The 57,255-nt window shown below is 71.7% G+C and carries 53 protein-coding genes (2 of these 53 only partly in view); 31 read left to right on the top strand and 22 right to left on the bottom strand.

Annotated elements, in window-relative coordinates; translation table 11 throughout:
• Positions 1–499, bottom strand: partial view of a S1C family serine protease gene (locus F1615_RS06145; RefSeq protein WP_149547854.1) — the beginning only. It extends 1,034 nt beyond the left edge of the window; only the first 499 of its 1,533 coding nucleotides appear in the window; its start codon is at positions 497–499; its stop codon lies off the left edge, out of view.
• Between the two features lie 289 nt (positions 500–788).
• On the opposite strand from F1615_RS06145, the gene F1615_RS06155 reads away from it, so the two are divergent.
• From F1615_RS06155 to F1615_RS06165, 3 genes are all read left to right on the top strand, one after another.
• Positions 789–1,619 carry a glycerophosphodiester phosphodiesterase gene (locus F1615_RS06155; protein ID WP_149547855.1) on the top strand — a complete coding sequence of 277 codons (831 nt, stop codon included), beginning with the start codon at positions 789–791 and terminating at the stop codon, positions 1,617–1,619.
• A 177-nt stretch (positions 1,620–1,796) separates the two neighbouring features.
• A complete protein-coding gene (locus tag F1615_RS06160) occupies positions 1,797–2,441 on the top strand; it encodes an ATP-binding protein (protein ID WP_149547856.1) in 645 nt (214 codons plus the stop codon).
• Positions 2,442–2,719: 278 nt separating this feature from the next.
• Positions 2,720–3,685: a DUF5926 family protein gene (locus F1615_RS06165; protein WP_149547857.1), complete on the top strand. Its 966-nt coding sequence runs from the start codon at positions 2,720–2,722 to the stop codon at positions 3,683–3,685.
• Between the two features lie 428 nt (positions 3,686–4,113).
• Here F1615_RS06165 and F1615_RS06170 read toward each other — a convergent pair whose 3' ends face one another.
• Together F1615_RS06170 and F1615_RS06175 are read right to left on the bottom strand one after the other, a co-directional pair.
• The gene (locus tag F1615_RS06170) at positions 4,114–4,494 is read right to left on the bottom strand and encodes a hypothetical protein (protein ID WP_244328649.1); all 381 of its coding nucleotides are present in this window, start codon (positions 4,492–4,494) and stop codon (positions 4,114–4,116) included.
• Between the two features lie 115 nt (positions 4,495–4,609).
• Positions 4,610–5,275, bottom strand: coding sequence for a bifunctional DNA primase/polymerase (locus F1615_RS06175; protein ID WP_149547858.1), 666 nt, complete (start codon positions 5,273–5,275; stop codon positions 4,610–4,612).
• Positions 5,276–5,779: 504 nt separating this feature from the next.
• Here F1615_RS06175 and F1615_RS06180 point away from each other — a divergent pair.
• The gene (locus tag F1615_RS06180) at positions 5,780–7,291 is read left to right on the top strand and encodes a PP2C family protein-serine/threonine phosphatase (RefSeq protein ID WP_149547859.1); all 1,512 of its coding nucleotides are present in this window, start codon (positions 5,780–5,782) and stop codon (positions 7,289–7,291) included.
• A 122-nt stretch (positions 7,292–7,413) separates the two neighbouring features.
• Positions 7,414–8,871 carry an aminopeptidase P family protein gene (locus F1615_RS06185; RefSeq protein WP_149547860.1) on the top strand — a complete coding sequence of 486 codons (1,458 nt, stop codon included), beginning with the start codon at positions 7,414–7,416 and terminating at the stop codon, positions 8,869–8,871.
• 46 nt (positions 8,872–8,917) lie between these two features.
• On the opposite strand, the gene F1615_RS06190 is transcribed toward F1615_RS06185, so the two are convergent.
• A complete protein-coding gene (locus F1615_RS06190; RefSeq protein WP_149547861.1) occupies positions 8,918–9,382 on the bottom strand; it encodes an ATP-binding protein in 465 nt (154 codons plus the stop codon).
• A gap of 220 nt (positions 9,383–9,602) precedes the next feature.
• Between F1615_RS06190 and F1615_RS06195 the strand changes: the two genes are divergently transcribed.
• The 9 genes from F1615_RS06195 (at position 9,603) to F1615_RS06235 (ending at position 19,539) form a co-directional block, all read left to right on the top strand.
• On the top strand, positions 9,603–10,412 hold the full coding sequence (locus F1615_RS06195; RefSeq protein ID WP_149547862.1) for a hypothetical protein: 810 nt from the start codon (positions 9,603–9,605) through the stop codon (positions 10,410–10,412).
• A 231-nt stretch (positions 10,413–10,643) separates the two neighbouring features.
• On the top strand, positions 10,644–11,393 hold the full coding sequence (locus tag F1615_RS06200; protein ID WP_149547863.1) for a YcnI family protein: 750 nt from the start codon (positions 10,644–10,646) through the stop codon (positions 11,391–11,393).
• 90 nt (positions 11,394–11,483) lie between these two features.
• Positions 11,484–12,140, top strand: a complete 657-nt coding sequence (locus F1615_RS06205; RefSeq protein WP_149547864.1) for an SCO family protein — start codon at positions 11,484–11,486, stop codon at positions 12,138–12,140.
• The gene (locus F1615_RS06210; RefSeq protein ID WP_149547865.1) at positions 12,137–12,598 is read left to right on the top strand and encodes a copper chaperone PCu(A)C; all 462 of its coding nucleotides are present in this window, start codon (positions 12,137–12,139) and stop codon (positions 12,596–12,598) included. Before F1615_RS06205 ends, F1615_RS06210 begins: the two co-directional genes overlap by 4 nt.
• 13 nt (positions 12,599–12,611) lie before the next feature.
• Complete coding sequence (locus tag F1615_RS06215; RefSeq protein ID WP_149547866.1) at positions 12,612–14,615, top strand: copper resistance CopC/CopD family protein; 2,004 nt, start codon at positions 12,612–12,614, stop codon at positions 14,613–14,615.
• A gap of 5 nt (positions 14,616–14,620) precedes the next feature.
• A complete protein-coding gene (gene efeB / locus F1615_RS06220) occupies positions 14,621–15,907 on the top strand; it encodes an iron uptake transporter deferrochelatase/peroxidase subunit (protein ID WP_149547867.1) in 1,287 nt (428 codons plus the stop codon).
• A gap of 70 nt (positions 15,908–15,977) precedes the next feature.
• The gene (gene pheA, locus F1615_RS06225; protein ID WP_149547868.1) at positions 15,978–16,910 is read left to right on the top strand and encodes a prephenate dehydratase; all 933 of its coding nucleotides are present in this window, start codon (positions 15,978–15,980) and stop codon (positions 16,908–16,910) included.
• A 551-nt stretch (positions 16,911–17,461) separates the two neighbouring features.
• Positions 17,462–18,739 carry a serine--tRNA ligase gene (gene serS / locus F1615_RS06230; protein ID WP_149547869.1) on the top strand — a complete coding sequence of 426 codons (1,278 nt, stop codon included), beginning with the start codon at positions 17,462–17,464 and terminating at the stop codon, positions 18,737–18,739.
• On the top strand, positions 18,736–19,539 hold the full coding sequence (locus F1615_RS06235; RefSeq protein WP_149547870.1) for an HAD family hydrolase: 804 nt from the start codon (positions 18,736–18,738) through the stop codon (positions 19,537–19,539). The genes serS and F1615_RS06235 overlap by 4 nt, the downstream gene beginning before the upstream one ends.
• A 332-nt stretch (positions 19,540–19,871) precedes the next feature.
• Here the strand turns inward: F1615_RS06235 and F1615_RS06240 are convergent, their stop codons facing one another.
• The 4 genes from F1615_RS06240 to F1615_RS06255 are packed head-to-tail and all read right to left on the bottom strand — an operon-like array spanning position 19,872 to position 23,378.
• Positions 19,872–20,591, bottom strand: a complete 720-nt coding sequence (locus tag F1615_RS06240) for an ABC transporter permease subunit (protein WP_149547871.1) — start codon at positions 20,589–20,591, stop codon at positions 19,872–19,874.
• A gap of 9 nt (positions 20,592–20,600) precedes the next feature.
• Complete coding sequence (locus F1615_RS06245; protein ID WP_149547872.1) at positions 20,601–21,512, bottom strand: ABC transporter ATP-binding protein; 912 nt, start codon at positions 21,510–21,512, stop codon at positions 20,601–20,603.
• Positions 21,509–22,426 carry an ABC transporter permease gene (locus tag F1615_RS06250; RefSeq protein ID WP_149547873.1) on the bottom strand — a complete coding sequence of 306 codons (918 nt, stop codon included), beginning with the start codon at positions 22,424–22,426 and terminating at the stop codon, positions 21,509–21,511. The genes F1615_RS06245 and F1615_RS06250 overlap by 4 nt, the downstream gene beginning before the upstream one ends.
• Entirely contained in the window at positions 22,416–23,378 is a 963-nt protein-coding gene (locus tag F1615_RS06255) for an ABC transporter ATP-binding protein (protein WP_149548219.1), read from the bottom strand. The genes F1615_RS06250 and F1615_RS06255 overlap by 11 nt, the downstream gene beginning before the upstream one ends.
• A gap of 171 nt (positions 23,379–23,549) precedes the next feature.
• On the opposite strand from F1615_RS06255, the gene F1615_RS06260 reads away from it, so the two are divergent.
• The 5 genes from F1615_RS06260 to F1615_RS06280 all read left to right on the top strand — a co-directional run bounded on the left by F1615_RS06260 (position 23,550) and on the right by F1615_RS06280 (position 28,418).
• A complete protein-coding gene (locus F1615_RS06260; RefSeq protein ID WP_149547874.1) occupies positions 23,550–25,307 on the top strand; it encodes an SDR family oxidoreductase in 1,758 nt (585 codons plus the stop codon).
• Positions 25,308–25,467: 160 nt separating this feature from the next.
• Positions 25,468–26,025, top strand: a complete 558-nt coding sequence (locus F1615_RS06265) for an RNA 2'-phosphotransferase (protein ID WP_149547875.1) — start codon at positions 25,468–25,470, stop codon at positions 26,023–26,025.
• An 8-nt stretch (positions 26,026–26,033) separates the two neighbouring features.
• Entirely contained in the window at positions 26,034–26,480 is a 447-nt protein-coding gene (locus F1615_RS06270) for a hypothetical protein (RefSeq protein ID WP_149547876.1), read from the top strand.
• Positions 26,481–26,539: 59 nt separating this feature from the next.
• Entirely contained in the window at positions 26,540–27,442 is a 903-nt protein-coding gene (locus F1615_RS06275; protein ID WP_149547877.1) for an LLM class flavin-dependent oxidoreductase, read from the top strand.
• 88 nt (positions 27,443–27,530) lie between these two features.
• Positions 27,531–28,418: a Cof-type HAD-IIB family hydrolase gene (locus F1615_RS06280; protein WP_167533676.1), complete on the top strand. Its 888-nt coding sequence runs from the start codon at positions 27,531–27,533 to the stop codon at positions 28,416–28,418.
• 4 nt (positions 28,419–28,422) lie between these two features.
• Here the strand turns inward: F1615_RS06280 and F1615_RS06285 are convergent, their stop codons facing one another.
• From F1615_RS06285 to hisC, 5 genes are all read right to left on the bottom strand, one after another.
• Positions 28,423–29,481, bottom strand: a complete 1,059-nt coding sequence (locus tag F1615_RS06285; protein ID WP_149547879.1) for a M23 family metallopeptidase — start codon at positions 29,479–29,481, stop codon at positions 28,423–28,425.
• Between the two features lie 158 nt (positions 29,482–29,639).
• The gene (cydD, locus tag F1615_RS06290) at positions 29,640–33,134 is read right to left on the bottom strand and encodes a thiol reductant ABC exporter subunit CydD (RefSeq protein ID WP_149547880.1); all 3,495 of its coding nucleotides are present in this window, start codon (positions 33,132–33,134) and stop codon (positions 29,640–29,642) included.
• A 12-nt stretch (positions 33,135–33,146) separates the two neighbouring features.
• On the bottom strand, positions 33,147–34,151 hold the full coding sequence (gene cydB / locus F1615_RS06295) for a cytochrome d ubiquinol oxidase subunit II (RefSeq protein WP_149547881.1): 1,005 nt from the start codon (positions 34,149–34,151) through the stop codon (positions 33,147–33,149).
• A gap of 20 nt (positions 34,152–34,171) precedes the next feature.
• Positions 34,172–35,677: a cytochrome ubiquinol oxidase subunit I gene (locus tag F1615_RS06300; protein ID WP_149547882.1), complete on the bottom strand. Its 1,506-nt coding sequence runs from the start codon at positions 35,675–35,677 to the stop codon at positions 34,172–34,174.
• 237 nt (positions 35,678–35,914) lie between these two features.
• Positions 35,915–36,994, bottom strand: coding sequence for a histidinol-phosphate transaminase (hisC, locus tag F1615_RS06305; protein WP_149547883.1), 1,080 nt, complete (start codon positions 36,992–36,994; stop codon positions 35,915–35,917).
• A gap of 438 nt (positions 36,995–37,432) precedes the next feature.
• Here hisC and F1615_RS06310 point away from each other — a divergent pair, with 438 nt between their 5' ends.
• The 3 genes from F1615_RS06310 (at position 37,433) to F1615_RS06320 (ending at position 40,968) form a co-directional block, all read left to right on the top strand.
• Positions 37,433–38,545: a LacI family DNA-binding transcriptional regulator gene (locus tag F1615_RS06310; RefSeq protein WP_149547884.1), complete on the top strand. Its 1,113-nt coding sequence runs from the start codon at positions 37,433–37,435 to the stop codon at positions 38,543–38,545.
• Positions 38,546–38,823: 278 nt separating this feature from the next.
• Positions 38,824–39,915, top strand: a complete 1,092-nt coding sequence (locus F1615_RS06315; protein ID WP_149547885.1) for a metallophosphoesterase — start codon at positions 38,824–38,826, stop codon at positions 39,913–39,915.
• A gap of 183 nt (positions 39,916–40,098) precedes the next feature.
• On the top strand, positions 40,099–40,968 hold the full coding sequence (locus F1615_RS06320) for a hypothetical protein (protein ID WP_149547886.1): 870 nt from the start codon (positions 40,099–40,101) through the stop codon (positions 40,966–40,968).
• A gap of 140 nt (positions 40,969–41,108) precedes the next feature.
• Here the strand turns inward: F1615_RS06320 and F1615_RS06325 are convergent, their stop codons facing one another.
• Together F1615_RS06325 and thiC are read right to left on the bottom strand one after the other, a co-directional pair.
• A complete protein-coding gene (locus F1615_RS06325; RefSeq protein WP_149547887.1) occupies positions 41,109–42,494 on the bottom strand; it encodes a VWA domain-containing protein in 1,386 nt (461 codons plus the stop codon).
• Positions 42,495–42,593: 99 nt separating this feature from the next.
• Positions 42,594–44,390, bottom strand: a complete 1,797-nt coding sequence (gene thiC, locus F1615_RS06330) for a phosphomethylpyrimidine synthase ThiC (protein ID WP_149547888.1) — start codon at positions 44,388–44,390, stop codon at positions 42,594–42,596.
• A 255-nt stretch (positions 44,391–44,645) separates the two neighbouring features.
• Between thiC and F1615_RS06335 the strand changes: the two genes are divergently transcribed.
• A complete protein-coding gene (locus tag F1615_RS06335) occupies positions 44,646–46,052 on the top strand; it encodes a YibE/F family protein (RefSeq protein WP_149547889.1) in 1,407 nt (468 codons plus the stop codon).
• A gap of 68 nt (positions 46,053–46,120) precedes the next feature.
• On the opposite strand, the gene F1615_RS06340 is transcribed toward F1615_RS06335, so the two are convergent.
• The 4 genes from F1615_RS06340 to F1615_RS06355 all read right to left on the bottom strand — a co-directional run bounded on the left by F1615_RS06340 (position 46,121) and on the right by F1615_RS06355 (position 48,358).
• A complete protein-coding gene (locus F1615_RS06340) occupies positions 46,121–46,555 on the bottom strand; it encodes an SsgA family sporulation/cell division regulator (RefSeq protein ID WP_149547890.1) in 435 nt (144 codons plus the stop codon).
• A 98-nt stretch (positions 46,556–46,653) separates the two neighbouring features.
• On the bottom strand, positions 46,654–47,367 hold the full coding sequence (locus tag F1615_RS06345) for an IclR family transcriptional regulator domain-containing protein (RefSeq protein ID WP_149548220.1): 714 nt from the start codon (positions 47,365–47,367) through the stop codon (positions 46,654–46,656).
• 310 nt (positions 47,368–47,677) lie between these two features.
• Positions 47,678–47,890, bottom strand: a complete 213-nt coding sequence (locus F1615_RS06350; protein ID WP_055621019.1) for a DUF5326 family protein — start codon at positions 47,888–47,890, stop codon at positions 47,678–47,680.
• 150 nt (positions 47,891–48,040) lie between these two features.
• The gene (locus F1615_RS06355; RefSeq protein WP_149547891.1) at positions 48,041–48,358 is read right to left on the bottom strand and encodes a cupin domain-containing protein; all 318 of its coding nucleotides are present in this window, start codon (positions 48,356–48,358) and stop codon (positions 48,041–48,043) included.
• Between the two features lie 60 nt (positions 48,359–48,418).
• Between F1615_RS06355 and F1615_RS06360 the strand changes: the two genes are divergently transcribed.
• The 6 genes from F1615_RS06360 to F1615_RS06385 all read left to right on the top strand — a co-directional run bounded on the left by F1615_RS06360 (position 48,419) and on the right by F1615_RS06385 (position 53,122).
• A complete protein-coding gene (locus tag F1615_RS06360) occupies positions 48,419–48,805 on the top strand; it encodes a phage holin family protein (protein ID WP_149547892.1) in 387 nt (128 codons plus the stop codon).
• Entirely contained in the window at positions 48,802–49,293 is a 492-nt protein-coding gene (locus F1615_RS06365; RefSeq protein WP_149547893.1) for a low molecular weight protein-tyrosine-phosphatase, read from the top strand. The genes F1615_RS06360 and F1615_RS06365 overlap by 4 nt, the downstream gene beginning before the upstream one ends.
• On the top strand, positions 49,290–50,459 hold the full coding sequence (locus F1615_RS06370) for a cystathionine gamma-lyase (protein WP_149547894.1): 1,170 nt from the start codon (positions 49,290–49,292) through the stop codon (positions 50,457–50,459). The genes F1615_RS06365 and F1615_RS06370 overlap by 4 nt, the downstream gene beginning before the upstream one ends.
• A 232-nt stretch (positions 50,460–50,691) precedes the next feature.
• Positions 50,692–51,597, top strand: a complete 906-nt coding sequence (locus F1615_RS06375) for a LysR family transcriptional regulator (protein WP_149547895.1) — start codon at positions 50,692–50,694, stop codon at positions 51,595–51,597.
• 85 nt (positions 51,598–51,682) lie between these two features.
• Entirely contained in the window at positions 51,683–52,165 is a 483-nt protein-coding gene (locus tag F1615_RS06380; RefSeq protein ID WP_149547896.1) for an NUDIX domain-containing protein, read from the top strand.
• A 90-nt stretch (positions 52,166–52,255) separates the two neighbouring features.
• Entirely contained in the window at positions 52,256–53,122 is an 867-nt protein-coding gene (locus F1615_RS06385; RefSeq protein WP_149547897.1) for a GNAT family N-acetyltransferase, read from the top strand.
• Positions 53,123–53,200: 78 nt separating this feature from the next.
• Here F1615_RS06385 and F1615_RS06390 read toward each other — a convergent pair whose 3' ends face one another.
• Positions 53,201–53,623 carry a GlcG/HbpS family heme-binding protein gene (locus F1615_RS06390; protein WP_149547898.1) on the bottom strand — a complete coding sequence of 141 codons (423 nt, stop codon included), beginning with the start codon at positions 53,621–53,623 and terminating at the stop codon, positions 53,201–53,203.
• Positions 53,624–53,721: 98 nt separating this feature from the next.
• A complete protein-coding gene (locus F1615_RS06395) occupies positions 53,722–54,930 on the bottom strand; it encodes an MFS transporter (RefSeq protein ID WP_149547899.1) in 1,209 nt (402 codons plus the stop codon).
• Between the two features lie 140 nt (positions 54,931–55,070).
• Here F1615_RS06395 and F1615_RS06400 point away from each other — a divergent pair, with 140 nt between their 5' ends.
• Positions 55,071–55,535 carry a MarR family winged helix-turn-helix transcriptional regulator gene (locus tag F1615_RS06400; protein ID WP_149547900.1) on the top strand — a complete coding sequence of 155 codons (465 nt, stop codon included), beginning with the start codon at positions 55,071–55,073 and terminating at the stop codon, positions 55,533–55,535.
• A gap of 9 nt (positions 55,536–55,544) precedes the next feature.
• A complete protein-coding gene (locus tag F1615_RS06405; RefSeq protein WP_149547901.1) occupies positions 55,545–55,997 on the top strand; it encodes a GNAT family N-acetyltransferase in 453 nt (150 codons plus the stop codon).
• Between the two features lie 72 nt (positions 55,998–56,069).
• On the opposite strand, the gene F1615_RS06410 is transcribed toward F1615_RS06405, so the two are convergent.
• Positions 56,070–57,255 carry the 3' portion of a serine hydrolase domain-containing protein gene (locus tag F1615_RS06410; protein WP_149547902.1) on the bottom strand. Its footprint extends 200 nt past the window's final position, so the window shows 1,186 of its 1,386 coding nt (coding positions 201–1,386); the start codon falls outside the window, past its right edge — the gene reads right to left on this strand; the stop codon is at positions 56,070–56,072.

Here is a 57,255-nt window from a genome sequence, read left to right on the forward strand (position 1 = left end):
TGTAGCCGAGGCCGCCGCCCGCACCGCCCGCGACCAGCGCGGCCACCAGGACCGCGGCGACCATACGGCCGCGCCCGCCGCCGTTCTTCGGCGCCGGCGGCTGGTACGAGGAGCCCCAGCCGCCGCCGTGCCCGGCGCCGCCGTCACCGTAGGACGGAGTGGACGGCGGCGGGGGCGGGGGCCACGAGGCGTCGGGGGCGGAGGCGTGGGACCCAGGCGGAGGGCCGCCCGGTGCGGAGCCGTGGGAGGCGGGTTCCTGGTTCCCCTGGGCCCCCTGCGGACCGTGGGCACCCTCGGCCGCGGGGCCCAGCGGCGCCGGTCCGTAGCCCTGGCCGTCCGCGGCCTGCACGCTCGCCGGCGGCGGCGGTGCGAACGGGCCCGGAGCCACCTCCGGGGCCGGGTGGCCCTGGTGCGCCGAGGCAGCGGGAGCATCCACCGGCGCGGACGGCGGTGCGGACGGCGCCGGGGGTACCGCGGTGCCCTCGTTCTCGGTGCTCACAGCTTCTCTCCTCGATCCACGGCTGTTGTTCTCGGTCGCACTCGGTGTCGCTCGTTCACGCACGTCCACGAGTCCGGCGCGATGCAGCTGTGCATGTCTCTTTGTATGACGTCAGCTTTTCCCACGGGCCGTCAGGGCACCATAAGCCGTTCCTGTGGGTCCGGGGTCATTCTTTATATAGGGCATTACTCACGTAAGGCGCGCCACCTCGATGCCTCCGACCGGACCCCGACACCGTTCACGCCACTCCGAGCGCCCGTGTACCCGCGCGCGGTGGCACCATGACGCGGTGACCCACGCACGACAGCACCCGACCCAAGTCGTCGCGCACCGCGGAGCCTCCGAGGACGCCCCCGAACACACCCTGGCCGCGTACCGCAAGGCGATCGAGGACGGCGCGGACGCGCTCGAATGCGATGTGCGCCTGACCGCCGACGGCCACCTCGTGTGCGTTCACGACCGTCGCGTCAACCGTACGTCCAACGGGCGCGGTGCGGTGTCGGCGCTCGAGCTCTCCGATCTCGCCGCCCTGGACTTCGGCTCCTGGAAGAGCCGCGCCCCCTCCGGAGGGCCACGCGTCGAGGAGCCCGACTGGGAGCACCGCCCCGAGGACCCGGAGGCCACCTCCGTCCTCACCCTGGAGCGGCTGCTGGAGCTCGTCTCCGACGCCGGGCGCCAGGTGGAGCTGGCGATCGAGACGAAGCACCCCACACGCTGGGCGGGTCAGGTGGAGGAGAGGCTGCTGCTCCTGCTCAAGCGGTTCGGCCTCGACGCCCCCACCGCCCCCGGGGACTCGCCGGTGCGCGTGATGAGCTTCTCCGCGCGGTCGCTGCACCGCGTGCGAGCCGCGTCGCCGACGCTGCCCACGGTCCACCTCACCCAGTTCGTCACGCCGCGGCTGCGCGACGGCCGGCTCCCCGTGGGCGTGGGCATCGCGGGACCGTCGATCCGCATCGCGCGCAGCCACCCCGAGTACATCGAGCGCCTCAAGCGGTCGGGCCATCAGGTGCACGTGTGGACGGTGAACGAACCGGACGACGTGGACCTCTGCGTGCGCCTCGGCGTCGACGCCATCATCACCAACCGCCCCCGCGCGGTGCTCGACCGGCTCGGCCGCTGACCGCACGGTGATCACTTCTGGCCACATCCGCCCCGTCCGCCCCAAGAAATCCCTGCAGCCCTCTTGACCTCGTACTCCGGGCGGGCGCATCCTCACCTCTCGGCCACACCGACGAATTCCAGCCACACGGCTACGGGGAGTGCTCCGGCGCGTTCGGTGCGTATTCGATCGTTTCGAGTGCGTCACCGCTCATGGATTGGCCGGTTTCCGGTTCAGGCCAATGGGGCATCCACACCGTGGCGTGGGGCGAAGGAGGTCTCGGGGGTGGCGTTGGTGGTGGCACAGGAGGTGCCCACGTCGTCGAGCATGGCCGTGCCCCATGGCCCTGCGGGCGTGGGGAAGGCGAGGCGCCGCATGCGCTCGCAACTGCGCGACGGGGGCGTGGCGGATTCGGTCATCGACGACGCCGTACTGATTCTTTCCGAACTGCTGAGCAACGCGTGCAAGCACGGCCGGCCCCTCGGCGACGCCCTGGCCGGGGACGGCGACGTGCGGGCCGCCTGGCGGGTGGACCCGTGCGGCCGGCTCGTCGTCGAGGTCACGGACGGCGGCGGCCCGACCCGCCCGGCGCCGGCCACCCCGTCGGTCACCGCGCACGGCGGCCGGGGGCTGAACATCATCACCGCGCTGGCCGACGACTGGGGCGTGCGCGACGAGGTCCCGGGCGAGGTCACGGTCTGGGTCGTCGTCCACGACGACGTGTACGACCCGGACGCCGGGGCCGCCCACCGGCGCGAGGACTTCGCGGCGCGCGTGACGGCCCCCTCGGTCTCCCGCATGCCGGGACTGGACTTCGCGGACGTCTTCGACGACCTGGCCTGAAGGCGAAGCGGCCCGGGCTGCCGGGCGCGGCTCCCGGGGCTGCCGGGCACAGCTCCGGGGCTGCCGGGGCTGCCGGGCACAGCTCCGGGGCTGCCGGGCGCGGCTCCCGGGGTCGGCGGGCGCGGCTCCGGGGTCGGCGGGGGCGGTCCGGGCCCCGCCGCCCGTCGCACCCGCGGTGTCCACGGCCCGGCCCGTTGTCCACAGGTTCCCGTCGGCGGTGGCGCGAACGGCTAGGCTCGCGCCCGTACGAGACGAGCCGTAACCGGGAGACACCCACGATGGCCAAGAAGCGACCCCAGACGAAGGCCAAGCGCCCGCAGCTCACGGACGGGCGGATCCCGGTCGTAGGCGCCCGCGAACCCTGCCCCTGCGGCAGCGGCCGCCGTTACAAGGCCTGCCACGGCCGCGCCGCAGCGCACGCCGTGACCGAGCTGGTGCACCGCCCCTTCGAGGGCCTGCCCGGCGAGTGCGACTGGGTGGCGCTGCGCGAGCTGGTGCCGGCCGCCACCGTCGAGCTGACACTCAAGGACGGTCTGCCCGAGGGCGTCCCGTCGGTCACGCTGGCCACGGTGCTGCCGATGGCCTGGCCGGCGCTGCGCCGCGACGACGGCTCGGTCCTGCTCGGCCTGCAGAACGACACCTCCTCCGGGGACATCAGCCGCGATCTGGCCGACACGCTGCAGCGCGCGCTCGCCGCCGACCCGGGCACCCCGGTGCAGGCCCGGCGCGCTCCCGCCGACGGTCCCCGGCTCCAGGACCTGCTGGCGCCCGAGGGCGCGTTCGAGCCGGTGGTGCACAGCGGGTTCGAGTTCTGGGTCCCGGACCCGGAGAACGCCACGCCGGACGTCACCGCCTCCCTGGAGCGGGCCAACGCCGCGGCCATCCCGACGGTCAAGCTGTCCGGTGTGGATTCCGCGTACTGGTGCGAGACGCCCGAGAAGAACCATCTGCGGTGGGTCATGCCGTATCCCGAGGAGCAGCTTCTGGACGCTCTCGCGCGGCTGCACGCCCAGGGCCGGTCCTCCCTCGGCGAGGGCACCCGTCTCGTGGGTTCCTTCCGCGCTCACGGGCTCACCGTGCCGGTCTGGGACCTGCCCAGCGGGGTCGGCGCCGAGGACGTGGAGAAGCCTGCGGCCGAGTTCGCCGAGCGCCTCACCGCCGCCCTGGCCTCGGACGCGCCGCTCACCGCCGACGAGCGCCGCGCGCGCGGTGGCCTGACGAACCGCCAGGTCACCCTCAGCTGACGCACCCGCGCGGCATCGGGTTCCGCCGGGCGGCCGGCCGGCGGAACCGCCCGGCCGCGCACCACCCGCCCCATGCGCAACTCCCGGTGCGGACAAGCCAGTCGGTGACCGGAAAAGCCGGGATCGAATTTGCGAACCGCCGATCTCTTGTTACCGTTCCAGTAGCCCGGTTGCTGGTGCATCCCCCGTCGCCAGCAACCGGGTCTTTGCGTGCCGGTCGCCGCTCACGCAGCGCGACCGCCGGTCAACCGCTCGTTGCCGCCGGTCGGCGTCACCTGCCCGCCCCTCAACGGCTCCTCTCCGCCGCTCCGTTGCTTCCGGAGCGCAGCAGAAGGCGTCCCGTTCCGGTGCGGTGCGGTGCGCGAACTCCGCGACCGCCGTGTGGCGCGCGAGCCCTCCCCGTCCGGGCCGGCCACAGGGACGGCTCGTCACCGGCGTCCACGGCACAGTGTGTCCGCAACGTCCGGCCGCCGGGCCCCGTGGGGCTCAGCGCGGCGGCCCGCGTCCCACCGGTGGTGGTGCGGCAGTAGGTCCGCCCAGACGTCCTCGCCCCGCGCCACGACACAGGTCTGCGCCTCGATGCCGTCGGGGGAGGAGAGCGCGGGACCGCAGCGCAGGCCGGCGGACAGGTGCGGGCCGGGCGGGGAGGCCTCGCGGGCGGCGGACGTCCGCGCCGTGCCGTCGCCGCGCGGGGCGGACCGTACGGAAGGGGCTCGGTCCTCGGGCCCGGAGGCGGGGCGCCGGCCGGCCGGGCCCGCGGACTCCACCGCCCGCGGCAGCGCGATCGCGCAGGCCGCCACGGCGCCCACGAGGGCGAGCAGAGGAACTCCTCGGAGGGTCCGGGCGCGGCCCCCGGCATGACGCGGCATGCCCCGGGAAGACAGCCCGGGGCGGCCGGTCGGGCGCGGCGTGCGCCGGTGCCCGCTACATCTCGGGCGCGCTGACACCCGTACGGGTGAGGGCCTCGACCACGGCGTCCACCACGGCCTCGACACCGGGCACCCAGGGGGAGGCCGAGCCGGGCAGCGGCGCGCGCTCCCAGCGGATGCCGCCCTGTGCGGTCTCGGACGGCGGCAGGGCGAGGTAACCGCCCTCGCCGTGGAAGCGGAGGGAGCCGGGGACGAAGTCCTTGGCGTACAGCAGCTCGCCGAGCTGTTCCATGGAGTAAGGCCGCACGAGGATCGCCCAGCGGTCGGGGGCGGCGACGACCGGTCCGAGCCGCATGCCGCGGTGGTCGAGCGCGGCCAGGGCGCGGGCGGCCGGCAGGGCGGGCAGGGAGACCGCGCACGGGGCCCTGCCCCCGGTGGCGAGGATGACGGGCGCCGTCGGCCGGTTGCTCCACCACCAGCGCACCATGCGGGCGTCGGTGGTGGCCGCGAGGAGGCCGGGGTCGAACGGGTGGGCTCCCGGCACCGTGCACTCGGGGTCCGGGCAGCCGCAGCGGGACCGGCCTTCGGGGTCGGCCGCCACTCCGGGAAGTACGGGCCACTGCCATTGCGTGGCGCAGGTCAGGGCCGCACCCATCAGCTCAGGCCCTCCGTCGCCGCGTCGGGACAGGAGCCTGCGTCGCCTTCCGAGGATCTCGCGCATGTGCGCTCGTTCCTTTCCGTTGCACGCCTGGCAACACCGTGGTCCACATCACGTCATGTGTCGATCACTTCACTGTGCGTACCTGTTGGCGCATCACACCCCCGCGCCGGGCAGGGGGAACCCCTATGGGCCGAGCATGGGCTGCCTCCGCGGCCGGTCCACCCGTACTGCGTCTATCAGAAGTGCGGGCGTGGCGTGGGGGTGGCGAAGTCTGGCGTTTGCCGTCGCGCGTGTTTCTCTCCGCCTCCGCCACGGGAGGATGGGGCACGGTCGTCGGTGGTTAAGACGCCCGGGTCCGTCGCCAGGTTCCCGAGCGGTTCCCAACCACCCCTGGCCTTCACCGAGTACGTACCCAACACGACCGCTGTGACGCTTCCGTCGAGCAAGGCCAGTCGACCGCAATATGCCTCCCCCTGAGGCAGTTTCAAGCCAACTTCGCTTTTCGGCAAGGGGTCTGCGGAAGTTCTCTTCGACCCCACGGACACCAGGAATCCCAGCAGGACAATGCTGGACATCTCCTCACGAGTACGTGTACATGTGGAGACACTGCCGGCGACGCAGAATGACATGGGGGTTTGCGATGCTTTTGAGCAGTACGCACCGTCCGGAAAGCCGGACGCCATGAACGCCCCGCACCCTCCGAAAGTGGCCGGAATCGATTCTGCCGTTCCCGCTCCCACCCACACTGTCGCGCCCGTCCCGGGTACCTCTCCCGCCCCTGCGGCAAACCCGCAGAACGCGCCGGGCGCGCTGCTCCAGGACCGTCTCGCCGGCTGGGTCTCCGACCTGACGACCCTCCATGAACTCACCGAACGCCTGGTCCGCACGGGCACGCTCGACGAAGCACTCGAGGAACTGCTGCGCGCGGGAGCCGCACTGGTCGGCGCGCGACGCGGTCTCGTCGCCCTGGAACCCGTCGACGGACTGGGCCCGGTCACCACCGTCGGCCTCGGACTGGCCCGCTCGGACCTCGGCCACATGGAGACGGTCCCGCGCGGCTCCCTGCCGTACGGCAGGATCCTCGAGGGACTGCCCGGTGCGGACGAGGGCGTCGCCGAGCCCGATCTGTTCGCCGAGAAGGGAATCGACCCCCGGCACCGCGAGGTCGCCGCCCGCCTCGGCTACGCCGCCAGCTTCACCCTCCCGCTCACCACCGAGGCCACCGGACGCCTCGGCGCCGCGGTGTGGCTCTACGACGAGCCGGCCGAACCCTCCCGGCGCCAGCGCCACCTGGTCGGCCTCCACGTCCGCCAGGCCGCCGAGCACCTGGCCCGCCTCCTCGAACTCGAGCGCACGCGCGCGTGCATGGCCACGATGGCCGAGGAACTGCTGCCCTCCCGCCTCCCCCGGGTCGCCGGCGTCCAGCTCGCCGCGCGGCACCGCACGTCCCCGCGCGGGGGCGGCGACTGGTACGACGCGCTGCCGCTGCCGGACGCCGCGCTCGGTCTCGCGGTCGGGTCGGTCACCGGTTCGGGGCCCAGCGCGGTCGCCGCGATGGGCCGGCTGCGGGCTTCGCTGCGCGCGTACGCCGTGATGGAGGGCGAGGATCCGGTCGCCGTCCTGTCCGACCTGGAGCTGCTGCTGCGGCTCACCGAGCCCGCCCGGTCCGCCACCGCCCTGTTCGGCTACTGCGAACCCGCGCTGCGCCGGATCACGCTCGCCGGGGCCGGGCACAGTCCGCCGCTGCTGATCGGGGACCGCCGCACCGAGTACGTCGAGACCTCGGTCTCCGCCCCGCTGGGCATGCTGGCCTGCTGGGAGGCGCCGAGCGTGGAGGTGCGGGCGGAGCCGGGGGAGACGGTTCTGCTGTACACCGACGGGCTGCTGCACCGCACGGGCGACCCGACCGACCGCGCCTTCGCGCGGCTGCACGCCGCGGCGGCCGGGGTGCCCAGGGCACTGCGCCGCGACCCCGGCGCCATCGCCGACCACGTCCTGCGCGCGGTACTGCCGCAGGGGACGGACACCGCGGACTCGGCGGAGGACGTGGTGCTGCTGGCGGCGCGGTTCGAGTAGCGGCGCGCGGCCGCGGTCCGGTCGCTCCCGTGCCTCCCCGGTAATGGGTCATTCCCCGGTTCGTCCGTTTCCACCCGACCGTACGATGGGGGTGGTCCAGTGCCGTATCGAGGAGGATGACCGTGGCGGAGGAGCTGCCGGAGACCCCGGAGACTGCCGAAGAGGAGCCCGTCAAGCAGCGGAAGAACGGCCTGTACCCGGGCGTGTCCGACGAGCTGGCCGAGAACATGAAGAGCGGCTGGGCCGACACCGAGCTGCACGATCTGGAGCCGGTCCCCCAGGCCGCCGAGGCCGCCGCCCGCCGCGCGGCGCTGTCCGCCCGCTTCCCGGGTGAGCGTCTGGTCGTCCCCGCGGGCAACCTGAAGACCCGTTCCAACGACACCGAGTACTCCTTCCGCGCGTCGGTCGAGTACGCCTACCTCACCGGCAACCAGACGGAGGACGGCGTTCTCGTCCTGGAGCCCACGGCCGACGGCCACCAGGAGACGATCTACCTCCTGCCGCGCTCCGACCGCGAGAACGGCGAGTTCTGGCTGGACGGCCAGGGCGAGCTGTGGGTCGGCCGCCGCCACTCCCTCACCGAGGCCGAGAAGCTGTACGGCATCCCCGCCTCCGACGTGCGCGAGCTGGCCGGGGCGCTGCGCGAGGCCACCGGCCCGGTGCGCGTGGTGCGCGGCCACGACGCCGGGATCGAGGCGGCGCTCACCGACAAGGTCACCGCCGAGCGCGACGAGGAGCTGCGCGTCTTCCTCTCCGAGATGCGGCTGGTCAAGGACGACTTCGAGATCGGTGAGCTGCAGAAGGCCGTCGACTCCACCGTGCGCGGCTTCGAGGACGTCGTGAAGGTCCTCGACAAGGCCGAGGCGACCAGCGAGCGCTACATCGAGGGAACGTTCTTCCTGCGCGCCCGAGTGGAGGGCAACGACGTCGGCTACGGCTCCATCTGCGCCGCAGGACCGCACGCCTGCACCCTGCACTGGGTGCGCAACGACGGCCCGGTCCGCTCCGGCGACCTGCTGCTCCTCGACGCCGGCGTGGAGACGCACACGTACTACACGGCCGACGTCACGCGCACGCTGCCGATCAGCGGCCGCTACAGCCAGCTCCAGAAGAAGATCTACGACGCCGTGTACGACGCCCAGGAGGCCGGCATCGCGGCGGTGAAGCCGGGCGCCAAGTACCGGGACTTCCACGACGCCGCCCAGCGCGTGCTGACCGAGCGCCTCGTCGAGTGGGGCCTGGTCGAGGGGCCCGTGGAGCGGGTGCTGGAGCTGGGCCTGCAGCGCCGCTGGACGCTGCACGGCACCGGTCACATGCTCGGCATGGACGTCCACGACTGCGCCGCCGCGCGGACCGAGACCTACGTCGACGGCACGCTGGAGCCGGGCATGGTCCTCACCGTCGAGCCGGGCCTGTACTTCCAGGCCGACGACCTGACGGTGCCCGAGGAGTACCGGGGCATCGGCGTCCGCATCGAGGACGACATCCTCGTCACCGAGAACGGCAGCCGGAACCTGTCGGCGGGCCTGCCCCGGCGGTCGGACGAGGTCGAGGCGTGGATGGCGGGCCTGAAGGGCTGACGCGCCGCACGACGACGGCCGGGTACGCGCGCGTGCCCGGCCGTCGCTACACCGCGACGAGCGGCGCGTCCTCGCGCCACTTGAGGATCTTGTCGAAACTCACCACCGCGCCGCCCCGGCCCGGCTTGTTGCCGATGTGCACATGGTCGGCCAGCGCCTGGATGAGACAGAGTCCCCGGCCGTGCTCCGCGTCGGACGGCACGGGACGGACCGGCGGGCGGGAGGGCGCGCCGGTCGCGGAGGGAAAGCCGGGGCCCGCGTCGGCGACCTCGATGCGGCACTTCTCCCCGTCGAGGTAGGCGGTCACCCGGTACGCCTCCGAGGTGCCGCCGCGCGCGGTGTCCCCGCCGTGCTCGACCGCGTTGGCGCAGGCCTCGCTGAGGGCCACGGACAGGTCGTAGGAGATTTCGGGATCGACGCCCGCGGTCTCCATGGTGCCGAGCAGCAGGCGCCGGGCGAGCGGCACACTGGCGGCATCGCGCCGCAGATGGAGTGACCACCAGATGCTCATGCTCCAGCCTCCTGGCTGCGGCTCGACATACCGTTACGTATTGCCCTGTGTCCCCGCTCGTAAGCGTGGAGTTGACGTGACACCGCCCATATGGCGGGTGTGTGGTGGAGCCGAACGGTGTATGTGGGGCGGCCTGTGGCAGATGTGATCTTCGGGTCGTACCTCATCTTGTGGACCTGCCGTACGGCGTCCGGAGGGCCGGTGCGATGATGAGGCCGCCATGTCTGCCCCCCACCCGCGCACGATGCGCTCCGGACGAGGACTCCGGATCCTGCGGGCCGCGGTGTTCGCCGCGGTCTGCGTCGTGCTGGCCGGGGCAGGCCACTCAGTGGCCTCCTACGACGCCGTTCCGCTGTGGACGCTGGGCGCGGGGTTCCTCGGGGCGGTCGCGGTCGCCGCGCCGCTCGCGGGACGCGCGCGTTCGCTGCCGGGGATCGCGGCCCTGCTGGCGTTCGGCCAGACGGCACTGCACACGCTGTTCGGCCTGGGGCAGCACGGAGCACCCGCCACGGGTTCGTCGTCACCCTCGTCCGACGCCGCGCTGATCGAGCAGGCGGCGCGGCTGCTGTGCGGGTCCGCCGCGGCGGGGATCAGCCCCGCGCGGGCCGAGCGCATCCTCACCGACGCCCGGATCCACCCCGGCGGGGCGGACGCCCACGCGGCGGACGCCCTGTCCACGGCCGGGGTGTCCCCGGCGGCGCTGCTGCCCTCGCTGCCCATGCTGCTCGGCCACGTCCTCGCGGCGACGGCCGCGGGGTGGCTGCTGCGGCGCGGCGACCTCGCCCTGCTGCGGCTGACCGAACTGTCGGCGCACGGTGTCGCCGAGGGCGCTCTCGTACGGTCGCTCCGCGCGGCGCTCGCCCTGGTGCGCGCCCTGCGCGCCGGACTCCCGGGAGCACCGGAAGCGGCCCCGCGCACGGCGCGGACCGCGCTGCTCGCGCCTCCCGTGCCCCGGAGCCCCGCCCTCCAGCACACGGTGATCCGCCGCGGCCCGCCCGCCGCCGTCACCGCACTCGCTCTCGCCGCCTGACGCGACGCGACCACCACTCCGCCACTGCCGGGTCATCCGGGCCTTCGGGTCTTCGGGCCTTCGGGTCTTCCGGGTCTTCCGGGTCGAGGGGGCGCGTCGGCGTGCGGCACGCGTGTGCGTTCCGCCGCCCGCGTGTGTCCGGTTCGTCCACCATGACGACCTCTCCGGCCGCCCGCGAGGCGCATCCCCCCACCGTCAGTGAAACCTCAACCGAAGCGGAGTGCTTCTGCCATGAAGGCTTCCCGTATCGCCGCCGCCGGTGCCGTCGCCGGTGCCGCCGTCCTCGCCGTGTCCACCCCCTGCTTCGCGCACGTCGGCGTGCAGCCGGAGGGTGAGGCCGCGAAGGGCGGCTACGCGGTCGTCCGCTTCAAGGTCCCCAACGAGCGGGACGACGCCTCGACCACCAAGCTCGAGATCACGTTCCCCACGGACCACCCGCTGGCGTCCGTGATGCCGCAGCCGGTCGAGGGCTGGGACGTCAAGGTCACCAAGTCCACGCTGGACAAGCCGCTCGAGACGCACGGCAAGAAGATCAACGAGGCCGTCTCCAAGGTCACCTGGACCGCCCAGGGCGACGGCATCGAGCCGGGCTTCTTCCAGAAGTTCCCGGTGTCCGTGGGCACACTGCCCGAGGACGCCGACGAGCTCGTCTTCAAGGCCCTGCAGACGTACTCCAACAAAGAGGTCGTCCGCTGGATCGAGGTGCCGCAGAAGGGCCAGGAGGAGCCCGAGCACCCGGCTCCCGTGCTCGCCCTCTCCGAGGCCTCCGACGACCACCACGGCGCCTCGGGCGACGACAAGGGCTCCGACGACTCCGTGTCGGCCGAGAAGGCCTCCGCCGAGACCTCCGCCGCCTCCGACGAGGGCGACTCCGGCGGTACCGACACCACCGCACGCGTCCTCGGCGTCGTCGGCATCGTGGTCGGCGCCGCAGGCGTCGCCTACGGCGTGCTCGCCGGGCGCCGGCGCACCACGGCCTGACCCTCCCTCCGCTCGACGGTGCGCACCGGAACCGCCCACGGCTCCGTGACCTCCCGGTGCGCACCGGAGCACTCACCTTCAGGAACATCCATGCGCAAGAAGCACTTCGCGGCGGCGGCTCTGCTCGCCGTCACCTCCCTCACCCTCTCCGCCTGCGGCAGCGGCGACGGCGACAGCGGCAAGCCCGTCTCCGTGGTGTCCGAGGAGGCCGACTCGCAGAAGGCGGCCACCGTCCTCGACAAGCCGTTCGAGAAGCCGGATCTCGTCCTCACCGACACCGACGGCAAGAAGTACGACTTCCGGGCGGAGACCGCGGGCCGCCCCACGCTGGTCTACTTCGGCTACACGCACTGCCCCGACGTCTGCCCGCTGACGATGAGCAACATCGCCGTGGCCAAGAAGCAGCTGCCCCAGGACCAGCAGGACGAGCTGCGGATCGTGTTCGTCACCACCGACCCGGAGCGCGACACCTCCGCCGCGCTCGGCAAGTGGCTCAAGGGCATCGACTCCCAGGTCGTCGGTCTGACCGGCGACTTCGACACCATCCAGGCCGGTGCCCGCACGCTCGGCATCTCGATCGACCCGCCGCGCGAGGACGAGAACGGCAAGACCGTCTCCGACCACGGCACCCAGGTCATCGCCTTCTCCCCGAAGACCGACGGCGGGTACGTCCTCTACGGCGAGGACGCCACCGTCGACGACTACACCCGGGACCTCCCCGCGATCATCAAGGGCGAGAAGCCGTGAGGCGACGGGCGGTCGCCGCCGTGGTCGTCGCCGGGGCGCTGACCCTCGGCGGATGCGGTGGCCCGGACGAATCGGGATCCGGCGGTGAGGCAAAACTGTCCGTCGGCTCCGCGTACATGCCCCAGCCGGTGTCGGACATGGCCGCCGGCTTCCTCACCATCACCAACGACGGTGACGCCCCGGACCGGCTGACCTCGGTCAGCAGCGATGTCGCCGGCCAGGTCACCGTGCACGAGACCGTCGACGGGGCCATGCGGGAGGTCGAGGCCCTCGACATCCCGGCGCACGGCAGCCTGGTGCTGGAGAGCGGCGGCAACCACCTGATGTTCGAGCAGCTGAAGCAGAAGCCGAAACAGGGTCAGAAGGTCCCGGTGGAGCTGCGCTTCGACCGGTCCGACCCCGTCACGATCGAGATTCCGGTGAAGCCGGCCACCTACACCCCGAAGACCGGACACTGAGGGAGACACCCCTGTGACCCAGACCATCGCCCCCCGCGTGCGGACCCTGGTGCTGCTGTTCCTCGCGGTCACCGGCGCGCTCCTCGCCGGGGCCGCACCCGCGTCCGCGCACGCCGCGCTGACCGGCAGCGACCCCGGGCGGGGGGCGGTGGTCGACACGGCACCCACCCGGGTCTCGCTCACCTTCTCCGAGCAGGTCGCGGTCGGCGAGGACGCCGTGCGGGTGCTCGACCCCAAGGGCAAGCGGGTGGACAAGGCCGACCCGGCCAACCCGAGCGGCACGACGTACACCGTGGGGCTGCTCGGCGGGCTGCCCGACGGCACCTACACCGTGGCCTACCAGGTGGTGTCGGCGGACAGCCATCCCGTCGCCGGTGCCTTCACCTTCTCCATCGGCGCCCCCTCCGAGACGTCCGTCCCGGTCTCGGCGCAGGGTTCCGACGACGGCGTGGTCGGCTGGCTGTACGGCCTCGGGCGGTACGTGTCCTACGCCGGGTTCGTCGTCATGGCGGGCGGGGCCGCCTTCGTGCTCGCCTGCTGGGGGCCCGGCTCCGGGGTGCGGGCGGTGCAGCGGCTGGTGGTCTCCGGGTGGCTGGCGCTCACCGCCGCCACGCTGGGGCTGCTGCTCCTGCGCGGCTCCTACACCACCTCGGGGAAGGTCGGCGACGTCTTCGACCTGGGGCTGCTCGGCGACGTGCTCCAGACCAAGACCGGCGCGGCGCTGGTGTCCCGGCTGCTGCTGCTCGCCGCGGCGGCACTGTTCATCGCGGTGCTGTTCGGGGCCCACGCCCGCCCGTCGGCCCCCGCCACGCCGGACGACGGCACCGCGCCCCGGCAGAACGACGCGCGGGAGACCGGGGAGAAGCGGGACCTGACCTTCGGGCTCGCGATCGGGGGCACGGTGGTGGCGGCCGGGCTCGCCGCGAGCTGGGCCATGTCCGAGCACGCCTCCCAGGGGCTCCAGCCGGGTGTCGCCATGCCCGTCGACGTGCTCCATCTGCTGGCCGTCGCCGCCTGGCTCGGCGGGCTCACCGCGCTGCTCGTCGCGCTCTTGCGCGCACCCGCCGAGACGCCGGTCGGCCGGGACGCCGTCCAGCGGTTCTCGCGGCTCGCCTTCGGCAGCGTGGTCACCCTGGTCGTCACCGGGATCTACCAGAGCTGGCGGCAGCTCGGCTCCTGGTCGGCGTTCACCGACACCCGGTACGGGCAGCTGCTCCTCGTCAAGATCGGGCTCGTGGTGGTGCTGGTCGGGATCGCCTCCGTCTCACGGCGGTGGACCGCGCGGCTGGCGGAGGCGCCCGCGGACGCCGTGTCCGCGAAGGAGACCGGAGCGGGGAAGGCCGAGGCACGGGCGGGCGTGGCCGCTGCCGGACAGACGGGGACGGCCGGGGACGCTACGGCCGGGGACGAGAGGGTGCCCGGAGCGGGATCCGCCCGGGCCGCTCAGCTCGCCCGGCAGCGGGCCGCGATGGAGACCGCCCGGCGGAAGCGGCTGCGGGACGCCGATCCCGACCGCTTCGGTCTGCGCCGCTCCGTGCTCGCCGAGGCCTGCATCGCCGTCGTCCTGCTGGCCGTCACCACCGTCCTGACGCAGACCGAGCCGGGGCGCACGGAACAGGAGGCCGGGGCGGCCGGCTCCTCCTCGTCCTCGGCGTCCGCCACCGGTCAGGGCACCGGCGCGGTGACCCTGAACATGCCCTTCGACACGGGCGGCACGAACGGCAAGGGTGTCGTCACCGTCGACCTCGAGCCCGCCCGGGTCGGCGACAACGACATGCACGTCTATGTGGAGGGGCCGGACGGCCGGCCCGTCGACATTCCCGAGGTGAAGGTCGCCTTCACTCTCTCCGCGAAGGACATCGGGCCGCTGCCCGTCGTCCCCGACCGCATCACCACCGGACACTGGTCGGCGAGCGGTGTACAGCTCCCCATGACGGGCGACTGGAAGGTCGAGGTGACCGTGCGCACCTCCGACGTCGACCAGGTGACCGTCTCGAAGAACGCGCAGATCGGCTGAGACACATGGCTGACCAGTCCATTCCGCAGACCCGTGCCCCCCAGGCTCCCCCGGCCGAACCCGTCGGCCGGGCGGCCGAGGCGGGCATCACCCGGCGCCGGCTGCTCGGTACGGCGGGGGCCACCGGGCTCGTCCTCGGGGCGGCGGGCGGGGCCGTGGGATATGCCTCGGCACCCGCCGGAGCCACTCCGCTGACATCGGTGGGCGACGGCCGGGCGCAGTTTCACGTGAAACATCAGCCCGGCATCACACAGCCGCTCCAGGCCCGCGGCCACCTCATCGCCTTCGACCTCGCGCCCGGCGCCGGCCGCAAGGAGGCGGCCGCGCTGCTGCGCCGCTGGTCGGACACGGCCCGCCGGCTGATGGCGGGTGAGCCGACCGCACAGGGCGACACCGACGTGGCCCGCGACGCCGGTCCCTCCTCACTGACCCTCACCTTCGGGTTCGGCCACAGCTTCTTCGGGCGCACCGGGATGGAGAAGCAGCGCCCGGTCGCCCTGGACCCGCTGCCCGACTTCTCCTCCGACCGGCTCGACAAGGCCCGCAGCAACGGCGACCTGTGGGTGCAGATCGGTGCCGATGACGCCCTGGTGGCCTTCCACGCCCTGCGTGCCGTGCAGAAGGACGCCGGCTCGGCGGCCGGGGTGCGCTGGCAGATGAACGGCTTCAACCGCTCACCGGGCGCCACCGCCCGCCCCATGACCGCCCGCAACCTGATGGGCCAGGTCGACGGCACCCGCAATCCCAAGCCCGCCGACTCCGACTTCGACCGGCGGATCTTCGTACCGGAGAAGGGCGAGCCCGCCTGGATGGCGAACGGTTCCTACGCCGTCGTACGCCGTATCCGCATGCTGCTGGACGACTGGGAGAAGCTGTCGGTCACGGAGCAGGAGGGCGTCATCGGGCGCCGCAAGTCCGACGGGGCCCCGCTGTCCGGGGGCGGCGAGACGTCCGAGATGGACCTCGAGAAGACGGACGCCCGGGGCAATCCCGTCGTCCCCGTCAACGCGCACGCGAGGATCACCCGGCCCGACCAGAACGGCGGCGCGGCGATGCTGCGCCGCCCGTTCTCCTACCACGACGGCATCGACGCGGACGGGGCGCCGGACGCCGGTCTGCTGTTCATCTGCTGGCAGGCCGATCCGCTGCGCGGCTTCGTGCCGGTACAGCGCAAGCTGGACCGGGGCGACGCCCTGACGCCGTTCGTCCGCCACGAGGCGAGCGGGCTCTTCGCGGTCCCGGGCGGCGCGGCGGAGGGAGAGTATGTGGGGCAGGCTCTGCTGGAGGGGTGAGAACGGTCAGGAGTCACCCCTGAGAGCTCTCCGGGGGCTCCTCCCGGCGTGGGCCCATTAGGGTGAGGTCATGCCAGCGAGCTATGCGTATCTCGGCCCAGAGGGCACCTTCACCGAAGTCGCCCTGCGCACGCTTCCCGAGGCGGCGACCCGTGAGCTGATCCCTTACGTGTCCGTGCAGTCCGCGCTCGACGCGGTGCGGGTGGGAGAGGCCGAGGCCGCTTTCGTCCCCATCGAGAACTCGGTCGAGGGCGGGATCACCACGACCCTCGACGAACTGGTCGCGGGCGCCCCGCTGATGATCTACCGCGAGGTGCTGCTGTCGATCACCTTCGCGCTGCTCGTCCGTCCGGGCACCAAGCTGTCGGACATCAAGACGGTCACCGCCCACCCGGCCGCCCAGCCGCAGGTGCGCAACTGGCTGAAGACACATCTGCCGGACGCCGTCTGGGAGTCGGCCGCCTCCAACGCGGACGGCGCGCGCCTGGTCCAGGAGGGCCGGTACGACGCCGCGTTCGCGGGTGAGTTCGCGGCGGCCCGGTACGGCCTTGAGGCGCTGGAGACGGAGATCCACGACGCGGAGAACGCCCAGACCAGGTTCGTCCTCGTGGGCCGCCCCGCCCGGCCGGCGGCACCGACCGGTGCCGACAAGACCTCGGTCGTGCTGTGGCAGCGCGACGACCACCCCGGTGGCCTGCGGGATCTGCTGGGCGAGTTCGCCACGCGGGGCATCAACCTGATGCTGCTCCAGTCCCGGCCCACCGGGGCCGGAATCGGCAACTACTGCTTCTGCGTCGATGCCGAGGGCCACATCTCGGACCGCCGGATGGCCGAGGCGCTGACGGGCCTCAAGCGGATCTGTCTCCAGGTGCGCTACCTCGGTTCCTACCCGCGTGCCGATGTGCGGCCGGGGGACGTGCGGCCTCCGTTCCCCGGAACCTCGGACGAGGAATTCGTGGGGGCGGCGGACTGGGTGGCGCGGTGCCAGGACGGCCGGTTCTGAGGACGGCGGAAGCACCGGGCGGCCCGGTCCTACCTGCTGATTGTCGTTGTCCACAAGAGTTATCCACAGGTCCGCTTCTCGACCTGGGGACAAGTCGACACCGAAGCCTGATTCGGTCGACAAATCGCCCTTCACACCATGATCGCGTTCATCGCCCCGCACCTCACCCTTCGTCCACCCTTTTCCCTTGGTCAACCCTTTGGAGCGAACTCTTTCCACTAAAAGGTGGGGGTGGAGTGGGTTTGTCCAGGGGATCCCCGACAGCGCCCCCGCGTTTCGGAGTGATCAATTCCGAAGTCCACAGATTTTCCCCACACCCTGTGGATAACTTTCGCCAAGGCGGGCCACCTGTGGACAACCGGGCCCCAAGTACCGCCGCGCACAAGGGATTCCGGTCAATCGGCACCCCGGGAAGTGACCCTTTCCAGGGGCGGCGCCCCCTTGATTGACCTCGCGGTACACACCGCGCAATTCCCCCATAACGGAACGTGAGCCGTTCCCTCGCAATAGTCAGTCGTTCGCCGTCATCCCGCACCGGTAGCCTTGACCGCGTGATTGACCTTCGCCTGCTTCGTGAGGACCCCGACCGTGTGCGCGCTTCGCAACGCGCCCGTGGAGAGGACGTCGCGCTCGTCGACGCCCTCCTGTCTGCCGACGAACGGCGCAGGTCGTCCGGCGTGCGCTTCGACGAGCTGCGCGCCGAGCAGAAGTCGCTCGGCAAGCTCATCCCCAAGGCGGCAGGCGACGAGAAGGCCGAGCTGCTGAAGCGGGCCGGCCAGCTCGCCGCCGACGTGAAGGCGGCCGACGCCGACCGCGACGCCGCCGCCACCGAGACCCAGGACCTCCTGCTCAAGCTGAGCAACCTCGTCCACCCCGACGTCCCCGTCGGCGGCGAGGAGGACTTCGCCACGCTGGAGACGCACGGCAGCATCCGCGACTTCGACGCCGAGGGCTTCGCGCCCAAGGACCACCTGGAGCTCGGCCAGCTCCTCGGCGCCATCGACGTCGAGCGCGGCGCCAAGGTCTCCGGCTCGCGCTTCTACTTCCTGACCGGCGTCGGCGCGCTGCTCGAGCTCGCGCTGGTGAACGCCGCGATGGCCCAGGCCACGGCCGCCGGCTTCACGCCGATGCTGACCCCGGCGCTGGTGCGCCCCCAGTCGATGGCGGGCACCGGCTTCCTCGGCCAGGCGGCCCAGGACGTCTACCACCTCGAGAGGGACGACCTCTACCTGGTCGGCACGTCCGAGGTGGCGCTGGCCGCGTACCACATGGACGAGATCATCGACGCCGACCGGCTGCCGCTGCGGTACGCGGGCTTCTCGCCCTGCTTCCGCCGGGAGGCCGGCTCGCACGGCAAGGACACCCGGGGCATCTTCCGCGTCCACCAGTTCGACAAGGTCGAGATGTTCTCGTACGTCGCCCCGGAGGACTCCCAGGCGGAGCACCAGCGGCTGCTGGAGTGGGAGAAGCAGTGGCTGACGTCGCTGGAGCTGCCGTTCCGCGTGATCGACGTCGCCTCGGGCGACCTGGGTTCCTCGGCCGCGCGTAAGTACGACTGCGAGGCGTGGATCCCCACCCAGGGCAAGTACCGCGAGCTGACCTCGACCTCGGACTGCACCGAGTTCCAGTCGCGCCGGCTGTCGATCCGGGTCCGCGAGGACAAGAAGGTGCGGCCGCTGGCCACGCTCAACGGCACGCTCTGCGCCGTACCGCGCACCATCGTGGCGATCCTGGAGAACCACCAGCAGGCCGACGGCTCCGTGCGCGTGCCGGAGGTGCTGCGTCCGTACCTGGGTGGCCGGGAGCTGCTGGAACCGGTCACCAGGTGAGCGCCGCCTTCCCCTACCGTCTCGTCGCCACCGACCTCGACGGCACGCTGCTGCGGGGCGACCACACGGTCTCCCGCCGCACCCGTGACGCGCTCGCCGCGGCCACCGCGGCGGGCGCCGCGCACATCGTCGTCACCGGCCGCGCGGTGCCCTGGACGCGCCCCATACTCGACGAACTCGGCTACACCGGTCTCGCCGTGTGCGGTCAGGGCGCCCAGGTGTACGACGCCGGAGCGCACCGCCTGCTGACGTCCGTGACGCTGGACCGGCAGCTGGCCGGCGTGGCACTGGCCAAGATCGAGGCGGAGGTCGGCCCGCTGCACCTGGCGGCCAGCCGCGACGGGCTGGACGGCGAGGTGCTGGCCGGCCCCGGTTACGAAGTCGTGGGCGGACTGCCCGCGACACCGTTCACGGACGCGTCGGACCTGTGGACGGCGCCCCTGAACAAGCTGTACATCCAGCACCCGGCCCTGAGCTCCGACGAGCTCGCCGAGGCCGCCACCCGCACCGCGGGCGGTTTCGTCACCGTCACCATGGCGGGCGAGGGCATCGTCGAACTGCTCCCGCTCGGCCTGTCGAAGGCGACGGGGCTGTCGCTGGCGGCACGTCGGCTGGGCGTGAAGGCCGCGGAGACGATCGCCTTCGGCGACATGCCCAACGACCTGCCGATGTTCGCCTGGTCCGCGCACGGCGTGGCCATGGCCAACGCCCACCGGGAACTGCGCGCGGCGGCCGACGAGGTGACGGCCTCCAACGAGGAGGACGGGATCGCGATGGTGGTGGAGCGACTGCTCGCGTAACCGCGCGCACCCGCCCCACCACACCACGGCGTGCCCCTCGGAGGAGGCGGACGTCGGGAGGGGCGGCCCACGCGACGCAGTGCGCGTGCTCGAAGCGGCCGCCCCGGGCAGCTCCCCGTGCGGGGCGGACCCGACGGAGCAGTAGGGATTACTCCGGAGACCGCCGCGGGCTGCCCTGACGGGAGAGGGACGCACTGCCGTGCATGGGCGTCGTCCCGCTCCTCTCCCAGCAGATGACGCCGGACTTTCCCGGCGTTGCGGACATCACCACTCTGCCCACCGGGTGAGTCCGGCGCCACCGAATTAAACGGGCCGTCACCAGCCCCTGCGGGTCACTCCTCGCCGGCGAGCGTCAGCGAGCGGAGCTTCTGGCCGGCGTACCAGGTGGCCAGCACGGTGACGGAGGCGAGCAGGACCGTCGCGGTCGTCAGGCTCACGTCGGAGGTGACCAGGTCCCCGCCGGAGACCTTCTGCGCCACGGCCAGCGACCACTGCTGGACGCTCAGCGTGCGCGCGCCGGGCACCAGGGAGCCGAACAGCGCCTCCCACACCAGCGCGTAGACCAGCCCGAACACCACCGCGTGCCGTGAGACCGTGCCGAGCAGCAGGAAGAGCGCCGCGTACGCGATGGAGGCGACCAGCGCGGCCACCGTGTAGGCGACGGCGACCTGCTGGCCGTTGCCGTTCAGGACGAATCCCGCGATCAGCGTGGGCACCGCGGAGAAGACCATGGTGACGGCGACGGCGACGATCAGCTTGGTGTAGATGATCGTGGGCCGCTTGATCGGCTTGGACAGCAGGTACACCACCGAGCCGTCGTCGATCTCGGGGCCGATCGCGCCGGTGCCCGCGATGACACCGATGATCGGCACCATGGTGGCGAGCGCGAATCCGCCGAGGACGTCGGCCGCGGTCTGGTCGTCGGCGCCGCTCAGGGCGCGCACCGCCAGAGAGATCGCGATCAGCAGCAGGGGCAGCGCGCCCAGGATGAGGGCCCGGCGGCGGCCGAGCAGGGCCCGGTAGGTGAGCCGGGCGACTGTGGGGTCGTACATCAGGGCCTCCTACGCCGCGACCAGGTACGAGAACACGGACTCGAGGGACTCGTCGGACGGCGAGACCGTGAGCAGCCGGATGCCGTGGTCGCGCGCGACCTTCGGCAGCAGGGACGTGAAGCGGCCGAAGTCGACGGCCTGGATGCGCAGGGCGCCTTCCGCCACGTCCACCTCGATGCCGGACGTCGACGGGTCGGCGATCAGCGCGGCCGCGAGCGCGCGGTCGTCGCTGGAGCGCACCAGGTAGCGGTGCGGACGGTCGGTCATCAGGCGGCGGATCCTGCGGAAGTCACCGCTGGCCGCGTGCCGGCCGGCGACGACGACCTCGATGTGCCAGGCGAGCTGCTCGACCTCTTCGAGGATGTGGGACGAGAACAGCACGGTGCGGCCCTCGTCGCCCATGCGCCGCAGCAGGTCCATCAGCTGCATGCGCTGCCGCGGGTCCATGCCGTTGAACGGTTCGTCCAGCAGCAGCAGTGACGGCTCGTGCACCAGGGCCGAGGCCATCTTCACGCGCTGCCGCATGCCCTTGGAGTACGTGGCGATCTTGCGGTCCTGCGCGTACTCCATCTCGACCGTGGCCAGCGCCTTCTGGGCGGCCTTGGCTCCCAGGCCGTGGAGCTCGGCGTTGGCCAGGACGAATTCGCGGCCGGTGAGGAAGTCGTACATCGCCTCGCGCTCGGGGACGATGCCGATGTGCTTGTAGATGGCCTCGTTGCGCCACACCTGCTGTCCGTCGAGGGTGACGGTGCCGGTGGAGGGGGCGAGGAAGCCGCCCATCATGTTGATGAGGGTGGACTTCCCGGCGCCGTTGGGTCCGAGCAGGCCGGTGACGCCGGGGCCGATGGTCATGGTGATGTCGTTGACGGCGACCACGTTGCCGAACCAGCGGGACACGTGGTCGATGTTGAGCGTGGTCACAGTCCCACCTTCTTGTAGCGGCGCACCAGGAGGCCGTAGCTCGCGGCGATCAGGCCGAGGCTGAGGAGGACGTAGACGACGCCCTCGGCGTTGCCCGGGCCCACCCCGCCGGGGAAGGCGGAGCTCGCGCCCAGGAAGGCGGACTGGACACCGTCGATGAGGGTGATCGGGGAGAACAGGCCGATCCAGGCGATGGCGTCGCCGCCGCTGCCCTGGGCGTCGGCGATCGCCTGGAGCGTGGAGACGGCGCCGTACGAGATGGTGAGCACGGCGATCACGGCCGCGATGCCGAAGCCGCGGCGCGGGGTGACCGACGCGATGACCAGGCCGATGCCGGCGAAGAGCAGTGAGAGCAGTGCCACGGAGACGAGTCCCTGTGCGAATCCCTTGGTCTGGTCGGAGAAGTCGAGCTTGGCCAGCAGCGCGCCGATGTACAGGACCAGCAGGGGGGCCGCGGTGAGGATGAACAGGGCCGAGGCCAGCGCGGCGAACTTGGCGCGCACGTAGTCGGTGGTCTCGATGGGCCGTGAGAAGTACAGCGGCACGGTCTTGAAGCGCAGGTCGCGCGAGACGGACTGGGGCGCCTGCGAGGCGACGTACAGGCTGATGACGGCCTGCATGACGATCGCGTAGCGCGTGTAGTCGAGGGGCAGGTCGTTCGCCTTCGTGGCGACCGCGACGGCCACCATGATGGCGGCGGGGACGCACATCACCACGAACAGCAGCATCGGCAGCACCTTGGACTTCACCGAGCGGCCGAGGCCGTAGGAGCCGCGCAGGGACTGCGAGTACAGCGACAGCCGCGCGTAGCCGCGGCCCAGGCGGGGGCCGTCGTAGGAGCGGTAGCCGATGTTGTGGATACGGGTGTCACCCGGTGCAGTGGCTGGTGTCTGCATGGACTGCTCAGCTGCCATGGCCGACCGCCTCCTTCCGCTCCTCGTCACTGTTCTTGAAGACCTCGGAGATGTGGTGCCGGCGCTGTTCCATGCGCACCAGGCCGAGGCCGAGGTCCGCGATGACGTCGCGGACCAGGTCGTACGTCTCCTCGCCCTGGGCGGTGAGCAGCAGGACGTGTCCGGCGCCCGGCAGTCCGCTGCCGTCCTCGACGCCCACCCCGCGCGCGTGCAGCGCCTCGCGCACCGCGCGGGTGCCGTCCGGGTGCTCGTCGGTGTCGGTGACCTCGATGGCGAGGGTCGTGGTGGTCTGGGTGAAGTCCGTGGTGGAGCTGGAGCGCAGCAGTTTGCCGCCGTCGACGACGACGACGTGGTCGCAGGTGCGTTCCAGTTCGCCCAGCAGGTGGGAGGTGACCAGGACGGAGATGCCGAAGTCGGTGTGGATCCGGCGGATCAGGCCGAGCATCTCGTCGCGGCCGACCGGGTCGAGGCCGTTGGTCGGCTCGTCGAGGAAGACCAGCTGGGGGTCGTGCACGAGGGCCTGCGCGAGTTTCACGCGCTGCTTCATGCCGGTCGAGTAGCCGCCGATGGGGCGGTAGCGCTCCTCGTACAGACCGACGTGGCGCAGGGTGTCGGCCGTGCGCTCCCGTGCGGCGGTGGGCGGCAGGCCGGACATGCGTGCCATGTGGACGACGAACTCGGTGGCCGAGACGTCCGGCGGCAGGCAGTCGTGTTCCGGCATGTAGCCGACCCGCTCGCGGATGGCGGCGCCCTTGGTGGCGACGTCGAGGCCGAGCACCTCGGCGCGGCCCTCGGTGGCGGGGGACAGACCCAGCAGGATCTTGATCAGTGTGGACTTGCCGGCTCCATTGGCTCCGACGAGTCCGGTCACACCGGGCCCGACGTCCACGGAGAGCCGGTCAAGCGCGGTCACCCTGGGGAACCGCTTGCTCAGGCTTTCGGTCGCGATCACAGTCACGTCCCAGACGTTAGTGACCCGTACCACTCGGGTCGTCAGACCGGAGAGCCGTCTTGGGGTCCCCCTGGAGTCGTACGGCCCCGTAAGGGGACCCCTGCCTGAGAGTTATGCACAGGACCCGGGGCACTGTTGACGAACTCTCTAACAACTGTCACATTCGCCGGTGTGACGGCATGGAGCGGGGCGCGCGAGCGCCGGGTGCGTACGGGCGGGGTCGAGCTGTGCGTCGCCGAGCTGGGCGACCCCGGGCGGCCGACGGTCGTCCTGGTGCACGGCTACCCGGACAGCAAGGAGGTGTGGTCCGGGGTCGCGCACCGGCTGGCCGGCCGTTTCCATGTCGTGGCGTACGACGTGCGGGGCCACGGCCGGTCCACGGCGCCGCGTCCGTTGCGCGGGGGGTTCACCCTGGAGAAGCTGACCGACGACTTCCTGGCCGTCGTCGACGCGGTCAGCCCGGACCGGCCCGTGCACCTGGTGGGGCACGACTGGGGCTCGGTGCAGTCCTGGGAGTTCGTGACGGTCGGGCGCGCCGCGGGGCGGATCGCGTCCTTCACCTCGATGTCGGGCCCCTCCCTCGACCACTTCGGGCACTGGATCGGCCGCCGGGTGAAGCGGCCGACCCCGCGCCGCGTCGGCCAGCTGCTGGGCCAGGGCGCCAAGTCCTGGTACGTGTACCTGCTGCACACGCCCGTGCTGCCGGAACGTGCCTGGCGCGGTCCGCTCGGCAAGGCCTGGCCGCGGATCCTGGAGCGCCTGGAGAAGGTGCCCGCCGACGGCTACCCGACCTCGTCCCTGCCCTCGGACGCGGCACACGGCGCCTGGCTCTACCGGGACAACGTGCGGCGGCGGCTGCGCAGCCCGCGCGCGGACGCCTACGCGCACGCGCCCGTGCAGCTCATCACGCCGCTGGACGACAGGTTCCTCTCCCAGCGGCTCTCCGAGGACCTGGAGCAGTGGGCCCCGCGGCTGACCCGGCGGACCCTGCCGGCCGGGCACTGGGTGCCGCGCAACCGCCCCGACCAGCTGGCTGTGTGGATCTCCGACTTCGTGACGTCCGTGGAGGCGGGCCGGGCGGAGGTACCGGCTCCGGGCCGGCACGCCGACCGGTTCGGTGGGCAGCTGGTCCTGGTCACGGGAGCGGGCAGCGGCATCGGGCGGGCCACCGCGCTCGCGTTCGCGGAGGCAGGGGCGCGCGTGCTTGCGGTCGACCGGGACGCGGAGGCCGCGGCCCGCACCGCGGCGGAGGCGCGTCGTCGCGGCGCGGCGGCGGCCTGGGCGGAGACGGCGGACGTGTCCGACGAGCGGGCCATGGAGAAGCTGGCCGGGCGGGTCACCACCGAGCACGGCGTGGTGGACGTCCTGGTGAACAACGCGGGCATCGGACTGGGCGGCTCCTTCTTCGACACCACCACGGAGGACTGGAAGAAGGTCCTCGACGTCAACCTGTGGGGTGTGATCCACGGCTGCCGGCTCTTCGGGGGGCGGATGGCCGAGCGCGGTCAGGGCGGCCACATCGTGAATGTCGCCTCGGCGGCGGCTTTCCAGCCGTCCAGGGCGCTGCCCGCCTACAGCACGTCGAAGGCGGCGGTGCTGATGCTGAGCGAGTGCCTGCGCGCGGAGCTGGCGGGGCGCGGGATCGGCGTCTCGGCGGTGTGCCCCGGATTCGTCAACACCGCCATCACCTCCACCGCGCGGTTCGCGGGCGTGGACGCCGAGGAGGAGCGGCGCCTGCAGAAGCGCGCGGCACGCCTGTACGGGCTGCGCAACTACCCGCCGGAGAAGGTCGCCGCCGCGATCCTGCGGGCGGTGGTGCGTGACGAGGCGGTGGTGCCGGTCACCCCGGAGGCGCGGACGGCGTACGTCCTGTCGCGGTGGATGCCGGGTGCGCTGCGGAGGATCGCGCGGGTGAAGCCGCCGGTGTGAGGCTGTCGGTGAGCGAGGAAGCCGGTGTTCGAGCGACCATGCGAGGGAGGTTGTCCACAGCGAAGCCAATTCCCCTGTGGATAAGCGCACTTGGCTGTGGATCAAACCTGCGGAGCAAATTCGATCGCGTGATACGCGTCTCTCCCGGCAGTCTGAACAGATGGACGAAAGACGCACCGTCAAGGTGTCGAAGTACCTCGCGAGGCACCTGCGCCATCAGCCCGGCCGGATCGGGCTCACCCTCGACGACGGCGGCTGGGTCGAGATCGAGGCGCTGATCGCCGCGGCGTCCGCGCACGGTTTCCGGTTCACCCGGGAGGAGCTGGACCACGTCGTCGCCACCAACGACAAGCGGCGCTTCGCCGTCGAGGGCACCCGGATCCGCGCCAGCCAGGGACACAGCGTCGAGGTGGATCTCGGACTGCCGACGGCCACCCCGCCGGCGTACCTGTACCACGGCACCGTCGCCGGGAACCTGGACGCGATCCGCGCCGAAGGGCTGCGGCCCATGAACCGGCACGCCGTGCACCTCTCCGCCGACCGCGAGACGGCGACCCGTGTCGGCGCCCGCCGGGGGCGCCCGGTCGTACTGTCCGTGGACGCGGGTGCCATGCACCGCGACGGCTGTGTCTTCCACCTCAGCGCGAACGGCGTGTGGCTGACGCAAGCCGTACCGAGCCGGTACCTGCGTTTCCCCGGCAGTCACCGAGGAGCATGATCGGAGGTATGGACCACCTGCCCAGCACCGAGGCCGCCGTCACCGCCCTCCGGGCGCTCGCCGACACGTACGGGCGTGAGATCGACGTCACCCATGACATCGGCGCGGACCAGACCTCGCGCCGCACCGCGGCGGGTGTCGGCGTCGCCGCCGACCCCGACGGTTCCCTCCCCCATGAGGCCCACGTCGAGTTCGGCGGTCTGCCCCGGGTGAGCGTGCGGCTCTACCCGGAGGACGACGCGCTGATCGACGTCGAGGGCGTGGAGTGCCCCGACATCCCCCGCGACGACGTGCCGGCGTTTCTGCGCTCCCTGTTCGACGGGCTGGCCCACGTCAGGGCTCGCCGTTTTCCTCCCGGCTACTTCCTGATCGTGCCGCTGCCGGGAGACCGGACGCACAAGGAATTCATCCCCATGATCGTCCTCACCCCCTGGCTGAGCGCACGGGTGCGGTGATCGGGGCGCGTGCGCGGACGTTTCACGTGAAACCCGCGGCGCCGCATAGGCTCGGGGACATGAGCCTGCGCCTGAGCACCGTGATCCTCCCCCATCGCCGCTGGCACGAGGGCAGCCGTTCGGCATGGACGCGCGCCGAGGAACTCGGCTTCCACACGGGGTACACCTACGACCACCTGTCCTGGCGCAGCTTCCGGGACGGCCCGTGGTTCGGCGCCGTCCCGACCCTGACCGCCGCCGCGGCCGTCACCGACCGGATGCGCCTGGGCACGCTCGTGACCTCGCCGAACTTCCGGCACCCGGTCACCCTCGCGAAGGAACTCATCTCCCTCGACGACATCTCCGGCGGCCGTGTGACGCTCGGGATCGGTGCGGGCGGCACCGGCTTCGACGCAACCGCGCTCGGCCAGGAGCCGTGGACCCCGCGTGAGCGCGCCGACCGCTTCGCCGAGTTCGTGCCGCTGCTCGACCGGCTGCTCACCGAGGACTGCGTGTCGTACGAGGGGGACTTCTACGCGGCGCACGAAGCGCGCAACATCCCGGGCTGTGTACAGCGGCCCCGGCTGCCGTTCGCGGTGGCGGCCACCGGGCCGCGCGGGCTGCGGCTCGCGGCACGCCACGGGCAGGCGTGGGTGACCACGGGCGACCCCAGGCTGTACGAGAACGGCACGCCCGAACAGTCGGTTCAGGCCATTCGCGGCCAGGCCGAGAAGCTGGCCGACGCCTGCGCCGAACTCGGCCGGGACGTGACCGGACTGGACAAGATCCTGCTCACCGGATTCACCCCCGACCGGGGCCGTCCGCTGAAGTCCCTGGACGCCTTCGTCGACTTCGCGGGCCGTCACGTCGAGCTGGGCTTCACCGAGATCGTGGTCCACTGGCCGATCCCGGACTCGGACTTCGCCGCGGACCAGAAGGTCTTCGAACGGATCGCCATGGAGGCACCGGCACAGCTGCGGTGACCACGGCGCTCCCCGCGGTGGGACAAACGCCCCTGGTGACGGCGGTAACCACTCAGATGTGCGCAGTCCCGCACGGTCGTGCAGGCATATGCGGGACAATGGCCGGGTGACCTCAGCGACCCGACAGCCCGAGACCCCGGCAGCCGCCACCCCACCGCGGCTCATCGCCACCGACCTCGACGGCACCCTGCTGCGCGACGACAAGTCGGTGTCACCGCGCACGATCGCCGCGCTGGCCGCCGCCGAGGAGGCGGGCGTCGAGGTCTTCTTCGTCACCGGCCGCCCGGCCCGCTGGATGGACGTCGTCAGCGAGCACGTCCACGGCCACGGACTCGCCATCTGCGGCAACGGCGCGGCCGTCGTCGACCTGCACGGCGGCCCGGGCACACACCGCTTCGTGAAGGTGCGCGAGCTGCCCCGCAAGAACGCGCTGCACGCCGTGCAGCTGCTGCGCGAGGCCGCCCCCGGCACGGTGTACGCCGTCGAGCAGACCTTCGGCTTCCACCAGGAGCCCACGTACCCGAAACTGCACATGGAGATCCCGGACGCCCTCGCTCCCGCCGAGGACCTGCTGGCTCCGGACTCCCACACCGCCGGCGAACCGGTGCTGAAGATCCTCGCCTACCATCCGGAACTCGAGCCCGACGCCTTCCTCACCCTGGCCCGGATCGCCATCGGCGACCGCGCCAACGTCACGCGCTCCAGTCCCAGCGCCCTGCTGGAGATCAGCGGCCCGGAGGTGTCCAAGGCCAGCACGCTCGCCCTGTGCTGTGCCGAGCGCGGTATCTCCCACGAGGAGGTCGTCGCCTTCGGGGACATGCCGAACGACGTCGAGATGCTGACCTGGGCGGGCCGCTCCTACGCGATGGGCAACGCCCACCCGGACGTGCTCGCCGCCGCCTCGGGCCACACGGTCGCCAACAACGACGACGGCGTGGCCGTGGTGATCGAGCGGCTGCTGGAGGGGCGGCTGTAGCCGCTCAGAGCGACACCCCGTGCCGGGCCAGCCACGGCACGGGGTCGACCGCGGACCCCATCTCGGGAGTGACCCGCACCTCGAAGTGCAGATGCGGTCCGGTGGAGTTGCCGCTGGTGCCGGACTGGCCGATCCACTGTCCGGGTGTGACCCGGTCGCCCTGGTCGACGGCGACGGCGGCGAGATGGGCGTACTGGGTGTGGTACCCGCCCGCGTGCCGGACCACGATCTCGATGCCGAAGGCGCCTGAGCAGGACACCTTCACCACCTCTCCGGCGCCCACGGCCCGCACGGGTGTGCCGATCGGCACCGCGAAGTCCTGCCCGGTGTGCCGGTTCGCCCACCGCGCGCCACCACTGCCGTAGGACGCGGACAGCTCGTACGTCTCCACCGGCGCCACCCAGCGGCTGGTGAACCGCGTCTCCGGCTGGTCCAGCCGGACCGCGCCACGGCAGGCGCCGGCCGCGACCGAGGCGTCCGCCTGGCCCTGGAGCTTCCAGCGCGCCGCTTCGAGCTTGGCCTCGATGCCCTGTTTCAGGTCGGCGAGTTCCGCGTTCCGCTTCTCCAGCCTGCGCCACGCCGCCGCGGCCCTCGCCTCGTCCCGGGCGAGCCTGGCCTCGGCCCGCTCGCTCCTGTCGATCGCCTTGTCCAGCGACACCTTCGCCTGCTGCACCGCCCGCTGACCGCGCATCAGCTCGTCGGGGTCGTCCGCGAGCAGCATGTGCGCGGTGAGCGGCAGCCCGCCGCCGTCCCGGTACTGGGAACTGGCGATCCGGCCCAGGTCCTCGCGCAGGCCGGCCGTCTCCCGCCGCTCGCGGTCCAGCCGTTCCTCCAGCCGGTGCGCCCTGGCCCGCTGCCTCTCCGCCTCGCGGCGGCCGTCCTCGTACCGTTCGGTCGCCGTGGCCGCCTCCTCGTACAGCCGCGCCACTTCCGCGCTGACGCCGGAGACGGAGCCGTGGCCGGGGGCGTGGGGGCCGTCGCCGTCGGCGGGGCGGGCGGCGAGCACGGCGAGCGCGCACAGCAGCACGGCGATGAGCAGTGGATGGCGGCGGGTGAAGCGCATGACTGCGATCCTGGACCCCGCCCCGGCGCGCGGTCCTGTTCATGTCGTACACATGGGGGACCCATCGCCCCGGACGGCCCATCGGCGCCCCCGAACAGCGCTCTGCCGGATCCGGTTTGACGTCCAGTCACGCGCTGCTTCCTGTGCGGGCACTCGGGCTAACGGGACGTCATCAGCAGTTCCGTCTCCTCCTCCCGTCGCGCCATCGCGCGCAACGGGCCGTCCACGGCGGCGAGTTCCGCGTACGGACCGCGCTGGGCCACCCGTCCTCCGTCGAGCACGACGACCTCGTCCACCGCCTCCAGACCGGCCAGCCGGTGGGTGATGAGCAGGGTCGTGCGGCCCTCGGTGGCGGCCAGCAGATCGGCCGTGAGCGCGTCGGCGGTCGCCAGGTCGAGGTGCTCCGCGGGTTCGTCCAGCACCAGCACGGGGAAGTCCGCGAGCAGCGCCCGGGCGAGCGCCAACCGCTGCCGCTGCCCGCCCGACAGCCGCGCTGCGTGCTCACCGACGAGCGTGTCGAGCCCGTCGGGCAGACCGTCGGCCCACTCCAGCAGCCGGGCCCGGCCGAGCGCGTCCCGGACCTCGTCCTCGGTCGCGTCCTTCCTGGCGAGCAGCAGGTTCTCCCGTATCGAGCTGTTGAAGAGGTGCGCGTCCTGCGCGCACAGTCCGACCAGCCGCCGTACGTCGTCGCCGTCGAGGGCGCGGGCGTCCACACCCGCCAGCGTGTACGAGCCCGCACCCGGGTCCAGGAACCGCAGCAGCACCTGGGCGAGGGTCGTCTTGCCCGAACCCGACGGACCGACCACCGCGATGCGCCGGCCCCGTTCCAGGGTCAGGTCCAGCCCGGCGAGCGCGTCCCGGTCCTGCCCTGCGTGCCGGGCGGCCAGCCCTCGGACCACGAGCGGGAACGGCGACACGGGCGCCTGCCGGGGCGGCTCCGGCTCCCGTACGGGCACCGGGGCGTCCAGCACCTCGAACACGCGCTCGGCGCTCCGGCGCACCCTCTGCCGGTACTGCACGGCGAGCGGCATCCCGAGGACGGCCTCGAACGCTGCCAGCGGGGTGAGGATCACGACGGCCAGGGCCACACCGTCCAGCCGGCCGGCGGCCACGGCCTGGGCGCCGACGAGCGCGGCGGCCGCGACGGTCAGACCCGAGATCAGCGCGGTGAGCCCGTCACCGAGCGCGGTGGCGGTGGCGGCGCGCGAGGCGATCCGGGTGAGCGTGCCGTCGGCCCGGCGCGCCTCGGCGCTCCGCGCGGGCAGGGCACCGGCGACGGTCAGTTCGGCGGTGCCGGTGAGCAGATCGGTCACCCGGGTCGCGAGGACGCCCCGGGCCGGTGCAAGCCTGCGCTCCGCCCGATGGGCCACGGCACCGGTCAGCAGGGGCACACCGGCGCCAGCCGCCAGCAGCCCGGCCGCGAGCACGGCGCCGGCCTCGGGCAGCAGCCAGGCGGTGAAGCCGACGGACAGTGCGGAGACGGCGACGGCCGCCCCGGCCGGCAGCAGCCAGCGCAGCCAGTAGTCCTGGAGTGCGTCCACGTCGGAGACCAGCCGGGAGAGCAGGTCCCCCCGGCGGGCGCCGCGCAGGCCGGCGGGCGCCAGCCGCTCCAGCCGCCGGTACACCGCGACCCGGGTGTCGGCCAGCATGCGCAGGACGGCGTCGTGCGACACGAGCCGCTCGGTGTAGCGGAACACGGCCCGCCCGATGCCGAAGGCCCGGGTCGCCGTCACGGCCACCATCAGGTACAGCACGGGCGGCTGCTCCGAGGCCCGGGAGATGAGCCACCCGGACGTCGCCATGAGCCCGACGGCGCTGCCCAGGGCGAGGGTGCCGAGCACGAGGGCGAGGGTGATCCTCCCCGTCCGGGCCCCCGACAGGGCACGGACGCGGGCGAGCGCACCGCCCTGCACGGTGTCCGCCTCGGTCCCGGCTGGTCCGCCGTCCGGTACGGGCCCGGACGTGGCGGCCTCCGCTGGACCGGCAACCCGGCGTGCGGGCTCTCCGTGGCCCTCGGTGAGGACCGGTTCCGCGAGCCGCACCACCCGGTCCGCGACGGCCAGCAGCGCCGGCCGGTGCACGACGAGCAGCACCGTCCGGCCGGCCGCCAGCCGCCGCACCGCCGCCACGATCCCGGCCTCGGTCGCACCGTCCAGCGCGGCCGTCGGCTCGTCGAGCAGCAGGACGGGACGGTCCGCGAGGAACGCGCGGGCCAGCGCGAGCCGCTGCCGCTGTCCGGCCGACAGTCCCGCCCCGTCCTCGCCGAGCACCGTGCCGGCGCCCTCGGGCAGCGCGTCCACGAACTCCAGCGCCCCGGCGTCCCGCAGGGCGCGCCGCACGGCGTCGTCGTCCGCCTCGGGCCGGGCCAGCCGTACGTTCTCCGCGATCGTCCCGGCGTACAGGTGCGGCCGCTGCGGCACCCAGGCGACGCGGCCGTGCCACGCGTCGAGGTCGAGTCCGGCCAGATCGGCTCCGCCGATCCGTACCCGCCCCTCGGCGGGCCGGACGAATCCCAGCAGCACGTTCAGCAGGGTCGACTTGCCCGCTCCGCTCGGTCCGACGAGCGCGACCGTCTCCCCGGGGGCGACCGTGAAGGACACGTCGGTCACGGCGTCCGAGGACCGGCCCGGATAGCGGACCGTCACGTCCTCGAAGGAGACGGCGCCCGCCGGCACCGCGCCCGTGCCCTGCGCGGGGACGGGCGTCTCCAGCACGGCGAAGATCTCCTCGGCCGCGCCGAGGCCCTCCGCCGCCGCGTGGTACTGGGCGCCGGCCTGTCGCAGCGGCAGATAGGCCTCCGGCGCCAGGATCAGGACGACGAGGCCGGTGTAGAGGTCCATCTCCCCGTACACGAGCCGCATGCCGATCGTCACGGCGACCAGCGCCACCGAGAGGGTGGCGAGCAGCTCGAGCGCGAAGGAGGAGATGAAGGCGATCCTCAGCGTGCGCATGGTGGCCCGCCGGTACTCGGCGGTGATCCGCCGGATCGACTCGGCCTGGGCCTTGGCCCGTCCGAACACCTTCAGCGTGGGCAGCCCGGCGACGACGTCCAGGAAGTGGCCGGACAGCCGGGAGAGCATCAGCCACTGCCGGTCCATCCGGGACTGGGTGGCCCAGCCGATCAGCACCATGAAGACCGGGATGAGCGGCAGGGTGCCGACGATGATCGCCGCCGAGACCCACTCCTCGGTGACGATCCGCGCCAGCACCGCCACCGGCACGACCACCGCGAGTCCGAGCTGGGGGAGGTAGCGCGAGAAGTAGCCGTCGAGCGCGTCGACTCCCCGGGTCGCCAGGGTGACCAGCGATCCCGTGCGCTGCCCGCCCAGCCACTCCGGTCCCAGCGCCGTCGCCCGCTCCAGCAGCCGGCCCCGCAGCTCCGACTTCACCGCGGCGCTCGCCCGGTGCGCGGCCAGTTCGGTCAGCCAGCCGACCAGGCCGCGGCCGACCGCGACGACGGCGAGCAGCAGCAGGGGAGTGCCGAGCTCGCCGACGGACAGGCCGTCCTCGAACGCGCCCACCACGATCTCGGCGATGAGCATGGCCTGGGCGATGACCAGCACCGCGCCGAGGGCCCCCAGGCCGACGACCGCCGCCAGGAAACCCCGGGTGGCACGGGCGTACCGGAGCAGTCGCGGGTCGATCGGTTTCACGTGAAACACACCTCAGTGCACGGGATCGGCGATGTGCTGGGTGCCGATCCGCTTGCGGAACACCCAGTACGTCCAGCCCTGGTAGAGCAGCACCACCGGCGTGGCGATCACCGCGAGCCAGGTCATGATCTTCAGGGTGTATTGGCTGGAGGAGGCGTTGGTGACGGTGAGGCTCCAGTCCGCGTCGAGCGTGGACGGCATGACGTTCGGGAACAGCGTCAGGAAGAGCATCGCCACGGCGGCCACGATGGTGACGCCGGACAGGGCGAACGCCCATCCCTCGCGTCCCGCCTGGTTCGCGAGCAGGGCGGCGACCAGCGCGACGACCGCCACGGCCAGCGCGACGAGGCTGGTGCCGTCACCGTTGTCGGCCTGCGTCCACAGCAGGAAGGCCAGCGCCAGGACGGCGGTGACGAGACCCACGCGCAGGGCCAGCGTCCGCGCCCTCTCCCGGATCTCGCCGACCGTCTTGAGGGCCGTGAACACCGTGCCGTGGAAGGTGAACAGCGTCAGCGTGACCAGGCCGCCCAGCAGGGCGTACGGGTTGAGCAGGTCCCAGACGTTCCCCACGTACTCGAACTCGGCGTCGATCTTCACCCCGCGCACGATGTTGCCGAAGGCCACGCCCCACAGGAACGCCGGGATGAGCGAGGTCCAGAAGATCGCCGTCTCCCAGTTGCGCTGCCAGTTCTCCTCCGGCCGCTTCGCCCGGTACTCGAAGGCGACACCGCGGATGATCAGGCAGATCAGGATGACCAGCAGCGGGAGGTAGAAGCCGGAGAAGAGCGTGGCGTACCACTCGGGGAAGGCGGCGAAGGTGGCACCGCCTGCCGTGAGCAGCCACACCTCGTTGCCGTCCCAGACGGGGCCGATGGTGTTGATCAGCACCCGCTTCTCGGCGCGGTCCCGGGCGAGCAGCCGGGTGAGGATGCCCACCCCGAAGTCGAAACCCTCCAGGAAGAAGTAGCCGGTCCACAGGACGGCGATCAGAACGAACCAGACGTCGTGCAGTTCCATGACAGTGCAGCTCCCTCGGCCTAGTACGAGAAGGCCATCGGCTTGTCGGCGTCACGGACGTCGCCGCCGAGTTTCGTGGGCGGATTGAGGTCGGACTCGCTGAGCTCGGGCGGGCCTGCCTTCACGTACTTGGCGAGCAGCTTGACCTCGATGACGGCCAGGACGGCGTAGAGCAGGGTGAAGACGGACATCGAGGTGATGACCTCGGCCGTGGACACACCGGGGGAGACGGCGTCCTCGGTCCGCATCACTCCGTAGACCACCCAGGGCTGCCGGCCCATCTCCGTGAAGATCCAGCCCCAGGCGTTGGCAGCCAGCGGGAACGCCATGGTCCACAGCGCCAGGAGCCAGTACAGCCGGGTGAGCCGGGAGCCGAGGGGCTTCTTCAGCAGCACCAGGTGCGGCACCTCGTCCTCCCCGGTGCGGTGGGCGGCGGGCAGCAGGAACTTCTTCCGGGTCAGCCACAGGCCGAGCAGTCCGAGCGAGAAGGACGCCATGCCGAAGCCGATCATCCAGCGGAAGCCCCAGTAGGCGACGGGAACGATGGGCTTGTAGTCACCCGGGCCGAACTTCTCCTGCAGGACCTCGTTGGTGTCGTTGATGCCGGGCACGTACGACTCGAAGTCGCTGTGGGCGAGGAAGGACAGCAGGCCGGGAATCTCCAGGGCGACCTCGTTGTGCCCCTTGTCGACGTCCCCGTAGGCGAAGAGGGAGAAGGGCGCCGGCTCCTCGCCGTCCCACAGGGCCTCGGCGGCGGCCATCTTCATGGGCTGCTGCTCGTACATGACCTTGCCGAGGGTGTCGCCGCTGACCGCGGTGAACAGGCCGCCGACCGCCAGGGTGACCAGGCCGAGCCGAAGCGAGGTGCGCATCACGGGGATGTGCTTCTTGCGCATCAGGTGGAAGGCGGCGATGCCCACCATGAAGGCGCCGCCGGTCAGGAAGGCCGCGGAGAAGCTGTGGAAGACCTGGTTGAGCGTGGTGTTCTGGGTGAGCACCAGCCAGAAGTCGGTGAGCTCGGCGCGGCCCTTCTCCTCGTTGATCCGGTAGCCGACCGGGTGCTGCATCCAGGAGTTGGCGGCGAGGATGAAGTACGCCGACAGCAGGGTGCCGATCGAGACCATCCAGATGCAGGCCAGGTGGATCTTCTTGGGCAGCTTGTCCCAGCCGAAGATCCACAGGCCGATGAAGGTGGACTCGAAGAAGAAGGCGATCAGGGCCTCGAAGGCGAGAGGGGCACCGAAGACGTCACCCACGAACCGCGAGTAGTCGGACCAGTTCATGCCGAACTGGAACTCCTGCACGATGCCGGTGACCACACCCATCGCGATGTTGATCAGGAACAGCTTGCCCCAGAACTTCGTGGCTTTGAGGTACTTCTCCTTCCCGGTGCGCACCCAGGCGGTCTGCAGCCCGGCGGTGAGGGCGGCCAGCGAGATCGTCAGGGGAACGAAGAGGAAGTGGTAGACGGTGGTGATTCCGAACTGCCATCGCGCCAGGGTCTCCGGCGCCAGAGCCAGATCCACGTCGTCGCTCCTTACTCAGCGGTGGTCACAGCGACCGCTTGATCCCGTTCGTCCGCCGCATCTCGGGGAAAACAGGATGCGCTTGTGAACGCGTTCACATTCACAAGCAATTATGACCTACTGCTTTTCCGACTCGGAAGGGGGGTCCCCTGTGACGTCAACCCCTTTGCACGAACCTGCGGGGCAAACGGAAGCGGCCGGCGGATGGACCGCCGGCCGCACCGGGACGCGCGCTGCTCAGAGCCCCTTGCGGAAGCCCTCCGTCACCTTCAGGAAGATGTCGTTCGCCTCGGTCTCGCCGATCGTGACCCGCACGCCCTCCCCGGGGAACGGCCGGACCACCACACCCGCATGCTCGCACGCCTGCGCGAACGGCACGGTCTGCTCCCCCAGCCGCAGCCACACGAAGTTGGCCTGGGTCTCGGGCACCGTCCAGCCCTGGGCCCGGAGCGCGTCCATCACCCGGTTGCGCTCGCACACCAGCGAGCCGACCCGGCCGATCAGCTCGTCCTCGGCCCGCAGCGAGGCGATCGCCGCGTCCTGTGCGATCTGGCTCACCCCGAACGGCACCGCCGTCTTGCGCAGCGCCGCGGCCACCGGCTCGTGGGCGATGGCGAAACCGACGCGCAGCCCGGCCAGGCCGTACGCCTTGGAGAAGGTCCGCAGGACGCAGACGTTGGGCCGGTCCCGGTAGATCTCGACGCCGTCCGGCACCTCGGTGTCCCGGATGAACTCACGGTAGGCCTCGTCGAGGACCACCAGGACGTCACCGGGCACCCGGTCGAGGAAACGCTCCAGCTCGGCCCGCCGCACGACCGTGCCGGTCGGGTTGTTCGGGTTGCAGACGAAGATGAGCCGGGTCCGGTCGGTGATCGCGTCGGCCATCGCGTCCAGGTCGTGCACATCGCCCGGGGTCAGCGGGACCTGGACCGCGGTGGCACCGCTGATCCGGGTGATGATCGGGTACGCCTCGAAGGACCGCCAGGCGTAGATCACCTCGTCGCCGGGGCCCGAGGTGGCCTGCAGCAGCTGCTGGGCGACACCGACCGAGCCGGTGCCGGTGGCCAGGTGGGTCGCGGGGACGGCGAAGCGCTCGGACAGCTCGGCCATCAGAGCCGTGCAGGCCATGTCCGGGTAGCGGTTGAAGGAGGAGGCCGAGGCGGCCACGGTCTCCATCACGCCCGGCAGCGGCGGGTAGGGGTTCTCGTTGGAGGACAGCTTGTACGCCACCGGGCCGCCGGCCGCCGCCGGCTTGCCCGGCTTGTACGTCGGGATCCCCTCCAGCTCGGCGCGCAGCTTGGGGCTCGTCTCGCTCACCGCAGTCCTCCTCGCGAAGACCGGCGGCCATGACCGCCGCCGACATCCAATACTGCTCACCTTATGAGGATTCGGCTCCGCTGCGTATAGGGGCGACGGCTGCTCCCGTCTGCCTCCTCCGTCACAGTGGCAACAAGGGCAACGTCACCCGAAGGGGTACGAACGGCGCGCGGACCGGGGGCGCGCCGCACATATATCTACGCGCCGGTGGCTCGCGCCGTGGCGCGCATCCCCCGTGCAGGTGAGTTGAGACCTCTTCGCAACATCGCACCCTCGACAGGCCCGCATGCGCCCGCACGTCAGGTCCTGCCATTGGAACGTTCAACACCCTTTACTTCCAAGGTTTTTGACCTTTAATGATCTTGCAGAAACGTGCCTGTCAACGCGTGCATATGCGTCCGCCCTACCCCACCGCATGAGCCCTACTATCGGCTCGCCATGACAGCAGCAGGGAAGCACCAGGTGAGCCGCGCGGAAACCTCACGCCGAGGCAGCCGGCCGAGTCGAGCGGGCATCAGGGACGTGGCCGCCGCCGCCGGAGTCTCCATCACGACCGTCTCCGACGCCCTCAACGGCAAGGGCCGGCTCCCGGACGCCACCCGGCGCCACGTCCGCGAGGTGGCCGACAGACTCGGGTACCGTCCCTCGGCCGCCGCCCGTACGCTCCGCACCGGGAAGTCCGGACTCATCGGCCTGACCGTGACGACGTACGGGGATGAACCTTTCACCTTCACCGAGTTCGCGTACTTCGCGGAAATGGCGCGTGCCGCCACCTCCGCCGCGCTCGCCCGCGGCTACGCCCTCGTCATCCTGCCCGCGACCTCCCGCCACGACGTGTGGTCCAACGTCGCCCTGGACGGCACGGTCGTCATCGACCCCTCCGACCAGGATCCGGTGGTCAGCGAGCTGGTCCGCCAGGGATTACCGGTCGTCTCCGACGGCCGCCCTGCCGGTTCGCTGCCGGTCACGGCCTGGGTCGACAACGACCACGAGGCCGCCGTCCTCGGCATCCTCGACCACCTCGCCGACGCCGGTGCCCGCCGCATCGGGCTGCTCACCGGCACGACCACCGACACCTACACCCACCTGTCGACCACCGCCTATCTGCGCTGGTGCGAACGCGTGGGCCAGGATCCGGTGTACGAGGCCTACCCGGCGCACGATCCGTGCGCGGGCGCCGTCGCCGCCGACCGGCTGCTCGCCCGGCCGGACCGTCCCGACGCCGTCTACGGCCTCTTCGACCCCAACGGCACCGATCTGCTCGCCGCCGCCCGCCGTTACGGCCTGCGCGTCCCGGACGACCTGCTGCTCGTCTGCTGCAGCGAGTCCACCGTCTACGCCAGCACCGATCCTCCCGTCACCACGCTCTCCCTGAAGCCCCGCCGGATCGGCACGGCGGTGGTCCAGCTGCTGATCGACGCCATCGAGGGGGTCGATTCGGACCACCCGGTGGAGCAGGTCATACCGACCGAGCTGATCGTGCGCACCTCCTCACAGCGCCGGCCGCCCCGTACGACGGTCAGCCCGCCGAGGTCGCCGAAGGGGACGTGAACCGGGGACCCGCGAGGGCGTCCGACGGCCGCGCTCCGGAGGAAACGGGCCGGCCCCGGGGAGAAGGCGGGTCGGCCACCGCAGCGGGCGCGCGGTGAGGACGCGCACCCAGCGGTCGCAGAACGACTCAAAAGGGGCGAAAGGCGCGGTGGACCGGAGTCTCGTTCCGATTCACCACCCCTGGGTCATCACACGGCGCGATCCGCATTCCTATGATGGGCCCACGACACCGCGGGCCGCTGCGACCAGGCAGTCCGATGCGGTGCAGATGCGGCGCGATGGTGGAGGGGTCGATGACTCAGGGGGCCGGTCAGGGACCCGAGGTGGAGCGGACGGCGACGCTGCGCGACTTCCGGGTACCCGCGTACGTCCACGAGACCGGTCCGTATGCCCAGAGCACGCACCCCGGCGACGTCGTCCCGCCCGCCGAGGAGACCTACCCGGAGGGGTACACGCCCACCCAGCGGGACCTCCCCGTCATCAATCGGGGTGACACTGTCCAGGTGACCGTCGACCCCGCGTCCGTCCCCGCCCCGCAGTCCGCCACGGGCCAGGGACCGCTGTACGTGGTCGGCGACGTCCACGGCTATCTCGACGAACTGGTGGCCGCCCTCCAGGAGCAGGGTCTGCTCGACGCGGCGGGCCAGTGGTGCGCCGGCACCGCGCGGCTGTGGTTCCTGGGCGACTTCACCGACCGCGGCCCCGACGGCATCGGCGTCATCGACCTCGTGATGCGGCTGTCCGCCGAGGCCGCCGCGGCAGGCGGCTACTGCAAGGCGCTCATGGGCAACCACGAACTGCTGCTGCTCGGCGCCAAGCGGTTCGGCGACACCCCCGTCAACTCCGGGGCCGGCACCGCCACCTTCCAGGCGGCCTGGCTGCTCAACGGCGGACAGAAGACCGACATGGACCGCCTCCAGGACCACCACCTGCAGTGGATGGCCCGCCTCGACGCCGTCGAGGAGGTCGACGGCCATCTGCTGCTCCACTCCGACACCACCGCCTACCTCGACTACGGCCACTCCATCGAAGAGGTCAACGACACCGTCCGCGAGACGCTGACCCGCAACGACGCGGACGAGGTCTGGGACCTGTTCCGCAAGTTCACCAAGCGGTTCTCCTTCCGCGACGAGGGCGGCGCCGACGCGGTGCGCTCCCTACTGGATACGTACGGCGGCACCCGGGTCGTTCACGGCCACAGCCCGATCCCGTATCTGCTGGGCGAAGTCGGGTCCGAGGACGGCGAGGACGACAGCGGCCCCGTGGTCGCCGGACCGCACGTCTACGCCGACGGTCTCGCCATCGCGATGGACGGCGGGGTCACCATGGCCGGAAAACTGCTGGTCCAGCAACTGCCGCTGAACGTCTGAGCGTTCGACGGGCCGCGTTCCGGCGGCCCGCGGCCGCACCGCGAGAGCGGCAATTTCGGTAAACCCCCTGTCACCGCGCGCCGTCACCGCTCTACCATCGGCTTATCCGTAGCAGGCTCCCCTCCGTTTCTGCCCGACGGCTCGTCAGCATGCCGAGCCCCAAGCCCTACGGAGCATCGGGGGATGCACATGAACAGCGTTCCGCAGCACCTGCTGAACGAGGACCGCCAGGAATACGAGCGGATTCTCGATGAGGCGCTGCGCTCCGCACCACACAACCCGCAACTGGCCGCCGTCGGACAGCGGCTCAACTCCGAACAACTGCGCACGATGGCGCTCAACGCCACCGCGATCGTCACGGCGGCCGCGGCGACCGAGTACCAGCACTACGTGAAGGTCCGCGAGGAACTGCGCCGGCCCCCGGCGCCGTCCACCCCGACCGGCCGCGAGTCCGGCTCCACCGAGCCGGACACGGGCGCGGCGGGGTTCGCCGTCACCATGGGGGAGGTCGCCGAGACCGCGGGTGCGGGCGCCGTGGCCGTGGTCGCCGTCCTGGCACCCGTACTGGCCGGAACCGCCGCCGCGATCTTCCTGCTCGTCGGATACATCCTGCGGATGCTCGACCCCGGGGCCGCGTTCGCCCGGACCATGCTCACCACCGGGTGGGTGTTCGGCGCGGTGACGGCGGTCGCCGTCCTCGTCGCCGCCGTGGGTCTGCTGCTCACCGCGCTGCGCAACAAGCCCTCGGCGCTCGGCGGCCCGTACCGCGAGCTCGACGGGGAGGTGAAGCGGGCCAGGGACGCCTGGCGCGAGGCCCTGCTGGAGCGGGGCATCATCCCGTTCCTGCGGGACGCGCTCACCGACCCGGCGACGGCCTCCGCGCTGCAGCGCACGGCGCCGCCCGCGCCGGCCAGTCGTATGCCGCACCTCGGGTACGACCGGCCGGGCTTCTCCAGCCCCGACGAGGGCTCGGCCCGTGGCACACGGCCGAGCTACTCCAGTCCGGACTACTCGAGCCCGGACTTCGGAGGGCCGGAACACCAGCCGGAGTAGCCGGACCGTCCGGACGGCCGGTGGCCCGTCCGTCGGCTTGCGCTCTCCGGGTCGGGGGCGCGAGCCGGGTGGATGGGCCGGATCCGAGCGGCGGGCCGCACGGCTGGTCCAGGGGCGGATTCGCGACGCGCCGGCGGCGCTCAGAGGATGCCCGCACGTCCCGCGGCCGTGATCCACAGCGGGAACTCGGACAGCAGCCGGTCGTACAGCTCCGGGTCCGGGACGGTGCTGATGTCGTCCACGGCGAAGAAGCCGACGTTGTCCACGCGGCGCCCGGGCAGCGTGTCGAACCGCTCCAGCACGCCGTAGTTGGACTTGCCCAGTCCCACGAACTGCCAGAAGACGGGTTCCTCCACGGCCTCGCGGAGCTCGCGCTCGATCTCCTTGTTGCGGTAGACGCCGCCGTCGGAGAAGAACAGGACCAGCGTCGGAGCGGACGCCGGGTTGTCCCGGACGAACGCGCGCACCTCGGCGATGACCTTCTGCTCCTCGTTCTGGATGCCGACGTCCCGCATGTCGACCTGGCTCGGCTCCAGTCCCTTCTTGCGCCCGCGCCGGAAGAGGCCCACCTCCCCCACGCGCACGTGCAGCCGCAGCCACTCGGGAAGCTCCCCGAGCCGCAGGTCCGGCAACCGCGCCGGGTTCGAGGCGAAGGTCCACGCCTGCATCTCCCCGTCGTCGTCCAGTTGCGCGGCGACCGCGGCCATCCGCTCGACGACATCGGCCACGACGCCCTTGGAGTACAGGAACGACATGGACCCGGAGGCGTCCAGGACGAGGACGACGCGCGCGGTGATCCCGGTGGCCCCGTGCTTGCGGAGACTGACCGCCACCTGCTCCTTGCGCAGGGACAACCGCTTGCGCATGTCGACGGGCAGCCGCTCCTCGCCCTTGGTGAGACGGGGGGCGGTGGGTCGAGGAACGGGGGCCTGGGCGGGCGCGGGCGGCGGCGGGGGAACCGGAGAGGCCACGGGTGCGGCGGCCACCGGGGAGGGTTCGTCCACGGTGATGCCGAAGTCCGTGGCCAGCCCGGCGAGCCCGGAGGCGTACCCCTGCCCCACCGCGCGGAACTTCCACTTCCCCTGCCGCCGGTACAGCTCACCTCCGATGAAGGCGGTCTCGGTCCCCGCGGCCATGTCGAACCGGGCCAGCTCGGTCCCCGTCCCGGCGTCGAGCAGCCTGAGCACCAGCCCCGGCACCTGGCCGAACGTCCCACCGTCGGCCGACGCGCACAGCACGATCCGTTCGACGGCCGGTTCGACCGCGCCCAGCGTCACCTCCACGGAGTCGGTCGCGGCACCGGCGGCGTTCCGCTTCCCGAGATGCGTCACGGCGTCCGAGGCGTGACGGGGCTGGTTGTAGAAGACGAAGTCCGTGTCGTCCCGCACCCGCCCGGCCTCCGTCAGCAGCAGCGCGGAGGCGTCGATGTCGGGCACCCCGGGCCCGGCCGCCCAAGCGAGCTCGACACGCACCACGGAGGCCTCGACGGAAAGATTGGATCCCTTGCTCATCGAACTCGCTGTCATGGGCCCAGTCTGCCCACCCGCGCCGGCGAAGACGAGGGGAACCCTCCCCACGGGAGCGGCGTCCGTCACGGGCACCGCTCCCGCTGCCCCACCGGAAGCTCAGTCCGCGATCGGCAGGTACACGCGATTGCCCGCCGCCGCGAACTCCTCCGACTTGCGGGCCATACCCTCCTCGATCTCCGCCCGGCTGCCGCCGTGCTCACGCCGGATGTCCTGGGAGATCTTCATCGAGCAGAACTTCGGCCCGCACATCGAGCAGAAGTGGGCCGTCTTGGCGGGTTCCGCCGGGAGGGTCTCGTCGTGGAACTCGCGTGCCGTGTCCGGGTCGAGGGCGAGGTTGAACTGGTCCTCCCACCTGAACTCGAAGCGGGCGTCGGACAGCGCGTCGTCCCACTCCTGCGCACCGGGGTGCCCCTTGGCGAGGTCGGCGGCGTGCGCGGCGATCTTGTAGGTGATGACGCCGGTCTTGACGTCGTCGCGGTTGGGCAGGCCCAGGTGTTCCTTGGGCGTGACGTAGCAGAGCATGGCCGTGCCCCACCAGGCGATCATCGCCGCACCGATGCCGGAGGTGATGTGGTCGTACGCCGGCGCGACGTCGGTGGTCAGCGGGCCGAGCGTATAGAACGGGGCCTCATCGCAGATCTCCTGCTGCAGGTCGATGTTCTCCTTGATCTTGTGCATCGGGACGTGTCCCGGGCCTTCGATCATGGTCTGCACGTGGAAGCGCTTCGCGATCGTGTTGAGTTCCCCGAGCGTGCGCAACTCCGCGAACTGCGCCTCGTCGTTGGCGTCCGCGATGGAGCCGGGCCGCAGGCCGTCGCCGAGCGAGTACGTGACGTCGTACGCGGCGAGGATCTCGCAGAGCTCCTCGAAGTTCTCGTACAGGAACGACTCCTTGTGGTGCGCCAGACACCACGCGGCCATGATCGAGCCGCCGCGCGAGACGATGCCGGTCTTGCGGTGGGCGGTGAGCGGTACGTACGCGAGGCGCACGCCCGCGTGGACCGTCATGTAGTCCACGCCCTGCTCGGCCTGTTCGACGACCGTGTCCTTGTAGATCTCCCAGGTCAGCTCCTCGGCCCGGCCGTCGACCTTCTCCAGGGCCTGGTAGAGCGGCACGGTGCCGATGGGGACGGGGGAGTTGCGCAGCACCCACTCGCGGGTGGTGTGGATGTTGCGGCCGGTGGAGAGGTCCATGACCGTGTCGGCACCCCAGCGGGTCGCCCAGGTCATCTTCTCCACCTCCTCCTCGATGGAGGACGTCACCGCCGAGTTGCCGATGTTGGCGTTGACCTTCACCAGGAACCGCTTGCCGATGATCATCGGCTCGATCTCCGGGTGGTTGACGTTCGCGGGCAGCACGGCCCGGCCCGCCGCGATCTCCTCGCGAACCACCTCGGGGGAGACGTTCTCCCGGACGGCCACGAACTCCATCTCGGGGGTGATCTCCCCGCGGCGCGCGTATGCCAGCTGCGTGACCGCCTGCCCCGCACGGCCCCGCCGCGGCAGGCGCGGGCGGCCGGGGAAGACGGCGTCCAGGTTGCGCAGGCCCCCGCGCGGAGAGGTGTGCTTGATGCCGTCGTCCTCGGGACGGACGGGACGGCCCGCGTACTCCTCCGTGTCACCGCGAGCGATGATCCAGTTCTCCCGCAGGGGTGCCAAACCCCTGCGGACGTCGGTGTCGACGAGTGGATCGGTGTACGGGCCCGATGTGTCGTACAGCGTGACCGACTGGCCGTTGGTGAGGTGCACCTGACGGACCGGCACCCGCAGGTCGGGGCGGGTGCCCTCGACGTACGCCTTGTGCCAGCCCACGGACTTCCCGGCCTCTCCGTTCGCCGACGTCTCCGTCGGGTTCTGCGTGGAGGCAGGCGTGCGTGCGTCCTTGTTGGTCATGAGACCTACTCCCTACGCCGGCATTACCCGGTAACAGGTTCGGCGGTCGACGCAGCGGTGTCCGTCCGTCGGCGTTCCGTGGGAAACATCACTCGGCTTCGGTGATGTTTCATGTGAAACGTCGCTGGGACGGAGGTCAGCGCCCTCTCAGCCCGGTGCTCCGAGCTCCCGCGTTGTACAAAAGGTGCCTCCACGCTAGCGTGATTTCTGGCGCGGTGAACAGAGGGCCCCCTTCGTTCTTGCGATGATCGGTCGGTGACCCCGACTCAGCCTCCTCCGTTTCCGCCGCCCGACCCTCCGCACGGCACAGGCGCCGCGAGCGGGCACGGACACAGTCACAGCCACGGCCCGGCGGCTCCCGTCTCCCAGCATCTGCGCAAAGTCATCGCGGCGATCCTGATCCCGTTCGCCGCGGCGGTGCTGATCGGTCTCGCGGTGCTGTGGCCGGGCGGCGCCCCGGCTCACGAACGCACCGGTGTGGGCTTCGACCGGCAGACACAGCAGGCCACGGTCACCAAGGTGGTGGAGGTGAGCTGCCAGTCCGTGAACGCCTCCGGCGGCGTCCCGACCGGTGACACCTCCACCGCCGAGGGTTCCTCCGCCCAGCAGCAGGCGGACGGTACCTGCAAGAAGGCGACGATCAGGGTCGACACCGGCGACGACAAGGGCCGTACGTTCGACGAGATCGTGCAGCCGGACCAGTCCCGGCAGCTGAGCGAGGGTCAGGAGGTCGTGGTCGCCTACGAGCCCTCCGCGCCCGAGGACCTGCAGTACTCGGTCACCGACGTGAACCGGCGCTTCCCCCTCGCGCTGCTCGCCGGCATCTTCGCGCTCGCCGTCGTGGCGGTCGGGCGGCTGCGCGGCGTCATGGCGCTGGTGGCCCTGACGATCAGCTTCCTGGTGCTGAACTTCTTCATCCTCCCGGCCATCCTGCAGGGGTCGAACCCGCTGGTCGTGGCGGTGGTGGGGGCGAGCGCGATCATGCTGGTCGGCCTGTATCTCTGTCACGGGCCGTCGGCCCGTACCTCGGTGGCGGTGCTCGGCACCCTCATCTCGCTGCTGCTGATCGGCATTCTGGGGTCGGTGTTCATCGGCTGGGCCGCGCTCACCGGCAACACCGACGACAACACCGGTCTGATCCACGGGCTGTATCCCGAGATCGACATGAGCGGCCTGCTGCTGGCCGGCGTCATCATCGGTTCGCTGGGTGTGCTCGACGACGTGACGGTGACGCAGACGTCCGCGGTCTGGGAGCTGCACGAGGCCAATCCGTCGATGGGCCGGCGCGGGCTGTACCGCGCGGGCATCCGGATCGGCCGCGACCACATCGCGTCCGTGGTCAACACGCTGGTCCTCGCCTATGCGGGCGCCGCGCTGCCGTTGCTGCTGCTGTTCTCCATCGCGCAGAGCGGCGTGGGGACGGTCACCAACAGCGAGCTGGTCGCGGAGGAGATCGTGCGCACCCTGATCGGCTCGATCGGTCTGGTGGCCTCGGTGCCGGTCACCACGGCCCTGGCCGCGCTGGTCGTGTCAGCCGACCGTCCGACGGCTCGGACGCCGGGACAGGGACGGGAGCAGGGCCGGAGCCAGGGGCACCCACCGGTGCCGGACGCCCGGTCGGCTCCGGGCCGCGGCGGGAGGGGCAGGCGCCGCAAGCGCTGATACCCGTCGAGCGGGGCGGAACGCGCTGAAGCGTTCCGCCACCGGCCCACCCGCCCGGTGGGACGCCTTCAGCCGGCGCCCTGCTCCGCGAGGATCCGGTCGAGTGCGTCGTCGAGGTGGGCGTCGAAGTCGGCGAGCGCACCTTCCTGGCCCAGCGGCACCAGCTTGTCGGTGCGGTCGAGGAACGCCACGAGCGGGGCGGTCGACGAACGGAACAGCGCCTGGTCGTTTCCGACCTGGAGCCGGATGAGCACCTCGCCCAGCATGTCCGCGTCGACCGGCGAGACGCGGACGTCCCCCTCACCGCACGGCCGGCCGACACCGTCGATCAGCAGTTCCCGGCCGAACGCCCAGGTCACAGGAGCGTCCCCGGGCAAGTGGAAGGTCAGGCGCACGGCGTAGGGATCACAGGTGTCGTAGCGCAGCTCCACCGGGATGCGGAAGGACAGCTCCTCCGACACGAGAAAGCTCATCATGACCTCTGCCTGTACGGATTCGCGCATCGCCTACCCCGTCATTTGCCGCGGACTGGCCGGGCACGGACTCTGACACCACATGGAATCTTGCTGAACGTACACAGCAGATCACAAGGAGTGAGTTTTCAGATACTGATAGACAGCGCCAGCGACCCGAGCAGGCGCCCCAGTTCGGCCTGCAGATGCCGGGCCGCGGGGACCAGCCGGTCGGCCTGATGTGCGGGCAGGGAGATGGCCACCGAGGCCGCCGTGGTGCCCACGGTGATCGGGATCGCCGCGCACACCGCCCCGAGGGCGTACTCCTGGCGCTCCGTGACCAGCTCCATGCGCCGGGTCCGGTCCAGGCGTCTGAGCAGACTGTGATCGTCGCGCACGGTGTACGGCGTGACGGGACGCACGGGATAGCGGTCCAGGTGGTCGCGGCGTGCCTCCTCGCCGAGCTGGGAGAGCAGGCACTGCCCGATGGCGTGGGCGTGGCCGGTCTCCCGGAAGTCGGCCCACTCCTCGACCGCGGGGTTGCCCGGCGTGTCGGCGACGCAGACCACGTCGATCTCGCCCTCGCGGTACACCGCGTAGTACACGGGGACACCGATCGCGTCCCGCCAGCGCGCGAGGGTGTCGACGACCTTGCTGCGACGTTTCTGCTGTGCTCCGCTGCCGCTCAGCCGCTCAGCGGCCTCCCCCAGGAAGAACAGCCCCTTGTCCCGGCGCAGATAACCCTCGTGCACCAGGGTGCGCAGCAGGTGGTAGGTGGTGGGGAGCGCCAGTCCGGTCTCGCGGGCCAGTTGCTTGGCGGGCGCCCCGTACTCGTGGCCGGCGACGGTCTCCAGCAGGCGCATGGCCCGCTGGACGGATCCGATGAGGGTCGCACCGGGCGCCGGTGCGGGGCACGCCGGGGAGCGGGGCTGTGAGGGGACCGCGGGCAGATGCGCGGAGGCGGTGCCAGTCGTGGCCAAGGGTCACTCCCGAAACGCGAGGGGGCAGCCCGTGCGGGGAACACGGGTGGGGGTCGCCGCTCGCGGGGATCGTCCCCGCGTCGAGTTTCGGACTCTAACGGGCCCTCACCGCACGCAGACGGCCCGCCGGAGAAACTTCCCCCGCCCGAGGGAACCGGCGATTCCTGTTACCGCCTCACCGGTCCCCCTCATCTCACCAGTCGCCGCGCGACGAGGAACTCGACGTGAACTTGCGTACGACGTAGATCAGGCCGCCGACCAGCGCCACGAACACCAGCAGCTTGAAGAGCAGTCCGATCACGAAGCCGACCACGCTCGCAATCAGCCCGCCGAACACCACCAGAGCGATGACCGGCACCGCGATCCACTTCACCCACCACGGCAGTCCCGCGAAGATCTCTCGCATCGCCCTTGTCCTTACTTCTCCGCCCGTCACGTGCCGGGTCGCGTCAGATGATGTCCTGCACCCGATGCTAGGGCGGCGGGTGGCCCGGCGGGGGCGTCGGATCCCTTGTCCTCCCCTGACCGATCCCCTAGGGAACCCCGAGTGCCCGGCTCAGCTCTCGGGCGGAGAGAACACCACCAGAACCCGCAGATCCTCGCTGATGTGGTGGAACTTGTGGGCCACGCCCGCCGGTACGTACACGACGCTGCCGCGCGCCACCTGCGTGGTCTCCAGGCCCACCGTGATCGACGCGCGGCCGCTGACGACGAAGTACACCTCGTCCTGCTGGTGCGGCTGCTGCGGATCCTGGGCACCCGCGTCCAGGGCGTAGAGGCCGACCGACATGTTCCGCTCCCGCAGGAACTGCAGGTAAGCCCCGTCGTTGGCGGCCCGCTCCGCCTCCAGTTCGTCCAGCCGGAATGCCTTCATCTTCTGGTCCCGCCCCTGCCTCACTGCTCAAGCCCGATCGTGTCTGCCACGATCAGACACATGATGAATTTCCTAGTCAAGACGATCGCCAACGCGGGCGCCCTCGCGGTCGCGGTGTGGCTGCTCGACAAGATCACCCTGACCGGTGACAGCACGGGCAAGGAGATCGGCACCCTGCTCCTGGTCGCTCTGCTCTTCGGCCTGGTGAACTTCCTGGTCAAGCCGGTCGTGCAGCTCCTGAGCCTCCCCCTGCTCATTCTGACGCTCGGACTGTTCACCCTGGTGGTGAACGCGCTGATGCTGCTGCTCACCTCCTGGCTCGCCGACCAGCTCGACCTGAGCTTCCACGTGGAGGGCTTCTGGACGGCCGTACTCGGTGGCCTGATCATCTCCGTCGTCTCCTGGGCGCTCAACGTCGTCCTGCCCGACGGGGACCGAGCGCGATGACCTACCGCGTCTGCTTCGTCTGCACCGGCAACATCTGCCGCTCCCCGATGGCCGAGTCCGTCTTCCGCGCGCGGGTGGCCGGGGCCGGGCTCGACGACCGGGTCGAGGTGGACAGCGCCGGTACGGGCGGCTGGCACGAGGGCGAGGGCGCCGACCCGCGCACGGTGACCGTGCTGCGGGAACACGGCTACGACGCCGGGCACACGGCCCGGCAGTTCGACCCGTCCTGGTTCGGGCGCCTCGACCTCGTCGTCGCGCTCGATGCCGGCCACCTCCGGGCACTGCGGCGGCTCGCCCCGACGGAGGAGGCCGCCGGCAAGGTCCGTCTGCTGCGTTCGTACGACCCCGCCGCCGGCGACGACCTCGACGTGCCGGACCCCTACTACGGGGGCGCGGACGGCTTCGACGCGTGTCTTGAGATGGTGGAGGCGGCGAGCGAAGGGCTGCTCGCCGCCGTACGCGCGCACGTGGAAGGACAGGCTGCATGAACGATTCGACGACGGGTGCGGACCACGGCCCGGCGCTCCCCGACGGTGCGGGTGACGGCACCCGCGCGGTACGGGCCGGTCTGCCCGAGCCGGTCAAGCACGAGCCGACCCTGCCCGGCCCCGTGTTCGCCGCCCACTTCCATCTGCCCGGCGACCCCACCGGCCCGTACACCTACGGCCGGGACGAGAACCCGACCTGGACGCTGCTGGAACGGGCCATCGGCGAGCTGGAGGCACCCGGGCAGGACGATGCCGAGACCCTGGTCTTCGCCTCGGGCATGGCCGCCATCTCCTCGGTGCTCTTCTCCCAGCTCCGCGCCGGGGACGCGGTCGTCCTGCCGAACGACGGTTACCAGGCGCTGCCCCTGGTGCGCGCCCAGCTCGAGACGTACGGCATCGAGGTGCGCACCGCGCCGACCGGTGGTGACGCCCAGCTCGACGTCCTCGACGGGGCGAGGCTGCTGTGGATCGAGACGCCCTCGAATCCGGGACTGGACGTGTGCGACGTGCGCCGGCTCGCCGAGGCGGCACACGCCCAGGGCGCCCTGGTCGCCGTCGACAACACCCTCGCGACGCCGCTCGGCCAGCGCCCGCTGGAACTCGGCGCCGACTTCGCGGTGGCCAGCGGCACCAAGCAGCTCACCGGGCACGGCGACGTACTCCTGGGCTACGTCACCGGCCGCAACGCGGAGGCCATGGCCGCCGTCCGACGCTGGCGCAAGATCGCCGGTGCGATTCCCGGTCCCATGGAGGCCTGGCTCGCGCATCGCTCGATCGCCACGCTCCAGCTGCGCGTCGACCGCCAGAACGCCACCGCGCTGGCGCTCGCCCAGGCGCTGCGGGAACGGCCGGAGGTGACGGGGCTGCGCTATCCGGGGCTGCCCGACGATCCCTCCCACAAGATCGCCTCGCAGCAGATGCGGCGCTACGGGTGTGTGGTCTCCTTCACGCTGCCCACGCGCGCCCACGCGGACCGTTTCCTCGACGCACTGCGGCTCGTGGACGACGCGACGAGCTTCGGCGGCGTACGGTCCACGGTGGAGCGGCGCGGGCGCTGGGGCGGGGACGCGGTGCCGGAGGGCTTCATCCGCTTCTCGGTGGGCGCCGAGGACCCGGAGGACCTGGTGGCGGACGTGCTGCGTGCCCTGGCCGGATCGGCCGCCTGACCAGCCGCCGGGCACGGGGGCGGACGCCGGGCGTCCGGCGCGCCGCGGCGGACGGTCCGAGCCTCCCCCCTCGTGGCTCGGACCGTCCTCGGTTCTGCGCGCGAAGAACCGCGCGACCAAGGCTAGTTGACTCAGTGTCAGTGTCCAATCACCCTAGCGACAGCGACCTATCGACTTATTTATAGTTGGCCGCATCCGGCCTGCAGCGGGGGCTGACAAGGGAGGGTGTGCCGTGGATCTGGCCTTGCTGCGGACCTTCGTGACCGTGCACCGGGCCGGCTCCTTCACCCGCGCCGCCGCGCTGCTCGGCCTCTCCCAGCCGGCCGTCACCTCGCAGATACGGACGCTCGAGCGGCAGCTGGGGCGGCCCCTCTTCCTGCGGCAGGCGCGCGGTGTGACACCGACGACCATCGGGGACGAGCTCGCCCACAAGGCAGCACCGCATCTCGACGCCCTGGTGGAGATCGCCGAGTCCGGGCTGGAGGAGGACTCCTCCTTACGGACCCTGCATCTGGCAGGCCCCCCGGAGTTCACCGCCGAGCGGGCGCTGCCCGCGCTCACGGAGCTGACCGGTGAGGACGGCCAGGGCTTCGCCCTGCGCGCCTCCTTCGGCACCGCCGAGGAAACCCTGGAAGGGCTCGCCGCCGGACACCACGATCTGGCCATCAGCACGGCCCGGCCACGCGGGGCCCTGCTCTCGGCGACCGCGCTCTGCGACGAGGAGCACGTGCTGGTCGCCGCCCCGGGCTGGGCCGGGCGGATCGGCTCCGGCACGGTCCGCCGGAACGGTCCGTCCGCCCTGGAGCAGGTCCCGGTGGTCGAGGTGCACGAGTCGCTGCCGTTCGTCGCCCGCTACTGGGCGTCCGTCTTCGACTCCCGGCCGGTCGCCCCGGGCACCGTCGTCGTCCCGGATCTACGCGCGGTGCTGGCCTGCGCCACCGCGGGGGCGGGGCTCGCGGTGCTGCCGCGCTACCTGTGCGCGGGTGCGCTGAAGCGGGGCGAGGTGGTGGCCCTCCACGAACCGGCGGTGCCGCCGCTGCGCACGTACTTCCTGGTGGTCCGCACCGGCACACTGGCGATGCCGCACATCGCGCGGGCCCACGAGTGGCTGGAGCAGGCCGCCACCGACTGGTGCTGACCGGCCGAGGCGAGTGTCATCGCGGGAGACCGGCCGGTGGATCGCACGATGTTTCACGTGGAACCAGGCGGGCCACATTCCCTCCATGACCGTCCGACCCGTGGTCAAGCGCACCGCCCGAGCTGTTCTGCTCGAGGGCGAGAACCTGATTCTGATCAAGCGCACCAAACCCGGCATGGATCCCTACTGGGTCACCCCGGGCGGCGGGGTCGAGCCGGAGGACTCGACCGTCGTGGACGCCCTGCACAGGGAGGTGTACGAGGAACTCGGCGCGAAGATCACCGATGTGGTGCCCTGTTTCGTCGACACCGTGGAGCACATCGGCGAGGACGGCGGCGCCACCGGCGTGAAGGTGCAGCACTTCTTCGTGTGCCGCCTGGAATCGATGGACACCTCCCTGCGGCACGGCCCGGAGGTCGACGAACCCGTCGGCGAGTACGAGATCGTCCGTGTGCCGTTCACCCGGGTCGGTATCGCCTCCGTCCACCTCGTGCCGCTGTCGCTGCGGCACTATCTGGACGGCAACATCGAGGGCGTACGCGCCATGCACGCCCCCGACCTGGGCTGACCCCCGGGCCTCGCGCATATGGCCGAAAGCTCGGCCGATTCTGCGGAAACGGGTGGACGCCGAAGGTCCTCGTCGGACAGCCTGACCTGCGTGCCGACACCTTCCCTCGCCTCTCTGCCCATCCGCCGTCTGACGCTCCGCGATCTCACCGCCTGCGCCGACTTGTCCGAGGACCGGGGGTGGCCACGGGAGGAGCACAAGTGGGGTCTCCTCCTCGCGGCAGGAAAGGGTTACGGCATCGACGACCCCGGCGGCGGCCTGGTGACCGCGTGCGTCGTGACCGAGTACGGGCCGCGGGAGCGGCCCGACCTCGCGGCCATCGGCATGGTCCTGGTCGCCGAACGGCATGCGCGCCGGGGCGTGGGACGCCGGTTGATGCGTCACGTCGTCTCGGCGATGGGCGTCACGCCCCTCACGCTGCACGCGACCCCCTTCGGCCGGCCGCTCTACGAGGAGCTCGGGTTCAAGGTCACCGGCCGGGCCGAGATGCTGCGGGGTCACTTCGTCCCCTCGGGTGACCGGCCGGAGGTCGCCACCCGTGCCGCGACCGCGGAGGACCTCCCGGCGATCCTCCGGCTCGACGAGGAGGCGTTCGGGACGGACCGCACGCACATCGTCACGCGGCTGCCCGCCTTCGCCGATCAGTTGCGCGTCGCCGAGGAGGGCGGCCGGCTCATCGGGTACGCGGCCGCCTGGCCCAACATGGACACCCAGGTCGTGGGCCCGCTGATCGCCCGTGACACCGCTACGGCCAAGGCCCTCATCGCTTCCCTCGCCGCCCACACCGGGCGGCCTCTGCGCACCGACATCGACGTGCGGCACGCCGAGCTGCTGGACTGGGCGAAGGAGCACGGGCTGGCGTCCGTCGCGTGCAACGCCGTCATGACGTACGGGATCACGGAGCTGCCCGGGGACTGGAGCCGGCGGTTCGCCCCGGTGACGGTCGCGGCGGCCTGACAGCCGCACACGCCAACAGCGCGATGCCGGTCCCGCGAGCTCGGGGACCGGCATCGCCGCGTGCCACGGGGCACGCCGTCAGACGAGTGCCTCCACGGCGGCCGCGGCGAAGGCGTGGTCCTGCTCCGGGGTACCGCCGCCGACGCCGATCGCACCGATCAGCCTGCCGTCGCGCCGGACGGGCACGCCACCGGCGATGAACAGCAGCGGCCGGTCGAGGGCGGTGGGCAGGGTGTGGAAGAGGCCTCCGGGGCGCACGGCGTCCGCGAGGTCGGCGGTGGGCGCGTTCAGCTGGAGAGCGGTGTACGCCTTGCGCGTGCTGGTCTCACCGGAGATCAGTACGGCGCGGTCGTCCCTGCGGAAGGTGAGCGGATGCCCGCCGGCGTCGAGAACGGTGACGCTGACCGTGACGCCGGCCGCCTCGGCGGCCCGGCGTGCGGCGGTGACGAGGGCTTCGGCGTCCGCGGTGCCGAGCGGGACGACGGCGGTGGGGGTGCTCATGAGGGGTCTCCTTGCGGTACGGGTGATGCCGGCGGCCGTGCCGGTGGAACCGGTGGGAGCGGGGGCGGCCCTGGCCCCGCACCCTTCCGGTGCCGTGGTCAGTGGGTGAGGGAGGCCGGCCGTACGGCAGGCTCCGCGTCGGCGACCGCCGTGCCGGGCTCGCCCGTGCGGCGCTCGAGGGCGGCCGAGACGAAGGCGAGCACCAGGGCTGCCGCGGCGAGGACGGCGCCGACCCAGTTGGGGGCGGTGTAGCCGAGACCGCCCGCGATCACCAGGCCGCCGAGCCAGGCGGACAGCGCGTTGCCCAGGTTGAAGGCGCCGATGTTGACGGCCGACGCCAAGGTGGGGGCGCCGTGCGCCTGGTCGAGGACCCGCTTCTGCAGCGGTGGCACCGTGGCGAATCCCAGACCGCCGATGAGGGTGATGGTGACGGCGGCGGCGACCTTGTCGTGCGCGGTCAGGGTGAACAGCGCGAGGACGGCGGCGAGGGCGCCCAGGGACACGTACAGCATGGGCATCAGGGCGCGGTCCGCGAACCGGCCGCCGACCAGGTTGCCGCCGACCATGCCGAGGCCGAACAGGACCAGCAGCCAGGTGACCGAGCCGTCGTCGTACCCGGCGACGTGCGTCATCATCGGGGCGATGTAGGTGATGGCCGCGAAGACGCCGCCGAAGCCGAGGACGGTCATCGCCATGGCGAGCAGGACCTGGACGTTCTTCAGGGCGGCCAGCTCGTGGCGCAGCCGTACGCCCTCTGGCTTGGGCATGTCGGGGACGAGCCTCGCGATACCGGCCAGGCCGACGACGCCGAGGACGGCGACGACGGCGAAGGTGACGCGCCAGCCGGCGGACTGGCCGACGAGCGTGCCGAGCGGGACGCCGACGACATTGGCGACGGTCAGCCCGGTGAACATCAGGGCGATGGCTCCGGCCTTCTTGTCCGGGGCGACCAGGTCGGCCGCGACCACCGAACCGATGCCGAAGAAGGCGCCGTGGGCCAGCGAGGCGACCACGCGTCCCGCGAGCATGAGGCCGAAGGTGGGGGCCAGCGCCGAGAGCAGGTTCCCGACGACGAACAGCCCCATCAGCAGCATCAGCATTCGCTTGCGGGAGATCCTGGTGCCGAGCACGGTCATCAGCGGGGCGCCGAACATGACGCCGAGCGCGTAGCCGGTGACCAGGTGGCCGGCGGTGGGGATGGAGACACCGAAGTCGCCCGCGACCTCGGGCAGCAAGCCCATGATCACGAACTCGGTGGTTCCGATCCCGAAGGCCCCGATCGCGAGGGCCAGGAGCGCGAGAGGCATGAGGGGACAAACCTTCCGACGATTGCAGGAGCGCTTTACGTGCCATCACAATAATTGCAGACGCTGGCTATTTGCAAGCGCCGTCTATTGCGGCCGTGCCCTACCCTGGTGACAGGAGCTCCTGGACGGAGGAAACGCCCATGACAGCCACGGACCCCGCGCTCACCGCCCTCGCTCAGGGCTGGTGCGCACTCTCCCTGCTGCACGGGAGGATCGAGGCCCACATCGAGCGCGCCCTTCAGACCCGGCACGACCTGAGCGTGCGGGAGTACTCCCTGCTCGACGTACTGAGCCGCCAGCACGACGGCGACGGTGGCCATCTCCAGATGAAGCAGGTCGCCGACGCGGTCGTGCTCAGCCAGAGCGCCACCACCCGCCTGGTCACCCGGCTCGAGGACCGGGGCCTGCTGGAGCGCTATCTGTGCCCGACCGACCGACGCGGTATCTACACCAACGTCACCGAGTCCGGCCTCGATCTCCTCGAAGAGGCACGGCCGACCAATGACACCGCCCTGCGCGAGGCCCTCGACGAGGCGGCGAAGAACCCGGAGCTGGCCCCGCTCGTCCGGGCCGTGGAGACACTGAAGGCGCCGGTGCCCGCGTAGGGTGCCGACATGGGAGATCTTGAGATACGTAGCGCGGCCGCCGACGATCTCCCCGCGATCGTCGGCATGCTCGCGGACGACCCCCTGGGCGCCCAGCGCGAGTCCCCGGACGACCTCAGTCCGTACCTGACCGTACTGGAACGGCTCGCCGCCGATCCGAACCAGCACGTGGTCGTCGCGGTCCGCGAGGGGCGCGTCGTCGGGACGCTGCAGCTCACGATCGTTCCGGGACTGTCCCGCCGTGGCTCCACCAGGTCGATCATCGAAGGAGTCCGCATTCACGCGGACGAGCGCGGCAGCGGCCTGGGCAGCCGGCTCATCGAGTGGGCGATCGACACATCCCGGCGCGAGGGTTGCCGACTGGTCCAGCTGACCTCCGACAACACCCGCACCGACGCCCACCGGTTCTACGAACGTCTCGGCTTCCAGCCCTCCCACGTGGGCTTCAAGCTGCCCCTCTGACGATGCGCTCGGGGTCATGTTTCACGTGAAACATGACCCCGCACCGGCTCGCCCGAAGCCGATGGCCAGCGGCTAGCCGAGGCCGCGCCACCCCTTGGAGTCCACTCCGCCCGGCACGGGAGCTCCCTCGTCATACGGCCGGCGCGTGAACACGAATGAGCCCAGGTCGAGATGGCTCACCTCCCCGTCCGGCCGCCGCGCGGGCCGCAGGAGTTCTCCGGCGTAGTAACCCTCCAGTCCCACCCAGGTGCCGTCCCCGTTCGAGCGGAACCGTGAGCGCCGGCCGTTGCCGGACAGCGGTTCCAGCGAGACGAGCCCGTCGGCCGACAGCCGCAGCGCGAAGGCGTACGTCCCCCAGTACCACTGACCCACCAGTTCCAGTACCGCGGGGTCGGCCTCCCGCAGCGGCTGCCACGGATCGGGGACACGGGGTTCCGCCTCGGCGACGATCCGCACCAGATCGGCGGCCACCGTGAACGGCGGGGGACCTGACGTGCAGTTGGCCAGGACGACCGCGCCCACATCGTCCGCCACGCCCATCGTGAGGCAGGCGAGGAAGCCCGGAAGCGAACCGGTGTGTCCCACGAGAGCACGCCCGTGCTGGTGGCGGAGCTCCATGCCCAGGCCGTACGCATAGCCGTCGGCGACGTCCGCCGCCTCGACCGGTGTCGCCGGCGTCCTCATCTCCCGCACCGACCCGGCACTCAGCACTCGCTCGTCCCCCTCGGCCAGAAAGGCCATGAAGCGCGCCAAGTCCCCTGTTGTCGACCACAGTTGACCGGCGGGTGCCATCAGCCCGAGGTCCTCCAGGGGCTCGGCCAGCATCACATCCGCCCACGGGTGCACCGCCCACCCGCCGGCGTGCGGCGCCTCCGGCCGCGCACTCGTACGACGCAGACACAGAGGCTCGAGCACCTCACGCCGCAGCACCTCCTCCCACGGGGCACCACGCAGCTCCTCGACGAGGGCGCCCAGCAGCGCATATCCGGGGTTCGAATAGTGGAACCGCCTGCCCCTGGGGTGCAGCAGCGGCCGTTCGCCCAGCACGTCGGCCAGGCCGGGCCGCAGGGCCCCGGGGGTCCGCTCCCACCAGGGGCCGGGCGTCTCGGCGGCCAGCCCACCGCTGTGCGAGAGCAGTTCCGCGATGGTCGCCTCGCCCACTCCGGTGCCCGGCAGGTGCTTCTCCAACGGGTCGGAGAGGTCCAGTGCCCCCTCGTCACGCAGCCGGAGCACCAGAACGGCGGTGAACGTCTTGGTG

The sequence above is a fragment of the Streptomyces marokkonensis genome (assembly GCF_008312835.1).
GTDB lineage: Bacteria > Actinomycetota > Actinomycetes > Streptomycetales > Streptomycetaceae > Streptomyces > Streptomyces marokkonensis_A.

Bases quoted from the DNA above. Each gene is read 5' to 3' on its own strand.
- F1615_RS06195 (WP_149547862.1), top strand. From the start codon at position 9,603: ATGTCTGCCCCCCACCCGCGCACGATGCGCTCCGGACGAGGACTCCGG.
- F1615_RS06280 (WP_167533676.1), top strand. From the start codon at position 27,531: ATGCGGGACAATGGCCGGGTGACCTCAGCGACCCGACAGCCCGAGACC.
- F1615_RS06240 (WP_149547871.1), bottom strand. From the start codon at position 20,591: ATGTACGACCCCACAGTCGCCCGGCTCACCTACCGGGCCCTGCTCGGC.
- F1615_RS06200 (WP_149547863.1), top strand. From the start codon at position 10,644: ATGAAGGCTTCCCGTATCGCCGCCGCCGGTGCCGTCGCCGGTGCCGCC.
- F1615_RS06205 (WP_149547864.1), top strand. From the start codon at position 11,484: ATGCGCAAGAAGCACTTCGCGGCGGCGGCTCTGCTCGCCGTCACCTCC.
- F1615_RS06370 (WP_149547894.1), top strand. From the start codon at position 49,290: ATGAACGATTCGACGACGGGTGCGGACCACGGCCCGGCGCTCCCCGAC.
- F1615_RS06180 (WP_149547859.1), top strand. From the start codon at position 5,780: ATGCTGGACATCTCCTCACGAGTACGTGTACATGTGGAGACACTGCCG.
- F1615_RS06270 (WP_149547876.1), top strand. From the start codon at position 26,034: ATGGACCACCTGCCCAGCACCGAGGCCGCCGTCACCGCCCTCCGGGCG.
- F1615_RS06250 (WP_149547873.1), bottom strand. From the start codon at position 22,426: ATGGCAGCTGAGCAGTCCATGCAGACACCAGCCACTGCACCGGGTGAC.
- F1615_RS06325 (WP_149547887.1), bottom strand. From the start codon at position 42,494: ATGACAGCGAGTTCGATGAGCAAGGGATCCAATCTTTCCGTCGAGGCC.
- F1615_RS06405 (WP_149547901.1), top strand. From the start codon at position 55,545: ATGGGAGATCTTGAGATACGTAGCGCGGCCGCCGACGATCTCCCCGCG.
- F1615_RS06275 (WP_149547877.1), top strand. From the start codon at position 26,540: ATGAGCCTGCGCCTGAGCACCGTGATCCTCCCCCATCGCCGCTGGCAC.
- F1615_RS06400 (WP_149547900.1), top strand. From the start codon at position 55,071: ATGACAGCCACGGACCCCGCGCTCACCGCCCTCGCTCAGGGCTGGTGC.
- F1615_RS06390 (WP_149547898.1), bottom strand. From the start codon at position 53,623: ATGAGCACCCCCACCGCCGTCGTCCCGCTCGGCACCGCGGACGCCGAA.
- F1615_RS06175 (WP_149547858.1), bottom strand. From the start codon at position 5,275: ATGCGCGAGATCCTCGGAAGGCGACGCAGGCTCCTGTCCCGACGCGGC.
- F1615_RS06285 (WP_149547879.1), bottom strand. From the start codon at position 29,481: ATGCGCTTCACCCGCCGCCATCCACTGCTCATCGCCGTGCTGCTGTGC.
- F1615_RS06315 (WP_149547885.1), top strand. From the start codon at position 38,824: ATGGTGGAGGGGTCGATGACTCAGGGGGCCGGTCAGGGACCCGAGGTG.
- F1615_RS06380 (WP_149547896.1), top strand. From the start codon at position 51,683: ATGACCGTCCGACCCGTGGTCAAGCGCACCGCCCGAGCTGTTCTGCTC.
- F1615_RS06350 (WP_055621019.1), bottom strand. From the start codon at position 47,890: ATGCGAGAGATCTTCGCGGGACTGCCGTGGTGGGTGAAGTGGATCGCG.
- F1615_RS06340 (WP_149547890.1), bottom strand. From the start codon at position 46,555: ATGCGCGAATCCGTACAGGCAGAGGTCATGATGAGCTTTCTCGTGTCG.
- F1615_RS06190 (WP_149547861.1), bottom strand. From the start codon at position 9,382: ATGAGCATCTGGTGGTCACTCCATCTGCGGCGCGATGCCGCCAGTGTG.
- F1615_RS06355 (WP_149547891.1), bottom strand. From the start codon at position 48,358: ATGAAGGCATTCCGGCTGGACGAACTGGAGGCGGAGCGGGCCGCCAAC.
- cydB (WP_149547881.1), bottom strand. From the start codon at position 34,151: ATGGAACTGCACGACGTCTGGTTCGTTCTGATCGCCGTCCTGTGGACC.
- F1615_RS06360 (WP_149547892.1), top strand. From the start codon at position 48,419: ATGATGAATTTCCTAGTCAAGACGATCGCCAACGCGGGCGCCCTCGCG.
- F1615_RS06320 (WP_149547886.1), top strand. From the start codon at position 40,099: ATGCACATGAACAGCGTTCCGCAGCACCTGCTGAACGAGGACCGCCAG.
- F1615_RS06345 (WP_149548220.1), bottom strand. From the start codon at position 47,367: ATGCGCCTGCTGGAGACCGTCGCCGGCCACGAGTACGGGGCGCCCGCC.
- F1615_RS06310 (WP_149547884.1), top strand. From the start codon at position 37,433: ATGACAGCAGCAGGGAAGCACCAGGTGAGCCGCGCGGAAACCTCACGC.
- F1615_RS06165 (WP_149547857.1), top strand. From the start codon at position 2,720: ATGGCCAAGAAGCGACCCCAGACGAAGGCCAAGCGCCCGCAGCTCACG.
- thiC (WP_149547888.1), bottom strand. From the start codon at position 44,390: ATGACCAACAAGGACGCACGCACGCCTGCCTCCACGCAGAACCCGACG.
- efeB (WP_149547867.1), top strand. From the start codon at position 14,621: ATGGCTGACCAGTCCATTCCGCAGACCCGTGCCCCCCAGGCTCCCCCG.
- F1615_RS06365 (WP_149547893.1), top strand. From the start codon at position 48,802: ATGACCTACCGCGTCTGCTTCGTCTGCACCGGCAACATCTGCCGCTCC.
- F1615_RS06265 (WP_149547875.1), top strand. From the start codon at position 25,468: ATGGACGAAAGACGCACCGTCAAGGTGTCGAAGTACCTCGCGAGGCAC.
- F1615_RS06395 (WP_149547899.1), bottom strand. From the start codon at position 54,930: ATGCCTCTCGCGCTCCTGGCCCTCGCGATCGGGGCCTTCGGGATCGGA.
- pheA (WP_149547868.1), top strand. From the start codon at position 15,978: ATGCCAGCGAGCTATGCGTATCTCGGCCCAGAGGGCACCTTCACCGAA.